At 72.4% G+C, this 56,623-nt stretch carries 55 protein-coding genes (2 of these 55 only partly in view); 11 read left to right on the forward strand and 44 right to left on the reverse strand.

Annotation, left to right across the window (positions count from 1 at the left end; translation table 11 throughout):
- Both ABZ801_RS37620 and ABZ801_RS37625 read left to right on the forward strand, forming a co-directional pair.
- Positions 1–78: the 3' end of a WD40 repeat domain-containing protein gene (locus ABZ801_RS37620; RefSeq protein WP_360707685.1), read on the forward strand. 1,806 nt of this gene lie to the left of the window's left edge; 78 of the gene's 1,884 nt are visible here — the last part of the coding sequence; its start codon lies beyond the left edge, outside the window; its stop codon occupies positions 76–78.
- A 4-nt stretch (positions 79–82) separates the two neighbouring features.
- Complete coding sequence (locus tag ABZ801_RS37625; RefSeq protein WP_360707688.1) at positions 83–622, forward strand: GNAT family N-acetyltransferase; 540 nt, start codon at positions 83–85, stop codon at positions 620–622.
- Positions 623–741: 119 nt separating this feature from the next.
- Here ABZ801_RS37625 and ABZ801_RS37630 read toward each other — a convergent pair whose 3' ends face one another.
- From ABZ801_RS37630 to ABZ801_RS37720, 19 genes are all read right to left on the reverse strand, one after another.
- On the reverse strand, positions 742–1,743 hold the full coding sequence (locus tag ABZ801_RS37630; RefSeq protein WP_344948683.1) for a polyprenyl synthetase family protein: 1,002 nt from the start codon (positions 1,741–1,743) through the stop codon (positions 742–744).
- 13 nt (positions 1,744–1,756) lie between these two features.
- Positions 1,757–3,325, reverse strand: coding sequence for an NADH-quinone oxidoreductase subunit NuoN (gene nuoN / locus ABZ801_RS37635; RefSeq protein ID WP_344948680.1), 1,569 nt, complete (start codon positions 3,323–3,325; stop codon positions 1,757–1,759).
- Positions 3,322–4,893, reverse strand: a complete 1,572-nt coding sequence (locus ABZ801_RS37640; protein ID WP_344948678.1) for an NADH-quinone oxidoreductase subunit M — start codon at positions 4,891–4,893, stop codon at positions 3,322–3,324. Before ABZ801_RS37640 ends, nuoN begins: the two co-directional genes overlap by 4 nt.
- Positions 4,893–6,803 (reverse strand): NADH-quinone oxidoreductase subunit L, encoded by a 1,911-nt coding sequence (gene nuoL / locus ABZ801_RS37645; RefSeq protein ID WP_360707693.1) that lies wholly within the window; start codon positions 6,801–6,803, stop codon positions 4,893–4,895. Before nuoL ends, ABZ801_RS37640 begins: the two co-directional genes overlap by 1 nt.
- 10 nt (positions 6,804–6,813) lie before the next feature.
- The gene (nuoK, locus tag ABZ801_RS37650; protein ID WP_344948674.1) at positions 6,814–7,113 is read right to left on the reverse strand and encodes an NADH-quinone oxidoreductase subunit NuoK; all 300 of its coding nucleotides are present in this window, start codon (positions 7,111–7,113) and stop codon (positions 6,814–6,816) included.
- Complete coding sequence (locus tag ABZ801_RS37655; RefSeq protein WP_360707696.1) at positions 7,110–8,093, reverse strand: NADH-quinone oxidoreductase subunit J; 984 nt, start codon at positions 8,091–8,093, stop codon at positions 7,110–7,112. Before ABZ801_RS37655 ends, nuoK begins: the two co-directional genes overlap by 4 nt.
- The gene (nuoI, locus tag ABZ801_RS37660) at positions 8,090–8,707 is read right to left on the reverse strand and encodes an NADH-quinone oxidoreductase subunit NuoI (protein ID WP_344948669.1); all 618 of its coding nucleotides are present in this window, start codon (positions 8,705–8,707) and stop codon (positions 8,090–8,092) included. Before nuoI ends, ABZ801_RS37655 begins: the two co-directional genes overlap by 4 nt.
- The gene (gene nuoH, locus ABZ801_RS37665) at positions 8,694–10,055 is read right to left on the reverse strand and encodes an NADH-quinone oxidoreductase subunit NuoH (protein ID WP_360707699.1); all 1,362 of its coding nucleotides are present in this window, start codon (positions 10,053–10,055) and stop codon (positions 8,694–8,696) included. Before nuoH ends, nuoI begins: the two co-directional genes overlap by 14 nt.
- Positions 10,052–12,544: an NADH-quinone oxidoreductase subunit G gene (locus tag ABZ801_RS37670; RefSeq protein WP_360707702.1), complete on the reverse strand. Its 2,493-nt coding sequence runs from the start codon at positions 12,542–12,544 to the stop codon at positions 10,052–10,054. The genes nuoH and ABZ801_RS37670 overlap by 4 nt, the downstream gene beginning before the upstream one ends.
- Positions 12,541–13,845 (reverse strand): NADH-quinone oxidoreductase subunit NuoF, encoded by a 1,305-nt coding sequence (gene nuoF / locus ABZ801_RS37675; RefSeq protein ID WP_360707704.1) that lies wholly within the window; start codon positions 13,843–13,845, stop codon positions 12,541–12,543. The genes ABZ801_RS37670 and nuoF overlap by 4 nt, the downstream gene beginning before the upstream one ends.
- Positions 13,842–14,624 carry an NADH-quinone oxidoreductase subunit NuoE gene (nuoE, locus tag ABZ801_RS37680; RefSeq protein WP_360707707.1) on the reverse strand — a complete coding sequence of 261 codons (783 nt, stop codon included), beginning with the start codon at positions 14,622–14,624 and terminating at the stop codon, positions 13,842–13,844. Before nuoE ends, nuoF begins: the two co-directional genes overlap by 4 nt.
- On the reverse strand, positions 14,621–15,868 hold the full coding sequence (locus tag ABZ801_RS37685) for an NADH-quinone oxidoreductase subunit D (protein ID WP_344948876.1): 1,248 nt from the start codon (positions 15,866–15,868) through the stop codon (positions 14,621–14,623). Before ABZ801_RS37685 ends, nuoE begins: the two co-directional genes overlap by 4 nt.
- Before the next feature lie 101 nt (positions 15,869–15,969).
- Entirely contained in the window at positions 15,970–16,716 is a 747-nt protein-coding gene (locus ABZ801_RS37690; protein ID WP_360707709.1) for an NADH-quinone oxidoreductase subunit C, read from the reverse strand.
- Complete coding sequence (locus ABZ801_RS37695; protein ID WP_344948657.1) at positions 16,713–17,267, reverse strand: NADH-quinone oxidoreductase subunit B family protein; 555 nt, start codon at positions 17,265–17,267, stop codon at positions 16,713–16,715. Before ABZ801_RS37695 ends, ABZ801_RS37690 begins: the two co-directional genes overlap by 4 nt.
- Before the next feature lies 1 nt (position 17,268).
- Complete coding sequence (locus ABZ801_RS37700) at positions 17,269–17,628, reverse strand: NADH-quinone oxidoreductase subunit A (protein ID WP_344948655.1); 360 nt, start codon at positions 17,626–17,628, stop codon at positions 17,269–17,271.
- A gap of 218 nt (positions 17,629–17,846) precedes the next feature.
- Positions 17,847–19,103 (reverse strand): geranylgeranyl reductase family protein, encoded by a 1,257-nt coding sequence (locus ABZ801_RS37705; protein WP_344948652.1) that lies wholly within the window; start codon positions 19,101–19,103, stop codon positions 17,847–17,849.
- 135 nt (positions 19,104–19,238) lie between these two features.
- Positions 19,239–19,940, reverse strand: coding sequence for a demethylmenaquinone methyltransferase (locus tag ABZ801_RS37710; protein WP_360707713.1), 702 nt, complete (start codon positions 19,938–19,940; stop codon positions 19,239–19,241).
- 23 nt (positions 19,941–19,963) lie between these two features.
- On the reverse strand, positions 19,964–20,209 hold the full coding sequence (locus ABZ801_RS37715) for a DUF4229 domain-containing protein (RefSeq protein WP_344948646.1): 246 nt from the start codon (positions 20,207–20,209) through the stop codon (positions 19,964–19,966).
- Between the two features lie 116 nt (positions 20,210–20,325).
- Complete coding sequence (locus tag ABZ801_RS37720) at positions 20,326–21,285, reverse strand: threonine/serine dehydratase (protein ID WP_360707716.1); 960 nt, start codon at positions 21,283–21,285, stop codon at positions 20,326–20,328.
- Positions 21,286–21,529: 244 nt separating this feature from the next.
- Here ABZ801_RS37720 and ABZ801_RS37725 point away from each other — a divergent pair, with 244 nt between their 5' ends.
- Complete coding sequence (locus ABZ801_RS37725; RefSeq protein WP_344948640.1) at positions 21,530–21,736, forward strand: BldC family transcriptional regulator; 207 nt, start codon at positions 21,530–21,532, stop codon at positions 21,734–21,736.
- Positions 21,737–21,804: 68 nt separating this feature from the next.
- Here ABZ801_RS37725 and ABZ801_RS37730 read toward each other — a convergent pair whose 3' ends face one another.
- Both ABZ801_RS37730 and ABZ801_RS37735 read right to left on the reverse strand, forming a co-directional pair.
- Entirely contained in the window at positions 21,805–22,080 is a 276-nt protein-coding gene (locus ABZ801_RS37730) for a hypothetical protein (protein ID WP_344948637.1), read from the reverse strand.
- 76 nt (positions 22,081–22,156) lie between these two features.
- Positions 22,157–23,146 (reverse strand): hypothetical protein, encoded by a 990-nt coding sequence (locus ABZ801_RS37735; protein ID WP_360707720.1) that lies wholly within the window; start codon positions 23,144–23,146, stop codon positions 22,157–22,159.
- A 100-nt stretch (positions 23,147–23,246) separates the two neighbouring features.
- On the opposite strand from ABZ801_RS37735, the gene ABZ801_RS37740 reads away from it, so the two are divergent.
- On the forward strand, positions 23,247–23,549 hold the full coding sequence (locus ABZ801_RS37740; RefSeq protein WP_360707723.1) for a PLDc N-terminal domain-containing protein: 303 nt from the start codon (positions 23,247–23,249) through the stop codon (positions 23,547–23,549).
- Between the two features lie 53 nt (positions 23,550–23,602).
- On the opposite strand, the gene ccsB is transcribed toward ABZ801_RS37740, so the two are convergent.
- The 8 genes from ccsB to ABZ801_RS37780 all read right to left on the reverse strand — a co-directional run bounded on the left by ccsB (position 23,603) and on the right by ABZ801_RS37780 (position 32,685).
- The gene (gene ccsB / locus ABZ801_RS37745) at positions 23,603–24,622 is read right to left on the reverse strand and encodes a c-type cytochrome biogenesis protein CcsB (RefSeq protein ID WP_360707726.1); all 1,020 of its coding nucleotides are present in this window, start codon (positions 24,620–24,622) and stop codon (positions 23,603–23,605) included.
- 4 nt (positions 24,623–24,626) lie between these two features.
- Entirely contained in the window at positions 24,627–26,375 is a 1,749-nt protein-coding gene (locus ABZ801_RS37750) for a cytochrome c biogenesis protein ResB (protein WP_360707729.1), read from the reverse strand.
- A 2-nt stretch (positions 26,376–26,377) separates the two neighbouring features.
- Positions 26,378–27,112, reverse strand: a complete 735-nt coding sequence (locus ABZ801_RS37755) for a cytochrome c biogenesis protein CcdA (RefSeq protein ID WP_360707732.1) — start codon at positions 27,110–27,112, stop codon at positions 26,378–26,380.
- Between the two features lie 14 nt (positions 27,113–27,126).
- Complete coding sequence (locus ABZ801_RS37760; RefSeq protein ID WP_360707735.1) at positions 27,127–27,759, reverse strand: TlpA disulfide reductase family protein; 633 nt, start codon at positions 27,757–27,759, stop codon at positions 27,127–27,129.
- Positions 27,760–27,804: 45 nt separating this feature from the next.
- Complete coding sequence (locus ABZ801_RS37765) at positions 27,805–28,443, reverse strand: histidine phosphatase family protein (protein WP_344948618.1); 639 nt, start codon at positions 28,441–28,443, stop codon at positions 27,805–27,807.
- A gap of 53 nt (positions 28,444–28,496) precedes the next feature.
- On the reverse strand, positions 28,497–30,491 hold the full coding sequence (locus ABZ801_RS37770; protein ID WP_360707739.1) for a serine/threonine-protein kinase: 1,995 nt from the start codon (positions 30,489–30,491) through the stop codon (positions 28,497–28,499).
- A 100-nt stretch (positions 30,492–30,591) separates the two neighbouring features.
- The gene (locus ABZ801_RS37775; RefSeq protein ID WP_360707742.1) at positions 30,592–31,494 is read right to left on the reverse strand and encodes a LysR substrate-binding domain-containing protein; all 903 of its coding nucleotides are present in this window, start codon (positions 31,492–31,494) and stop codon (positions 30,592–30,594) included.
- A gap of 42 nt (positions 31,495–31,536) precedes the next feature.
- Positions 31,537–32,685 carry a hypothetical protein gene (locus ABZ801_RS37780; protein WP_360707745.1) on the reverse strand — a complete coding sequence of 383 codons (1,149 nt, stop codon included), beginning with the start codon at positions 32,683–32,685 and terminating at the stop codon, positions 31,537–31,539.
- A gap of 208 nt (positions 32,686–32,893) precedes the next feature.
- Here ABZ801_RS37780 and ABZ801_RS37785 point away from each other — a divergent pair, with 208 nt between their 5' ends.
- From ABZ801_RS37785 to ABZ801_RS37800, 4 genes are all read left to right on the forward strand, one after another.
- Positions 32,894–34,687, forward strand: coding sequence for an HSP90 family protein (locus ABZ801_RS37785; RefSeq protein ID WP_360707747.1), 1,794 nt, complete (start codon positions 32,894–32,896; stop codon positions 34,685–34,687).
- A gap of 4 nt (positions 34,688–34,691) precedes the next feature.
- Entirely contained in the window at positions 34,692–36,956 is a 2,265-nt protein-coding gene (locus ABZ801_RS37790; RefSeq protein ID WP_360707749.1) for a hypothetical protein, read from the forward strand.
- Between the two features lie 89 nt (positions 36,957–37,045).
- Positions 37,046–37,501 carry a hypothetical protein gene (locus ABZ801_RS37795; RefSeq protein WP_360707752.1) on the forward strand — a complete coding sequence of 152 codons (456 nt, stop codon included), beginning with the start codon at positions 37,046–37,048 and terminating at the stop codon, positions 37,499–37,501.
- A gap of 131 nt (positions 37,502–37,632) precedes the next feature.
- Entirely contained in the window at positions 37,633–38,559 is a 927-nt protein-coding gene (locus tag ABZ801_RS37800; RefSeq protein ID WP_360707755.1) for a dihydrodipicolinate synthase family protein, read from the forward strand.
- Here the strand turns inward: ABZ801_RS37800 and hemL are convergent.
- Entirely contained in the window at positions 38,507–39,802 is a 1,296-nt protein-coding gene (hemL, locus tag ABZ801_RS37805) for a glutamate-1-semialdehyde 2,1-aminomutase (RefSeq protein WP_360707758.1), read from the reverse strand. The genes ABZ801_RS37800 and hemL overlap by 53 nt on opposite strands.
- A 147-nt stretch (positions 39,803–39,949) precedes the next feature.
- Here hemL and ABZ801_RS37810 point away from each other — a divergent pair, with 147 nt between their 5' ends.
- On the forward strand, positions 39,950–41,695 hold the full coding sequence (locus ABZ801_RS37810) for a serine/threonine-protein kinase (RefSeq protein ID WP_360707761.1): 1,746 nt from the start codon (positions 39,950–39,952) through the stop codon (positions 41,693–41,695).
- 55 nt (positions 41,696–41,750) lie between these two features.
- On the opposite strand, the gene ABZ801_RS37815 is transcribed toward ABZ801_RS37810, so the two are convergent.
- The 8 genes from ABZ801_RS37815 to ABZ801_RS37850 all read right to left on the reverse strand — a co-directional run bounded on the left by ABZ801_RS37815 (position 41,751) and on the right by ABZ801_RS37850 (position 50,214).
- Entirely contained in the window at positions 41,751–42,434 is a 684-nt protein-coding gene (locus ABZ801_RS37815) for a bifunctional DNA primase/polymerase (RefSeq protein ID WP_360707763.1), read from the reverse strand.
- Between the two features lie 197 nt (positions 42,435–42,631).
- Positions 42,632–43,621 carry a porphobilinogen synthase gene (gene hemB / locus ABZ801_RS37820; protein ID WP_344950214.1) on the reverse strand — a complete coding sequence of 330 codons (990 nt, stop codon included), beginning with the start codon at positions 43,619–43,621 and terminating at the stop codon, positions 42,632–42,634.
- Positions 43,622–43,685: 64 nt separating this feature from the next.
- Positions 43,686–45,206, reverse strand: coding sequence for a bifunctional uroporphyrinogen-III C-methyltransferase/uroporphyrinogen-III synthase (locus ABZ801_RS37825; RefSeq protein WP_360707834.1), 1,521 nt, complete (start codon positions 45,204–45,206; stop codon positions 43,686–43,688).
- 163 nt (positions 45,207–45,369) lie between these two features.
- Positions 45,370–46,296 (reverse strand): hydroxymethylbilane synthase, encoded by a 927-nt coding sequence (gene hemC, locus ABZ801_RS37830; protein WP_360707767.1) that lies wholly within the window; start codon positions 46,294–46,296, stop codon positions 45,370–45,372.
- A complete protein-coding gene (locus ABZ801_RS37835) occupies positions 46,293–47,612 on the reverse strand; it encodes a glutamyl-tRNA reductase (protein ID WP_360707770.1) in 1,320 nt (439 codons plus the stop codon). Before ABZ801_RS37835 ends, hemC begins: the two co-directional genes overlap by 4 nt.
- 34 nt (positions 47,613–47,646) lie before the next feature.
- On the reverse strand, positions 47,647–48,387 hold the full coding sequence (locus ABZ801_RS37840; RefSeq protein WP_344950221.1) for a redox-sensing transcriptional repressor Rex: 741 nt from the start codon (positions 48,385–48,387) through the stop codon (positions 47,647–47,649).
- A 221-nt stretch (positions 48,388–48,608) separates the two neighbouring features.
- Positions 48,609–48,860, reverse strand: a complete 252-nt coding sequence (locus ABZ801_RS37845; protein WP_344950224.1) for a glutaredoxin family protein — start codon at positions 48,858–48,860, stop codon at positions 48,609–48,611.
- Positions 48,861–48,876: 16 nt separating this feature from the next.
- The gene (locus ABZ801_RS37850) at positions 48,877–50,214 is read right to left on the reverse strand and encodes an antibiotic biosynthesis monooxygenase (RefSeq protein WP_360707774.1); all 1,338 of its coding nucleotides are present in this window, start codon (positions 50,212–50,214) and stop codon (positions 48,877–48,879) included.
- Positions 50,215–50,349: 135 nt separating this feature from the next.
- Here ABZ801_RS37850 and ABZ801_RS37855 point away from each other — a divergent pair, with 135 nt between their 5' ends.
- Positions 50,350–51,036: a sigma-70 family RNA polymerase sigma factor gene (locus tag ABZ801_RS37855; protein WP_360707777.1), complete on the forward strand. Its 687-nt coding sequence runs from the start codon at positions 50,350–50,352 to the stop codon at positions 51,034–51,036.
- A gap of 84 nt (positions 51,037–51,120) precedes the next feature.
- The gene (locus ABZ801_RS37860) at positions 51,121–51,996 is read left to right on the forward strand and encodes an HAD-IB family hydrolase (protein WP_360707780.1); all 876 of its coding nucleotides are present in this window, start codon (positions 51,121–51,123) and stop codon (positions 51,994–51,996) included.
- A 46-nt stretch (positions 51,997–52,042) separates the two neighbouring features.
- Here the strand turns inward: ABZ801_RS37860 and ABZ801_RS37865 are convergent, their stop codons facing one another.
- The 6 genes from ABZ801_RS37865 to ABZ801_RS37890 form a co-directional block, all read right to left on the reverse strand.
- Positions 52,043–53,044 (reverse strand): lysophospholipid acyltransferase family protein, encoded by a 1,002-nt coding sequence (locus ABZ801_RS37865; RefSeq protein ID WP_360707783.1) that lies wholly within the window; start codon positions 53,042–53,044, stop codon positions 52,043–52,045.
- A 112-nt stretch (positions 53,045–53,156) separates the two neighbouring features.
- Positions 53,157–54,173 (reverse strand): NAD-dependent epimerase/dehydratase family protein, encoded by a 1,017-nt coding sequence (locus ABZ801_RS37870; RefSeq protein WP_360707786.1) that lies wholly within the window; start codon positions 54,171–54,173, stop codon positions 53,157–53,159.
- 47 nt (positions 54,174–54,220) lie between these two features.
- Positions 54,221–54,319, reverse strand: a complete 99-nt coding sequence (locus ABZ801_RS37875) for an AURKAIP1/COX24 domain-containing protein (protein WP_018654693.1) — start codon at positions 54,317–54,319, stop codon at positions 54,221–54,223.
- Between the two features lie 636 nt (positions 54,320–54,955).
- Complete coding sequence (locus ABZ801_RS37880) at positions 54,956–55,159, reverse strand: helix-turn-helix domain-containing protein (protein ID WP_026414196.1); 204 nt, start codon at positions 55,157–55,159, stop codon at positions 54,956–54,958.
- 339 nt (positions 55,160–55,498) lie between these two features.
- Positions 55,499–56,305, reverse strand: coding sequence for a phosphatase (locus ABZ801_RS37885; RefSeq protein ID WP_360707837.1), 807 nt, complete (start codon positions 56,303–56,305; stop codon positions 55,499–55,501).
- Positions 56,306–56,408: 103 nt separating this feature from the next.
- A protein-coding gene (locus ABZ801_RS37890) for an acetoin utilization protein AcuC (RefSeq protein WP_360707789.1) crosses the window boundary here: on the reverse strand, positions 56,409–56,623 show its 3' end. It continues 1,003 nt past the right edge of the window; 215 of the gene's 1,218 nt are visible here — the last part of the coding sequence; the start codon falls outside the window, past its right edge; its stop codon occupies positions 56,409–56,411.

Raw genomic sequence — 56,623 nt, forward strand, 5'->3', positions numbered from 1 at the left:
GCGCTCGCCTGGGCACCCGACGGCGACCTGATCGTCGGGTGCCGGAGGGATCTGCTCCGCGTCCGGCGAGCAGAATGATCACATGGGCGAGATAGAGATCCGCACGGCGCACACCGCCGAGCTGGACGGCGCGACGCTCGCATCGGTCCGGGCGCTGCTGGCGGACGTCTTCGACGGGGACCTGTCCGACGCGGACTGGGAGCACGCGCTGGGAGGCGTCCACGCACTGGCGTGGGACGGGGCCGAACTGGTCGGGCACGCGTCGGTGGTCCAACGGCGCATGCTGCACGACGGCCGCGCACTGCGCACCGGCTACGTCGAGGCCGTGGGCGTCCGAGGCGACCGGCAACGCAAGGGCCACGGTGCCGCCCTCATGGGGGCCATCGAACGCGTGCTGAGAGGGGCGTACGAACTGGGTGCCCTGTCCGCCAGCGACGAGGCCATCGAGTTCTACACGGCGCTCGGCTGGAGGCGGTGGCAGGGGCCGTCCTACGCGCTCACCCCGCAGGGCGTCGTACGGACCGAAGAAGAGGACGACGGCATCTTCGTCCTCCCCGTGAACACCACGGTCGACGTGTCCGGCGCGCTGACCTGCGACTGGCGCGACGGCGACGTCTGGTGACGCGCTCCCCGGAACAGCGCCGCCCGTAATGCGTCAGGACGATGGCGTTGACGGCCCAGGAGAGGCATCCGGGCCGAGCATGGGGGGCTCGGGCCGGATGCCGGTGCCGGAGGCGGACGTCAGCCCGTGCGGGACACCACGTAGTCGCACAGGCCCGTCAGGGCGGTGCGGGCGGGGATGTCGGGCAGGGTCAGCAGCTCGGCGCGGGCGTCCTCGGCCCAGGCGCGAAGGTCGGCGCGGGCGCGGTCCATCGCCGGGTGGGCGCGCAGCAGCGTCAGGGCCTCGGTGTGCAGCGCGTCGTCGGTCAGGTCGAGGGTCAGCAGCTCGCGCAGACGGGCGTCGTCGGGACCGGAGCCGATGCCGGACTGGACGTGGTGGATCGGCAGGGTGCGGATGCCCTCACGCAGGTCGGTGCCGGGGGTCTTGCCGGACTGCTCGGTCTCCGACGCGACGTCCAGGATGTCGTCCGACAGCTGGAACGCGACGCCGATCTTCTCGCACGCCGAGGTGATGGTGTCGACGACGTGGGACGGCGCCCCGGCCAGCAGGGCGCCGAGCTGGCCGGACGTGGCGATCAGAGACGCGGTCTTGTCGGCCAGCACCTGCAGGTAGTGCTTGAGCGGGTCGGCGTCCTCGGCCGGGCCGACGGTCTCCTGGATCTGGCCGCGCACCAGCCGCGCGAACGAGCGCGCCTGGATGCGCACCGCCTCCGGCCCGAGGTCGGCCAGCAGGTCGGAGGCGCGGGCGAACAGGTAGTCGCCGGTGAGGATGGCGACGGTGTTGGTCCACCGGGCGTTGGCCGACTGGTCGCCCCGGCGCACCGTCGCCTCGTCCATCACGTCGTCGTGGTACAGCGTGGCGAGGTGGGTCAGCTCGACCACCACCGCGGCCGGGACGACACCGGACGCGGCGGGGTCCCCGAAGTGGGAGGCGAGCAGCACCAGCATCGGGCGGAACCGCTTGCCGCCCGCCTCCAGCAGGTGCCGGGACGCCTCCGCGAGCAGGGGGACCTCGCTGCGCACCGACTCGCGGAGCAGGTCCTCGACCGCGGCGAGCCGTTCCCGGATGTCCGCCGCGAGACCGTCGTCCACTGTCAGGTCGAACGCAACGGCACTACTCACCAGGACCCCCGGTCTAGCGGACGAACATCTGCGACGCGGCGTGCCCCGCGAGGTCCAGCACGGGCTGGGGCAGCACGCCGAGTACAACAGTAGCCGTCAGACCGAGCGCCACGGCAGCCGCGGTGGCCGGTCCGGCGACCACGGACGGACCGTCGGCCTCCGGCTCGGAGAAGAACATCACCACGATGACGCGGACGTAGAAGAACGCCGCGATCGCCGAGGCGATGACGCCGACCACGACCAGCGGGGTGGCACCGCCCTGCACGGCCGCGCTGAACACCGCGAACTTGCCGGTGAACCCGCTGGTCAGCGGGATACCGGCCATCGCCAGCAGGAAGAAGGCGAACGTCCCGGCCACCACCGGGGAGCGGCGCCCGAGCCCGGCCCAGCGCGACAGGTGCGCGGCCTCGCCGCCCGCGTCCCGCACCATCGAGATCACCGCGAACGCGCCGATCACGGTGAAGCCGTAGGCGGCCAGGTAGAACAGCGAGCCGGACAGGCCGTCGCGGGACGTGGCGATCACGCCCGTGAGCAGGAAGCCCGCGTGCGCGATCGACGAGTAGGCCAGCATCCGCTTGACGTCGGTCTGGGTGATCGCGACGACCGCGCCCGCGATCATCGTGAGAATCGCCACACCCCACATCGCGGGCCGCCAGTCCCAGCGCAGGTTCTCGAACGCGACGTAGTACACCCGCAGGATCGCGCCGAACGCCGACACCGTGGTGCAGGACGCCATGAGCGCGGTGATCGGGGTCGGGGCGCCCTGGTACACGTCCGGCTTCCACATGTGGAACGGCACCGCGCCCAGCTTGAACAGCAGGCCCACCGACAGCAGCGCGGTCCCGGCCAGCAGCAGCGTCTCCTGGCCGGCGTTGCGGCTGAGCTGGTCGGCGACGGCCGACAGCCGCACCGACCCGGCGTAGCCGTACAGCAGCGCCACCCCGTACAGGAAGAACGCCGACGAGAACGCGCCCAGCAGGAAGTACTTGACCGCGGCCTCCTGCGACAGCAGCCGGCGGCGCCGCGCCAGCCCGCACAGCAGGTACAGCGGCAGCGACAGGATCTCCAGCGCCACGAACATGGTCAGCAGGTCGTTGGCGGCCGGGAAGGTGATCATTCCGGCGACCGCGAACATCATCAGCGGGAACACCTCGGTCTGGGTGCCGCCCGCCGCCGCGGTCTCCTGCTCGGCCTCCGTGCCGGGCAGCGCCGCGGCCTGCGCCGCGAAGTGGCCCTGCTGACGCTCGGCGATCAGCAGCAGGCTGACCAGCGCCAGCACCAGCACGGTGCCCTGGATGAACAGCGTCGGCCCGTCCACGCCCAGCGCGCCCTCGGCGGCGACGTGGAACGGCTTGTCGAAGGCGAGCATGATCGTGCCGAACAGCGCCCCGGCCAGGCCCACGCCCGCCACCGTCAGCTGCACCGGATACCGCCAGGCGCGGCCGACGAACGCCTCCACCAGCACGCCGAGCACGGCCGCGCCGAACATCACCAGGATCGGCGCGATCTGCCCGTACTCGATGTGCGGCGCGGGGATCTCGTTCTGCGCCAGCACGACGCTCACCGAAGTCGAGGTGCTCACGGACGCGCTCCGTTCTCAGCGACGATCTGGGGCGCCGGGTCGTGCTTGTCGACCCGGGCCAGCGTGTGCTGCACCGAGGGGTTGATCACGTTGAGGACCGGCTGCGGGAAGAAGCCCATCGCCACGATGATCGCGATGATCGGGCCGATGGCGAGCCGTTCGCGCAGCGACAGGTCCTTCATGCCGCCGACGGCCTCCTTGGCCGGGCCGCCCATGGTGCGCTGGTACATCCACAGGATGTAGATGGCGGCCAGGATGATGCCGGTGGCGGCCAGCACCGCGGCCACCCGGTAGCGGGTGAACGTGCCGGTGAGCACGAGGAACTCCGACACGAACGGCGCCAGTCCGGGCAGCGACAGCCCGGCCAGGCCCGCGACCAGGAAGCTGCCCGCCAGCAGCGGCGCCACCTTCTGCACGCCGCCGAACGCGTCGATCCGCGCCGACCGCCGCCGCGTGATCATGAACCCGACCACCAGGAACAGCGCCCCGGTGGCGAACCCGTGGTTGATCATGTAGAGGGCGGCGCCGGACTGGCCCTGCGAGGTCATCGCGAACACGCCCATCACGATGAACCCGAAGTGCGACACCGACGTGTAGGCCACCAGCCGCTTGAGGTCGACCTGCCCGATCGCCAGCACCGCGCCGTAGATCACGCTGACCACCGCCAGCGCGATCACCACCGGAGTGGCCCACTTGGCGGCGCCGGGGAACAGCTCCAGGCAGAACCGCATCATCCCGTACGTGCCGACCTTGTCCAGCACGCCGACGATCAGCACCAGCGCCCCGGCCGGGGACTGCGCCGCCGCGTCCGGCAGCCAGGTGTGCACCGGCACCATCGGCGCCTTGATCGCGAACGCGACGAAGAAGCCGAGGAACAGCCACTTGGCCGTGGTCGGATCGATCTGCAGCCGGGTCAGCTCGCTGAACAGGAACGTGCCGTGCCCGACCCCGCCCTCGCTGACCGGACGGTTCGACAGCGGGTACAGCCAGATGACGGCCACCAGCATCAGCAGCCCGCCGAACAGCGAGTACAGCAGGAACTTGACGGCCGCGTACGAGCGCTGCGCCCCGCCGTAGTACCCGATGAGGAAGTACACCGGGATCAGCATGGCCTCGAAGAACACGTAGAAGAGGAAGACGTCGGTCGCCGCGAAGACGCCGATCATCATCGCTTCCATGGCCAGCAGCAGCGCGAAGTACGTCTTCACCGACCGGCGCGGCGGCACGTCCACGCCGCCGGAGCGGTCCGCCTCGTGCCAGGACGCCAGGATCACCAGCGGGACGAGGATCACCGACAGCCCGATCAGCGCCAGCGCGATGCCGTCCACGCCGACCGCCCAGTGCACCCCGAACGCGCGGATCCACCAGTAGGTCTCTTCGAACTGGAAGCGCGGCCCGCCGGTGTCGAACTGGGACGCCATCAGCAGCGTGACCAGCGCGACCAGCACCGACACGCCCAGAGCGGCCTGTTTGGCCAGCTCCTCGCGCGCCCGCGGCAGCACGCCGACGACCAGCGCGCCCACCGCGGGGAGCGCGATCAGGACGGACAGCCAGGGAAAGTCTTCCATCAGACGTTCACCACCAGCAGCGCCGCCACGACGATGGCCGCACCGAAGAGCATGGAAAGGGCATAGGAGCGGACGAAGCCGGTCTGCACCCGACGCAGGCGGCCCGAACTGCCGCCGACGCCCGCGGCCAGCCCGTTGACCAGGCCGTCCACCCCGCGGTTGTCGAACCAGACCGCCAGGCGGGTCAGCCACTGCCCGGGACGCATCAGCAGCGACTCGTTGATGGCGTCGCCGTACAGGTCCTTGCGGGCCGCGACGGTGAGGAACGACCCGGCGGGCGCGGTGCGCGGCACCGGGCGGGCCCCGTACTGCCGCCACGCGATCGCCACACCGATGACCATCAGCACCAGCGTGGCGATGCCCGGCACGGTGATCCAGTGGAACTCGCTCTCGTGCGGGTGCCCGACCACCGGGCCGAGGAAGTCGGAGAACCCGCCGAGGATCAGGAAGCCGCCCGCGAACAGCGACCCGACCGCCAGCAGCATCAGCGGCACGGTCATCACCTTGGGCGACTCGTGCGGGTGCACGCCGTCGTCCCACCGCTGCTCGCCGTAGAAGGTCATGAACATGACCCGGGACATGTAGTACGCGGTGACGCCCGCGCCGACCAGCGCGCAGGTGCCGAGGATCGCGCCGGACGTGCCGCCCTTGTGGAAGGCGGCCTCGATGATGGCGTCCTTGGTGAACCAGCCGGACAGCAGCGGGAACCCGATGATCGCCAGGTAGCCCAGCCCGAACGTGGCCCAGGTGATCACCATGACGGCGCGCAGCGCGCCGTACCGGCGCATGTTCACGTCGTCCTTCATGCCGTGCATGACCGACCCGGCGCCCAGGAACAGCCCGGCCTTGAAGAAGCCGTGCGCGATCAGGTGCGCGATGGCGAAGGCGTAGCCGGCCGGGCCCAGCCCGGCGGCCAGCATCATGTAGCCGATCTGCGACATCGTCGAACCGGCCAGGGCCTTCTTGATGTCGTCCTTGCCGCACCCGATGACCGCACCGGCCAGCAGCGTGACCGCGCCGACGATCGTCACCGCGAGCTGCGCGTCCGGCGCCATCTCGAAGATCGGCGCGGACCGGACGATCAGGTACACGCCCGCGGTCACCATCGTCGCCGCGTGGATCAGCGCCGACACCGGGGTCGGGCCCTCCATCGCGTCCAGCAGCCAGGACTGCAGCGGAAGCTGCGCCGACTTGCCGCACGCGCCGAGCAGGAGCAGCAGCCCGATCGCGGTCGCCGTGCCCGTGCTCAGCTGGGACGCCACGCCCACGTGCTCGGCGCCCTCACCGAGGATCTGCTCGAACCCGACCGTGCCGAACGTGGCGAACATCAGCATGATCGCGGTGATGAAGCCGAAGTCGCCGACCCGGTTCACCACGAACGCCTTCTTGGCGGCGGTGGCCGCGCTGGGCTTGTGCTGCCAGAACCCGATCAGCAGGTACGAGGCCAGGCCCACGCCCTCCCAGCCGATGAACATGGCCACGTAGTTGTCGCCCAGCACCAGCAGCAGCATCGCCGCCACGAACAGGTTCAGGTAGGCGAAGAAGCGCCGCCGGTCGGGGTCGTGCTCCATGTAGCCGATGGAGTAGATGTGGATGAGCGAACCCACCCCGGTGATCAGCAGCACGAAGCTGATGGACAGCGGGTCCACCAGCAGCCCCATGTCGACCTTGAACGACCCGACGTCGAAGAACTCCCACAGGTGCAGCGCGCGGCGCCGCTCCTCCGGGTCGTAGCCGAGCATCTGGACGAACATCGCCGCGCCCACCAAGAAGGACGCCAGCGACATGGCGACGCCGAGCAGATGCCCCCACCTGTCGGTGCGGCGCCCGCCGAGCAGCAGGACCGCCGCGCCGGCCAGCGGCAGCGCGATGAGGAGCCAGGCGGCAGCCTGGATGCCTTCCGCTTTCATCCCCGGCCTCTCAGTACTTCAGCAGGTTCGCGTCGTCCACGGACGAGGACCTGCGGGTTCTGAAGATGGTCATGATGATCGCCAGGCCCACCACGACCTCCGCGGCGGCCACCACCATCACGAAGAAGGCGATGATCTGGCCTTCGAGGTTGCCGTGCATGCGGGCGAACGACACGAACGCCAGGTTCGTGGCGTTGAGCATGAGCTCGACGCACATGAACACCACGATCGCGTTGCGGCGGACCAGCACGCCCACGCCCCCGATGGTGAACAGGATCGCCGAGAGCGCCAGGTAGTGCCCGGGACTCATTGACCTGCCTCCCCTTCGCTCGTCGCGGCGCCGCCGCCGGAGCCGCCCGCGGCGCCGGCCTCGGGCGAGCCGCCCTCGTGCGATCCGCCGGACGCGGGAGTGCCGCTCTTGGTCTCGCGCTCCTCGGCACCCGCCGCGTGCGCCTCGGCGGTCGCGGCGCGCACCGCCGCCAGGTCCGCCTGGACGGCCGTCGTCTCGCTGCCGCCCTCCAGGTCGGCGTGCCGCTGCGCGGTGTCGACGCGGGCCGCGATGATCGGGCTGACCGACAGCTCCGACGGGGTGCCGTCGGGCAGCATCGCCGGCATGTCGACCGCGTTGTGCCGGGCGTAGGTGCCGGGGCCGGGCAGCGGGCCGGGGTGCTTCCCGGACAGGAACCGCCGCTTGGCCAGGTCCTTCTGCGTCGGCTTGGGCGTGGTGCGCTCGCGGTGCGCCAGCACCATCGCGCCCAGCGCCGCGGTGATCAGCAGCGCGCTGGTCGCCTCGAACGCGAACACGTACTTGCCGAACAGCAGCCGCGCCAGGCCGATCACGTTGCCGTCCTGGTTGGCCTGCGCCAGCCCCGCCGAGTCGTCCAGCGCCGCGTTGCCGAGCCCCGCGGCCACCAGCACCAGGAAGCCGAGCGCGGCGACCCCCGCCCACAGCCGCTGCCCGCGGATCGTCTCCACCAGCGAGTCGGTGGAGGCCACCCCGACCAGCATCAGCACGAACAGGAACAGCATCAGCACCGCGCCGGTGTAGACGATCACCTGGACGAACGCCAGGAACGGCGCCCCCTGAATCGCGTACAGCGCGGCCAGCGACAGCATCACCGTGGCCAGCAGCAGCGCCGAGTGCACCGCCCGCCGCATGAAGATCATGCCGAGCGCGGCGCACACCGACACGATCGCCAGCAGCCAGAAGAAGAACGGCTCGCCCGACTGCCTGTCGGCGACCTGCGCCAGCACCGGCGCGTGCTGGGCCGCCAGCACCTGCGCGTTCACTTCTTGTCTCCGCTCTTGCGCTTGCGCCGGCCCTCACGCGCCGCGGCCGCGTCCACGCTCGCGCGCCCGCCGCCCTCGGCCGGGACGGTGGGCGCGGGCTCCTCGGGCTGCAGGCCGAGGCGGTAGTAGTCCTCCTCGGTCTCGCCCAGCCGCATGGCGTGCGGCGGCGCCTCCATGCCCTCGCGCAGCGGCGCCAGCAGCATGTCCTTGGTGTAGATCAGGCTCTCGCGGCTGTCGTCGGCCAGCTCGTACTCGTTGGTCATCGTCAGCGCCCGGGTGGGGCACGCCTCGATGCACAGGCCGCACAGGATGCAGCGCAGGTAGTTGATCTGGTAGACGCGCCCGTACCGCTCGCCCGGGGAGTAGCGCTCCTCCTCGGTGTTGTCGGCGCCCTCCACGTAGATGGCGTCGGCCGGGCAGGCCCAGGCGCACAGCTCGCACCCGACGCACTTCTCCAGCCCGTCCGGCCAGCGGTTGAGCTGGTGACGGCCGTGGAAGCGCGGCGCGGTCGGCTTCTTGACCTCGGGGTACTGGACGGTCTCGCTCTTCATGAACATCTGGTGGAACGAGACCCCGAACCCCTTGACCGGGTTCAGGAAGTCAGTGAGTCCCACTGGTGACCTCCTTGGACGGGGTACGGGTCTTGCCGGCCTTCCCGTGGTAGTGCGGGGCGTCCATCGGCGGCACCGGGAAGCCGCCCGCCGCGGCGTCCACCGGCGCACCGCCCTTGCTCACGCCGCCCGCGGCGATGCCGGAGCCGGACTGCCCGGCCTTGGCCTCCTCCTCGGAGCCGCCGCGGGCCATCTCCCACAGGACGGTGGCGGCCAGGACGACGGCGGCGGCGATCGCGGTGATCAGCATGATCTGCCGGACCTCGTAGCCCTCGTTCTTGAACGCCTGGATGGTGGCCACCAGCATGATCCAGCCGAGCGAGAAGGGCATCAGCACCTTCCAGCCGAGCTTCATCAGCTGGTCGTAGCGGACGCGGGGCAGCGAACCGCGCAGCCAGACGAAGAAGAAGATGAACGCCCACACCTTGACCAGGAACCACAGCACCGGCCACCAGCCCTGGTTGGCGCCCTCCCAGAAGGTGGAGATCGGCGCGGGCGCGCGCCAGCCGCCCAGGAACAGGGTGGTGCACAGCGCCGACAGGGTCGCCAGGTTGATGTACTCGGCGAGGAAGAACATCGCGAACTTCAGCGACGAGTACTCGGTGTGGAACCCGCCGACGATCTCGCCCTCACCCTCGGGCAGGTCGAACGGGATGCGGTTCGACTCGCCCATCATCGTGATCACGTAGACCGCGAAGGACGGGAACAGCAGGATCACGTACCAGGTGTCGACCTGCGCCGCGACGATCTCCGAGGTCGACATCGTCCCGGCGAACAGGAACACCGCCACGAACGACAGCGACATCGCGATCTCGTAGGAGATGATCTGCGCGGAGGAGCGCAGCCCGCCCAGCAGCGAGTACGGCGACATCGACGACCAGCCCGCCAGCACCACGCCGTAGGCGCCCATGGACGCCATCGCCAGCACCAGCAGCACCGCCACCGGAAGGTCGGTGCCCTGCAGCGGGGTGTGGTGCCCGAAGATCGACACCTCGGGGCCGAACGGGATGATGGAGAAGGCGATGAACGCCGGGGTCGCCGACATGATCGGCGCCAGGACGAACACCACCTTGTCGACGCCGCGGGGGACGATGTCCTCCTTCAGCGCCAGCTTGATGCCGTCGGCCAGGCCCTGCAGAAGACCGAACGGCCCGGCGCGGTTCGGCCCGACGCGCAGCTGCATCCGGCCGATGACGCGCCGCTCGACCCACATCGACAGCAGGACCGTCACCACGAGGAAGACGAAGATGACCAGGACCTTGCCGAGGATCAGCCACCAGGGGTCCTTGCCGAAGTCCTCCAGCGTGGGGCCGGTCTCGGCGGGCGCGGCGGCCAGCGCGGTCAGGCTCATGCGGCACCTCCAGCCGTGGTCGCGGAGCCGGCTCCGGCGCCGTCACCCGCGGCGATCTTGACGATCTGGCCGGTGTCGGCGCCCAGCTCCCGGTACAGCGCGCAGCCCGCGGAGTCGGTCGGCAGCCACACCACGCGGTCCGGCAGGTCCGGGACGATCTCCAGCGGCAGCGTCAGCGCGCCGCGGGTCTGCGACGACACCGTGACCGAGCCGCCCTCGGCGACGCCGATCTCGGCGGCGGTCGCGGGCGACAGCCGGGCCACCGCCGGCTTGGCGGTGCCCGCCAGGTACGGCTCGCCGTCCTGCATGCGGCCCTTGTCGAGCAGCAGCTTCCAGGTGGCCAGCAGCGCCTCGCCCTCGCCGGGACGCGGCGGCACGAACGGGGTCGCGTCGGGCGCGGCGGGCCGCTCGCCCCGGTAGGCGCCCAGCTCGGTCAGCTCGCGGCGGGCGGCCTCGGGGCCGGGCAGGCCCAGGTGCACGTCCATCTCGCCGGCCAGGGCGTCCAGCACCCGCAGGTCCGACAGCCTCCCGGCGGACTTGAGCGCGGTGTCGAACTGGCGGCCGCGGCCCTCCCAGTCGACGAACGTGCCGGACTTCTCCGGGACGGCCGCGACCGGCAGCACCACGTCGGCGCGGTCGGTGACGGCGCTGACCCGCTGCTCCAGGCTCACCACGAACGAGGCGGCCTCGATGGCCTCCAGCGCGGCGGCCGGGTCGGGCAGGTCGTAGGGGTCGAACCCGCCGACCAGCAGGGCGCCGCGTTCGGTCTGCGCGGACGCCAGGATCCCGGCGGTGTCGCGGCCGGGGGTGGCGGGCAGGTCGGCCACGCCCCAGACGCGGGCGACCTCGGCGCGCGCCTCGGGGTCGGTGACGGGGCGGCCGATCGGCAGCAGGCCGGGCAGCGCCCCGGCCTCCAGCGCGCCGCGCTCGCCGGCCCGGCGCGGCACCCACGCGATCCTCGCGCCGGTGACCTGGCCGAGCCGCACCAGGCTGGACAGCGCGCCGGGGCTGGTCGCCAGCCGTTCGCCGGCCAGCACCACCGCGCCCGGCTCGGACAGCAGCCGGTGGATGGCGGCGACCTCGTCGGTGCCGTCGGTGGCGGTGGTGAGGGTGCCGATGACCTCGGCCTCCGCGCCCGGCATGGTCGGCAGCAGCGTGCCGCCCATCTTCTTCAGGCCGCGGGTGGCGTACGGGGCGATCGAGTAGACCTTCACGCCCTTCTTGCGGAAGCCCTTGCGCAGCCGCAGGAAGACGATCGGCGACTCCTCCTCCGGCTCGAACCCGGCCAGCAGCACCACCGGGGCCTTCTCCAGGTCGGCGTAGGACACCTCGATGGAGCGGCCCGCGACCGAGGAGGCCAAGAACTCGGCCTCCTCGCGCGAGTGCGGGCGGGCGCGGAAGTCGACGTCGTTGGTGCCGAGCGCGACCCGGGCGAACTTGGCGTAGGCGTAGGCGTCCTCAAGGGTGAGGCGTCCGCCGGTCAGCACGCCCGCGTTGCCGCGCGCCGCGGCCAGGCCCCGGGCCGCGATGGCCAGGGCCTCCGGCCAGGACGCGGTCTCCAGCACGCCGTCCTCGTTGCGGACCAGCGGGTGGGTGAGCCGGTCGGGCTGGGTGGCGTAGGTGAACGCCCACCGGCCCTTGTCGCAGTTCCACTCCTCGTTGACCTGCGGGTCGTCCCCCGCCAGCCGCCGGGTGATCTTGCCGCGCCGGTGGTCGGTGCGCAGCGCGCAGCCGGACGCGCAGTGCTCGCACACGCTCGGCGAGGACACCAGGTCGAACGGGCGGGACCGGAACCGGTACGCCGCGCCGGTGAGCGCTCCCACCGGGCAGATCTGCACGGTGTTGCCGGAGAAGTAGGACTGGAACGGCTTGTCCTCGGCGGCGCCGACCTGCTCCTTGGCGCCGCGTTCGAACAGGTCGATGAACGCGTCCCCGGCGATCTGGTCGGAGAAGCGGGTGCAGCGCGCGCACTGGATGCAGCGCTCGCGGTCCAGCAGCACCTGGCTGGACAGCGCGATCGGCTTGGGGAAGGTGCGCTTGGTCTCGACGAACCGCGTCTCGCCCCGCCCGTTGGACATCGCCTGGTTCTGCAGCGGGCACTCGCCGCCCTTGTCGCAGATCGGGCAGTCCAGCGGGTGGTTGATCAGCAGCAGCTCCATCACGCCGTGCTGGGCCTTGTCGGCCACCGGCGAGGTGAGCTGGGTCTTGACGACCATGCCCGGCATGACCGCGGTGGTGCAGGACGCCTGCGGCTTGGGCATGCCGCGCCCGTTGCCCGCGTCGGGGATCTCCACCAGGCACTGGCGGCACGCCCCGACCGGGTCGAGCAGCGGGTGGTCGCAGAACCGCGGGATCTGGATGCCCAGCAGCTCGGCGGCCCGGATGATCAGCGTGCCCTTGGGCACCTCGATCTCGAACCCGTCGATGGTGACGGGCACCATCTCCTCGGCCCTCTCGACCGGGCCGGCGTCGCCCTTGGTCACCGTCACTTGCCGTCACCTCCCCAGAGGGTGGAGGCGGCCGGGTCGAACGGACAGCCGCCTTGCTGGAAGTGCTGGAGGTACTCGTCGCGGAACAGCTTGATGGACGACACGACCGGGCTGGTCGCGCCGTCGCCGAGCGCGCAGAACGACCGGCCGAGGATGTTGTCGGACAGGTCGAGCAGCGTCTCCAGGTCCTCCTCGGTGCCCTGCCCGGCCTCCAGCCGCTTGAGCATGAGCTTGTACCAGTACGTGCCCTCGCGGCACGGGGTGCACTTGCCGCACGACTCGTGCGCGTAGAACTCCGACCAGCGCAGCACGGCCCGCACCACGCAGGTGGTCTCGTCGAAGATCTGCAGCGCCCGGGTGCCCAGCATGGACCCGGCCGCGCCGACCGACTCGAAGTCCAGCGGGACGTCCAGGTGCTCCTCGGTGAAGATCGGGGTGGACGAGCCGCCCGGCGTCCAGAACTTCAGCCGGTGCCCGGCGCGGATCCCGCCCGCCATGTCGAGCAGCTCCCGCAGCGTCACCCCGAGCGGCGCCTCGTACTGCCCGGGGCGGGTCACGTGCCCCGACAGCGAGAAGATCCCGAAGCCCTTCGACTTCTCGGTGCCCATCGAGGCGAACCAGTCCGCCCCGTTGGCCACGATCGAGGGAACCGAGGCGATCGACTCGACGTTGTTGATGACCGTAGGGCCGCCGTACAGTCCAGCGACGGCCGGGAAGGGAGGCTTGAGCCGGGGTTGTCCGCGGTAGCCCTCCAGCGAGTCCAGCAGCGCCGTCTCCTCGCCGCAGATGTAGGCGCCCGCGCCGGTGTGCACGACCAGCTCCAGGTCGTAGCCGGAGCCGAGGATGTCCTTGCCGAGGTAGCCGGCCTCGTACGCCTCCGCGACCGCCTGCTGCAGGCGGCGGATGACGTGCAGCACCTCGCCGCGCACGTAGATGAACGCGTGGTTGGACCGGATCGCGTACGAGCTGATGATGACGCCCTCGACCAGCACGTGCGGGTTGGCCATCATCAGCGGGATGTCCTTGCACGTGCCCGGTTCGGACTCGTCGGCGTTGACCACCAGGTAGCGGGGGTTGGGGCTGCTCGGCGGCAGGAACCCCCACTTCATGCCGGTGGGGAACCCCGCGCCGCCGCGGCCGCGCAGCCCGGAGTCCTTGACCGCCTGCACGATGTCGTCCGGGTCCATCCCGAACGCCTTGCGCAGCGCCCGGTAGCCGCCCGCCCGTTCGTACGCCTCGCGGGTGAACGAGTCGGGCTGGTCCCAGATCCTGGTGAGGACGGGGGTCAGCGTCGTGGTCATTGGTTGCGGCCCTCCTGGCTACCGGGCTTCACCTGGCCGCCGATCGGCTTTCCGGGCTCGTTGGGCGGCGGGTCGGTGATCTCCTCGCCCCGCGCGGGCTCGTCGGGTTCCGCGCGGTCGGCGTCAGCGGGCGGAGCGGTCCAGCCGTGCCGCTTGGCGACCTCCAGGCCGCGCAGCGACTCGGGCCCGGCCTGCACGCCCTCGTGCGCCCGCCCGTCGGGGAACCCCGCCAGGACCCGGGACGCCTCCTTCCAGGTGCACAGCGTGTTCGGGCCCCGGGACGGCGGAACCTCCCTGCCCTCGCGCAGGTCGTTGACCAGCTTCCTGGCCTTCTCGGGAGTCATGTTGTCGAAGAACTCCCAGTTGACCGTCATGACGGGCGCGAAGTCGCAGGCCGCGTTGCACTCGATGCGCTCCAGCGAGACCCGGCCGTCCGGGGTCGCCTCGTCATGACCGACGCCGAGGTGCTCGCTCAGCTCGTTCCAGATCTGGTCGCCGCCCATCACCGCGCACAGCGTGTTGATGCACACCCCGACGTGGTACTCGCCGACGGGCGCGCGCTTGTACATGGTGTAGAAGGTGGCGACGCCGGTGACCTGCGCGGGCGTGATGCCGAGCTGTTCGGCGCAGAACTCGATGCCGTCCTGGCTGACGTAGCCGTCCTCCGACTGCACCAGGTGCAGCAGCGGCAGCAGCGCCGAACGCGGCTTGGGGTACCGCGCGATGATCTCCTTGGCGTCCCGTTCCAGCCGCTCGCGCGTCTCCACGGAATAGCTCATCGGTCGACTCCCCCCATCACCGGGTCGAGGCTGGCGACCGCCGCGATGACGTCGGCCACCATGCCGCCCTCGCACATCGCCGGGACGGCCTGCAGGTTGGTGAACGACGGGTCGCGAAAGTGCGCGCGGAACGGGCGGGTGCCGCCGTCGCTGACGACGTGCACGCCGAGCTCGCCGCGCGGCGCCTCGACCGCCGCGTACGCCTGGCCGGCCGGGACGCGGAAGCCCTCGGTCACCAGCTTGAAGTGGTGGATCAGGGCCTCCATCGAGGTGCCCATGATGTGCGCGATGTGGCGGGGCGAGTTGCCCATGCCGTCGGCGCCGATGGCCAGCTGCGCGGGCCACCCGATCTTCTTGTCCTCGATCATCACCGGGCCCTTGACCGTCTGCAGCCGCTCCACGCACTGCTCGACGATCTTCAGGGACTCCTCCATCTCGCGCACGCGCACCAGGTAGCGCCCGTACACGTCGCAGGTGTCCTCGGTGATGACGTCGAAGTCGTAGGTCTCGTAGCCGCAGTAGGGCTGCGACTTGCGCAGGTCCCACGGCAGGCCCGTGGAGCGCAGCACCGGGCCGGTCACCCCGAGGGCCATGCAGCCCGTCAGGTCCAGGTAGGCGACGTCCTTGGTGCGGGCCAGGTAGACCGGGTTGTGGTCCATCAGCTTGCGCAGCGCCTGGATGCGCTTGGGCATGCGGTCCAGGTAGTCGCGCAGCTTGCTCATCGCGCCGCTCGGCAGGTCCTGCGCCACTCCGCCGGGCCGCACGTAGGCCATGTTCATCCGCAGCCCGCTGATCTCCTCGAACAGGTCGAGGGTGTGCTCGCGCTCGATGAACCCGTTGAGCATGACGGTGGTGGCGCCGAGCTCCAGGCCGAACGTGGCGATCGCGACCAGGTGCGAGGAGATCCGGTTGAGCTCCATCATCATGACCCGGATGATCTGGGCCCGCTCGGGCACCTGGTCGGTGATGCCGAGCAGTTTCTCCACGCCCAGGCAGTACGCCGTCTCGTTGAAGATCGGCGCCAGGTAGTCCATCCGGGTGCAGAACGTGGTGCCCTGCGTCCAGGTGCGGAACTCCATGTTCTTCTCGATGCCGGTGTGCAGGTAGCCGATGCCCACCCGCGCCTCGGTCACCGTCTCGCCGTCGAGCGTGAGGATCAGCCGCAGCACCCCGTGCGTGGACGGGTGCTGGGGACCCATGTTGATCACCAGGCGCTCGTCGCCCAGGTCCTCGGCGCCGGACACGACCTGGTCCCAGTCCTGCCCGTTGACGTCGAAGACCCTGCCCTCGGCCGCCTCGTCGGCGGCGGCGTAGGCGTCGTACTCGGTGTACTTGGTGGACGGGCTCACGTGTACGACCTCCGCTGGTCCGGCGGCGGGATCTCCGCCCCGCGGTACTCGACGGGGATGCCGCCGAGGGGGTAGTCCTTGCGCTGCGGGTGGCCCACCCAGTCGTCGGGCATCTCGATGCGGGTCAGCGCCGGATGGCCGTCGAACACGATGCCGAAGAAGTCGTAGGTCTCCCGCTCGTGCCAGTCGTTGGTCGGATAGATCGACACGACCGACGGGATGTGCGGGTCGGCGTCGGGGCAGGTGACCTCCAGCCGGACCCGCCGGTTGTGCGTGATGGACAGCAGGTGGTAGACGGCGTGCAGCTCGGCCCCGGTGTCCTGCGGGTAGTGCACCCCGGACACCCCGGTGCACAGCTCGAACCGCAGCGCGGGCTCGTCGCGCAGGCGCCTCGCCACGTCCGGCAGCCGCTCGCGCTTCACGAAGAACGTCAGCTCGCCACGGTCGACGACGACGCGTTCGACCGCGTCGCCGAAGTCCGGCAGGGACCGCTCCAGCTCGTCGGCGACCTCGTCGAACTCGCCGGGCTCGCCGGTGACGTCCGGCCCGCCGTACGGACGCGGCGTCGACACCTTCGGCGCCTGCCGCACCACCAGGCGGCCGTAGCCGGAGGTGTCGCCGGTGGTCTTGACGCCGAACATGCCGCGCCGGACGATCGGCTGCTCCTGCCGCTCGGGCTCGGCGTGCGCGGGCAGCCGATCGGCGGCCTGCTCTGCCTGCTGCTCGGGATGCTGCGAGCTCACAGCGCACCTCCCGGCTGGCCGAGCAGCGGAAGCTGCCGCCGCTTGGCCTCCTCCAGCTCGGCGATCTGCCGCTCGCGCTGCGCGCCGAGCTTGGTGTTGCGGATCTTGTCGTGCAGCTTGAGGATCGCGTCCAGCAGCATCTCCGGCCGCGGCGGGCAGCCCGGCAGGTAGATGTCCACCGGGACGATGTGGTCCACGCCCTGCACGATCGCGTAGTTGTTGAACATGCCGCCGGACGAGGCGCACACGCCCATCGCGATGACCCACTTGGGCTCGGTCATCTGGTCGTAGATCTGCCGCAGCACCGGTGCCATCTTCTGGCTCACCCGGCCCGCCACGATCATCAGGTCGGCCTGCCGCGGCGTGGCCGAGGCGCGCTCCATGCCCCACCGGGAGAAGTCGTGCCGCGGGTCGCCGGCCGCCATCATCTCGATGGCGCAGCAGGCCAGGCCGAACGTGGCCGGCCACACCGAGCTGGCGCGCGCCCACCCGGCCACCTGCTCCACCGTGGTCAGCAGGAACCCGCTCGGGAGTTTCTCTTCCAGGCCCATGTCAGTCCCACTCCAGACCACCGCGCCGCCAGATGTAGGCGTACGCCACCAGCACGGTGAGGATGAACAGGACCATCTCCACCAAACCAAAAAGCCCCAGCCGGTCGAAGGCGACCGCCCAGGGATAGAGGAAGATGATCTCGATGTCGAAGACGATGAACAGCATCGCCGTCAGGTAGTACTTGATCGGGAAGCGCCCGCCGCCCACCGGCTGCGGCGTCGGTTCGATGCCGCACTCGTACGCTTCGAGCTTGGCCCGGTTCCACCGCTTGGGGCCGGTGAGTGACGCCATCAGCACCGAGAAGACGGCGAACCCGAAGGCGAGCACCCCCAGCACGATGATCGGAACATAGAGATCCATGTCTCTACAGCCCCTCCTCGGTTCGTACGACGCTGTACGGGGCACGCGGCCCGGTGCCGCCCACCGGGGTGCGGGCGGCGCGGGCCGGACGCGCCGTCGCGGCGGCGTGACCCGTCGCACGTCCGTGAGCTGCCTCACGGACACGGGTCGCCACCCTAGCCAAGGTGACCAAATCCACTCCCCTCGGGGGTCGGCCCACGCTCATGGCGTGCTCTCGCTCATGCTGCCGGCGCCACCTTCTGCATCGCGTTGATGAGACGGTCCATGGCGTCGCCGCCACGCCGGTCGGTCAGGTTCGCCAGCATCTTGAGCGTGAAGCGCATCAGCGTGGGATGCGGCAGGCCGTGCGAGGTGAGGAACTTCATCACCCGTGGGTCGCCGATGGCCTGGACGAAGACGCGGGCCAGGGTGAAGTAGCCGCCGTGCTCGTCCTTGAGGATGCGCGGGTACTCGTGGAGCGTGCGCTCGCGCTGGGCGGGGGTGCGGCGGGACAGCGCCTGCACCATGATGTCGGCGGCCAGCCGGCCGGACTCCAGCGCGTAGTCGATGCCCTCGCCGTTGAACGGGTTGACCATGCCGCCCGCGTCGCCGACCAGCAGCATGCCGCGGGTGTAGTGGGGCTGGCGGTTGAAGCCCATGGGCAGCGCGGCGCCGCGGATCGGGCCGGTGGCGTGGTCCTCGTCGAACTGCCACTCCTCGGGCATCTGCGCGCACCAGCCGCGCATCATGCCGCGGTAGTCGACGTTCTGGAACGCCTTGCTGGTGTTGAGCAGGCCGAGGCCGACGTTGGAGGTGCCGTCGCCGACCGGGAAGACCCAGCCGTAGCCGGGGAGCAGGCGCTGCCCGTCCCACAGCTCCAGCCACGCCTCCATGTACTCGTCGTCGTGGCGGGGCGTGCGGAAGTACCGGCGGACGGCCACGCCCATGGGGCGGTCGTCGCGGCGGCGCAGCCCCATGGCGACCGACAGGCGGGTGGAGTTGCCGTCGGCCGCCACCACCAGCGGCGCGTGGAACTCCACCTCCTCGCCGAGGTACTTGGCGGTGACGCCGACGATGCGGTCGTTGCGCTCGTGCAGGATCGGGCCGGTGACGGTGCAGCCCTGCAGCAGCCGGGCGCCGGCCTTGGCGGCGTGCTCGGCCAGCAGCTGGTCGAAGTCCATGCGGGTGCGCACCAGGCCGTAGTCGGGGAAGCTGGCCAGCTCGGGCCAGGGCAGCTCGATCTTGAGGCCGCCGCCGTAGATGCGCAGCCCCTTGTTGCGGGCCCACCCGGGGGCGTTGACGTCCACGCCCATGCCGACCAGCGCGCGCACGGCGCGCGGGGTCAGCCCGTCACCGCAGATCTTGTCGCGCGGGAACGTGGCCTTCTCCAGCAACAGCACATCGAGGCCCGCCTGGGCCAGCCAGTAGGCGGTCGACGACCCCGCGGGGCCGGCCCCGACGACGATGACGTCTGCCTGTCGGGTGGAGTCGGTCACAGCGTTCCTTCTCAGCTCGTTCGCTTGTGAAGTACTTCACAAGGATTTCGTCAGGGAGTCTATTCCTTCTTGACGGCCGATGGGTACCTCTGACCCCTCCCGGTTTTGGACCGGTCCCAGCGGCCTCGTCCGATTTCACCCGGGGTTCACCGCATGGTGCAGCGCCACCACCCCGAACGTGAGATCGCGCCAGCGCACCGACGTCCAGCCCGCCTCCTGCAGCAGGCGCGCCAGCGCGGCCTGGTCGGGCCACGCGAGCGTCGACTCGGCCAGGTAGCGGTAGGAGTCGGGGTTGGAGCTGACCCGCGCGAGCATCGGCAGCCCGTAGCGCAGGTGCAGGCGGTGGCCGAAGCGCAGCAGCGCGTTGGGCGGGTGACTGACCTCACACACCAGCAGCCGTCCGCCCTGGCGGGTGACGCGGCGCAGCTCGCGCAGGGCCTGTACGGTGTCGGCGACGTTGCGCAGCCCGAAGGAGATCGTCACGGCGTCGAACGCCCCGTCGGCGAACGGCAGGCGCAGCGCGTCCCCGGCGACGAAGCGCGGGCCCGTCGCGCCGCCGTTGCGCCGCGTGCCCACGCGCAGCATGCCGAGGGAGAAGTCGCAGGCGACGGTGCGGGCTCCGGCCTCGGCGAACGGCACCGCGGAGGTGCCGGTGCCGGCGGCCAGGTCCAGCACGTTCTCGCCGGGGCCGGCGTCCAGCGCCCGGACGACCTCGCGCCGCCAGTACCGGTCGCGGCCGCCGGTCATGAGGCTGTTGAGGAGGTCGTAGCGTTCGGCGGTGCGGTCGAACATCGCGGCCACGTCGGTGGGCCGCTTGTCGAGAGAGGCGCGGGTCATGCCCCCAGCCTAGGGGGCGGGGTTCACGCGTCCTCTCGGGTGCGGGACTCCTGGAAACGGCGGCGGCGCGCGCTCAGCCCCGAGACCACGGACGCCGACATCGCGTCGCGCTGCCCGGACAGCAGTACGTAGCTGATCAGCCCGCTGAGCAGCAGCGCGCCCAGCAGCAGGAACAGCGGCGCCTTCTGCATCGGCGTCAGCCAGAGCACGCCCGCGGTGGCCAGGAAGATGCCCAGGCGGGCGGCGGTGTAGACGAGGACGGGTCGCATGACAGCTCAGAGCCTACCTGCGCCCTTCGTCCGGTCCGTCACCGCCCGCCCCTCGGCGTCACGCGCAGGCGCCCGGCGCCGCCGTCCGGGAGGGTCCGGCGTGGATGTTCAGGAACTCAGGCGTAGATGTCCAGGAACAGGGCCGGGTCGACGTTGCCGCCCGACAGGACCGACACATAGGTGCGCGCGTCCGGCAGCTCGTCGCGGCGGAACAGGTACGCGGCGGTCGCCACGGCCCCGGCGGGCTCGGCGATCAGCCGGGCCTCGCGGGCCAGGCGGCGCGTCGCCCGGCGGATCTCGTCCTCGGTGACCGTGACGATGTCGTCGACGAACTCGCGGATGTGCGCGAACGTCACGTCGCCGAGCCGCTGGGCGCGCAGCGCGTCGGCGACGGTGCGGCCGGTCTCCTCGGCGGCCCATTCCACCGGGTGCCCGGCGCGCAGCGAGGCGCGGGCGTCGGCGGCCAGCTCCGGCTCGACGCCGATCACCTTCGCCTCCGGGCGCAGCGCCTTGACCGCGGCGGCGACGCCCGCCAGCAGCCCGCCGCCGCCCACCGGGACGAGCACGACGTCCGCCTCCGGGCAGTCCTGGACGATCTCCAGCCCCACGGTGCCCTGCCCGGCCACGATCCGCGGATCGTCGAACGGCGGAATCAACGCGAAGCCGTGCGCCTCGGCGAGCTTTTCGGCGGTGGCGGTCCGGGCCTCCATCGTCGGTTCCACGTACACGATCTCGGCGCCGTGCCTGACGCAGGCGTCGACCTTCACTCCGGGGGTGGTGTGAGGAATGACCAGCACCGCGCGAATACCGAGCAGGCGCGCGGTGTAGGCGACGGCCTGCGCGTGGTTGCCACTGGAATGCGTCACCACGCCGCGCGCGCGTCGCTCGTCCGGCAGTGCCGAGATCGTCGCGTACGCGCCGCGCAGTTTGAACGCGCCGATCGGCTGGAGCGACTCGGCCTTCACCAACAACGCGGGGTCGGTCGAGGGAAAGGGGACGAGCGGGGTGCGCGCGGCCACGCCGGCCAGCCGTTCGGCCGCCCGCTCGATGTCCGCCAGGGACACGAGATCCGACATGTGAGGGAGACTATGCGGTGCGGTGCGCCGGGCGGGAACCGCTGATTCCGGACGCCATTCGAGCATGCTGCGGGGGCAGATGTGACCGCAGGGGCCGATGCCCCATTTACTTCTCGTTATTTGTCCAGGTCAAGTGGCTACGCTCTGTGATCTTTTCCGAAAACAAGGGAGAAATCGGTCTTGAGCCGCCACACTAGAAACCAGTCCACCCGCACCGAGAGCGGGACAAAGGGGGAGAGACAACGTGGAAAGCACCAGCGAGCGCCTGCTGACCCCCGGAGAGGTCGCCGCCCTCTTCCGGGTCGATCCGAAGACGGTCACCCGATGGGCCGCGGCGGGCAGGATCAGCAGCATCCGCACTCCCGGAGGCCACCGCCGCTTCCGCGAGTCGGAAGTGCACGCGCTGCTGCGCGGGGAAGAGCCGGCGGTCGCCGAGCACTCGGCGCGCTGACCCCGCGGCCGGCCCGTCCGGCCCGGCCGCCCGGCGGTCACCCCTCCGCCCGGCATCCGGCCGCGCGATCACCCCTCCGCTCCGGACGGTCCGTCGCCCTCCATGTCCGCCTTCCACTCCTCGAACCGGCGCAGCAGGTCCGCGTCCTCGTCCCGCCACCGGCGCCGCTTCTCCTCCAGCTCCTCCTCGGTCAGCGACTGGCCGAGAAGCCGGTCGTAGTCGGGGTCACCGGGACCGATCTCCACATACGCCTGGGCGATGATCCGTCCCGTTCCCTCCGCGGAGTCGGCCAGAACGCTGTGGGGAACGCGGAGCCTGCCGTCGGGCAGCCGGATCACGTACATCGTCGATCACCTTCGGTGCTGGTCGTCGCACATCGGCATGTGCCGGTCGTCGTCGCGGCTCGTACGGATCGGCATGTCAGATCCCGAAACGTCGGTTGAAGAACAACATGACATCCAGCGCCAGCCGGATGTCGCCGGCGAGCATATCGACCAGAGCGGGACGCTGGCGGGCGGAGATCGCGGCGAACGCGTCGGCGAAGAACTCGCGGCGGCCGAGCGCCGCGGGCTGCTTGTGGAAGTCGCTCGCCAGATGCGGACGAACCCGGTCGTAGAGGGCACGGAACTCCGGACTGTCGGACGTCCAGGCGTCCGGGCCGCCGTCGATGTCGTCGAGCGCGTGACCGACCTCGTGCATCATCACGTCCGGGGTCGGCGACGGCCGGTCGCCCACGACGATCTTGCGGTCGCCGTAGGCGCCCGCGCAGATGTCCCAGGTGGCGGCGCCGGACGGCAGGGGCCGGTCGCGCAGGTGACCCATGTCGTCCAGCTGCGGGACGCCGCCCGGCCCGACGTAGATGCCGTCCAGCCCGGCGGCCAGCTTGGCCTTCAGCCGGTCGGGCAGCGCCGCCAGGCTCTCCACCGCGCGGATCACCTCGGGCGTCGGCGGGCCCTGCCGGGCGTCCCACTGCCGGAACAGGATGCCCTCCAGCACGCCGCAGTGCCGCCGCCCGTCCGGGGCGTGCGGCACGCCCGGCGGGTGGGGCTCGGCCCGCGGCAGCCGCGGCTCGTCGTCCAGTTCGAAGTCGCGCCAGGAGAAGCCGTCGCGCGGGCTGACGTGCCTGCCCCGGGGGCGCCGCCCCTTGTCCGGCGCGGCGTCCGGGGTGGCGTCCGGCCGTGGCGCGTCGGCGGCGGTGAACTCGTCGTCGCGTCCGGCCTTGCGGAAGCGGCCGAAGCGGTCGCGGGGCTGGTTGGTGCGCGGCCGCACCCGGCGCGGGGCGCGGGCCGAGTCCGCGGCGCGGGCCGGGTCCGGGGACCGGGTCGGATCCTGGGACGAGTCCGGCGGCGAGGGCGAGTACGCCGCGTCCCTGCGATCCCGGGGCTTGCGGTGGATGCCTCTGAAGCGCATCGGGCTCCTCTGTCAGCGGGCCCGCATCGGGCCCCCGTGGCAGAGTAAGCCCCCGGCCGACTCCCCGTCATCCCCGCAAGTTACGGACTACCCTCATGACATGGCGTATGTGCTGCTCGCCCTTGTCCTGGTCGGAGTGTGGCTGTTCTGCCTGTTCGACGTGCTGACCACAGACGAGGGAGAGGTACGCCACCTGCCCAAGTTCGGCTGGTTCCTGATCGTGCTGCTCGGCGCCTTCCCCGGCGCGGGCCTGTGGCTGGCGCTGGGCCGCCCCCGCCGCCCCCTCGTCGGCACGCCCGGCGGCGCTCCCCGCCCGGACGCTCCCAAGGGGCCCGACGACGACCCGGCCTTCCTGCGCGACCTCGAACGCCGCCTGCGCGGCGGCGACGACGACCGCGCCTGATCCCCGCGCCCGACCACCGCGGCCGGTCGGCCGCGGCCGGTCGGGCGTGGCGGTCAGGCGTAGGAGTGCAGGCCCTGGAACATGTAGTTGACGCCGAAGAAGTTGAACAGCAGCGCGGCGAACGCCACCAGCGACAGGATCGCGGCGCGGCGGCCCTTCCACCCGGCGGTCGCGCGGGCGTGCAGGTAGGCGGCGTACCCGATCCAGGTGATGAACGACCAGATCTCCTTGGGGTCCCAGCCCCAGTAGCGGCCCCACGCCTCGTCCGCCCAGATGGCGCCCATGATGATCGCGGCGGTCCAGATCGGGAAGGCGAACGTGGTGACGCGGAACGCCAGCCGGTCCAGGGCGGCGGTCGCCGGGATGTGCGCCCACACGCCCTCGCCGGCCTTGCCGCGCGCCTCCTGCCGGGTCTTGAGCATGTAGAGGATGGTGGACGCGCCGGCGACGGTGAACGCGCCGGTCGCCACGATGGCGGCGCTGACGTGGATGGCGATCCAGTACGAGTTGAGCGCCGGGACGACCGGGCCCACCGAGTTGTAGAGCCAGATGTTGGCGACGCCGAGCGCGACCACCGCGGCAAGCATCACGAAGGCGCCGAGGAAGCGGGCCCCGAACCGCCACATCACGACCAGGAAGGCGGTCACCGCGGCGAACGCGATCGCGGTGAGGAACTCGTACATGTTCGCCCACGGCCACCGGCTCGCGGCGGCCGCGCGGGTCACCAGGACGCCCAGGTGCGCGCCCCAGCCGAGGACGTTCAGCACGATGGCCAGCCGCGCCCACTCGACCCGGCGGTTCTCGGTGGTCTCGTCCCGTCCGGCCTTGGCGGAATCGGCGGTGTCGGCGGTCGCCTCGGCGCCCGCCTCCGCGTCGCCGCCCGCGCCTCCGCTTCTGGCACCGACCAGGACCTTGGCCTCGGCCTTGGCTTCGGTGCCGGCCTCGGTCTCGGCGGCCGCCGGGCGGCGGCGGAAGCCGAGGTCGGCCGCGTAGGCGACCATGGCGACGATGTACAGCACGACGGTGCTCAGCATGAGCTTGTCGCTCAGCTCGGCGAGCTCGGCACTACTCACCTGATCACTCCTTCGCTTCGGTTGCCGACGCGTCCGCCCCGCCGGAAGCGTCCTTCTTCCGGTCGTCCTTCGGGGCGTCCTCGGTACCCCGCAGCGCGGTCACGATCTCGTCGAACTCGGATGTCGGGTGGCCGAGCGTGAGCCCGCCGACCTCGACCACGGTACGCCCGCCCGTGCCGGGCCGCGCACGGACCCACACCCTGCGGCGGCGCACCATGAACGAGGCGATCAGCCCCACCACGGCGAGGATGGCCGCGGCCAGGGCGGGCATGCGGCCCGGGTCGTGGTTGACCGACAGGCTGGCCCACTCCCGCACGCCCTCGAAGGTGATCGACCCCGAGCCGTCCGGGAGCTGGAACGTCTGGCCCGGCTCCAGCAGCTTCTGCCCGCCCTTGACGGGCTGCAGCGTCTTGCCGAGGCCCTCCAGCCGGTACACCGACTGCGGGGTGCCCGCGTCCAGGCCGATGTCGCCCTTGAACGCGGTGATGGTCACCACCGGGCGCAGCGCCGCGGGGAACGCCGAGATGATCTGCTTGCCGTCCTCGGACGACGCGGCGCTGGGCCACAGGATCGCGTAGAACGCCAGCTGCTCGGGCTCGGCGTCGGGGGCCTTGATGACGCCCTCGGAGGTGTAGTTGCGCTGCTCCATCGGCAGGAACGGCACGGCGTCCTGGTAGGCGACGTTGCCCTTGGCGTCGCGCACCGTGAACACCGGCGAGTACCCGTGGTTCAGCAGGTACACCTTGGCGCCGCCCACGTTCAGGGGGTGGTTGACGCGCAGGTCGTAGCTCTTCTCCGGGGAGGTGGGGGTCTCGCGGTAGTGCACCTTGGCGAGGTAGTCGGTGGCCTGGCCGCGCCGCGTGCCCTGGGTCTCGTACGTGGCGGTGAAGTCGTCCAGCCGGAAGGAGAACGGGGCCAGCTCACTGCTGTCGAACTGGCGGCCCGGGGTGAACTGGTCGTACTGCGCCAGCGAGTTGGCGAACGACTTGCCCTCGGTCACCAGCACGTTGCCGCGGTAACCGAACGCGTTGCCGACTCCCAGCGCGAACAGCAGCCCCAGCAGGGCCAGGTGGAACACCAGGTTTCCGGTCTCGCCCAGGTAGCCCTTCTCGGCGGCCACCCAGCGTCCGGCCTTGGGGGTCTCCCCCTCGTCCACCCGGAAGCGACGGCGGCGCAGCAGCGCGCGCGCTTGCGTCAGCGCCTCGTCGGGCGTGGCGTCGGTCTCGTACGTCGCGGACTGGGGCAGCCGCAGCAGGTTGCGGGGCGCCGCCGGGGGACGCGACCGCATCGCCCGGTAGTGGTGGAACGCGCGCGGCAGCACGCACCCGGCCAGCGACACGAACAGCAGGATGTAGATCGCGGCGAACCACGGCGCGGCGAACACGTCGAACAGCGAGAACCTGTCCAGCCACGGCGCCAGGGTCTTGTGCTGCTCGAAGTACTCGGCGACGCGCTCGGGGGCCTGCCCGCGCTGCGGCAGGATCGAGCCGGGCACCGCGCCCAGCGCCACCAGGAACAGCAGCACCAGCGCGGTGCGCATCGAGGTCAGCTGGCGCCAGCCCCAGCGCAGCCAGCCGACCACGCCCAGGCCCTTGGGCGCGGGGCCGCCGCCCTCGGGCGCCGTCAGTCCCGCCGGGGCCGCGGCCGCGGCCTCCAGGGTCTCGTCCGTCTCGCCCTCGGTACGGGCTTCACCCTCGGTGCGCGTCCGGACGGCCCCGGGCGCGGTGTCGGTGGTGTTCGGCGTGTCGCTCATGGTCAAATCACCGTCTCGAAGCCGCCGATCCACGACTTCAGCTCGATGGTCAGCTCGCCCCACAGGCCCGTCACCAGCAGCGTGCCGATGGCGACCAGCATGCCGCCGCCGATCCGCATGACCAGGCCGTAGTGGCGCTTGACGGCGCCGAACGCGCCCAGCGCCCGGCGGTAGGCCAGCGCGGTCGCCACGAACGGCAGCCCGAGGCCCAGGCAGTACGCCAGCGACAGCAGCGCGCCGCGTCCGGCGGACGCCTCGCTGAACGACAGCGCCTGCACCGCGGCCAGCGTGGGGCCGATGCACGGCGTCCAGCCGAGCCCGAACAGCGCGCCGAGCAGCGGCGCCCCGGCCAGCCCGGCGGCGGGCAGGCGGCCCGACTTCACGGTGCGCTGCAGCCCCGGCACCAGGCCCATGAACGCCAGCCCGAACACGATCGTGATCGCGCCGAGCACCCGGGTGATCGGGTCGGCGTACTCCAGCAGCCAGCGGCCGAGGCCGCCGAACGCCAGCCCGGCGCTGACGAACACCACGCTGAACCCCGCGATGAACAGCGCGGCCCCCGCCAGCAGCCGCCCGCGGCGCTGCTCGGCCAGGTCGGCGCCGGTCATCCCGGTCACGTACGACAGGTAGCCGGGCACCAGCGGCAGCACGCACGGGGACACGAACGACACCAGCCCGGCCAGGGCGGCCAGCGGCCCCGCCACCAGCAACGATCCGCTGGTGACGGTCTGGTCCACCCCCGCCGAGAGGATCACTTCTCCGCGAGGACCCGGGCGACGACCGGGTTCAGCTTGGAGTAGGTGGTGGCGCCGATGACGCGGGCGGCGACGCGGCCCTGGCGGTCCAGGACGAGCGTGGTGGGGATCGCGTTGGGCGGCACGGCGCGGAACGCCAGCGTGATGCGGCCGTCGGCGTCGAACAGGCTCGGGTAGGAGACCTTGAACCTGCGCTCGAACGCCTGGGCGTTCTGCTTGCTGTCCTTGAAGGCCACGCCGAGGAACTCCACGCCCTTGCCCTTGTTCTCGGTGTAGACCTGCTCCAGCGACGGCGCCTCGCCGCGGCAGGGGGCGCACCAGGACGCCCAGAAGTTCACGACCGTGACCTTGCCCTTGAGGTCGGTGAGCGCCAGCGTCCTGCCGTCCAGCGTGGCGCCCTGGACGCCCGTCACGGGCTTGCGGTCGGACGCCGGGATCGCCTGCGTGGAGCCGTCGCCCGCGATGAAGCGGTTGTCGCTGCCGCCGGGCCCGTTCTGGGACGCCTGCGAACCCGCGCAGCCCGCCAGGACCCCGCACATCGCGGCCGCGACGGCGATCCGGGCGGCGGCCGGGACGCGCCTGGGCCGGGACGGGGCGGCGCTCGGCACGGCGGAGATCCGGGGGCTCACCAAACCCTCCTACTACAGGACGTAGTACTCAATGTAGCGGCAGCATCAGGCCCCTGCGACACCGGGGTCCTTGGCCAGTCCGCCGGCCGGCTCGCAGTAGGAGACCTCCACCAGGCGGCTGCCCTCGAACGCCAGGCTGGTCACGCTGCATAGCCCGCACTCCCGCCTGGCCGGGTGGTGCCACAGGCGCCGGCGCTCGGCGCGGCGGCGCAGCACCCAGATGGGCAGCTGGTGGCTGACGCACACCGCCTCGTGGCCGCGCGCCGCGTCCCGGGCGCTGATCACCGCGGCCTTCATCCGGGCGGCGAGCTCGTCGTACGGCTCGCCCCATGACGGCTTGAACGGGTTCACCAGGTGACGCCAGTGCTCGGGACGGCGCAGCGAGCCCTGGCCCGCGCCGAACGTCAGCCCCTCGAAGTGGTTGCCGGCCTCGGTGAGACGGTCGTCCACCGTCACCGCGAGGTCGAACGCGTCGGCCAGCGGCGCGGCCGTCTCCAGCGCCCGCTGCATGGGCGAGGAGAACAGCGCGGTGACGTCCCGGTCGGCGAACCACTTGGCGGCCGCCTTGGCCATGAGGACCCCGTCCTCACTGAGCCGATAGCCCGGCAGCCGCCCGTACAGGATGCCTTCGGGATTGTGCACCTCACCGTGGCGCAACAGGTGAACGATCGTCTTGTCAGTCATGGCCTGGCCAGGTTATCCCGCGCGAGACCCCCGCCAGACCGCCGCCCGGCAGGTCAGCGCCGCGCCGACGCGACGGTATCGGCGATGGTCTTGACCACGCGGTCGAGGTCGGCCTGCCCGACGCCCTTGGTGTTCTGCATGAACCAGTACGTCAGCGCGGCGGTGCAGATGGACGCCCGGTCCCACGGCATGACGCACTGGATCGGCATCGGGACGCGGTTCTCGCCCAGGGTCGCCAGCGTGACCGACACGTAGGGGGACGGCGGCGTCTGCTCGCCCTCGGGCGAATCGGTGGCGATCATCGCCCGCGTGCCCGGCACGCCGGTCGGCAGGTTGCGCCGCGTCCGCAGCGTCGACGTGCAGTCGTCGCCGGGGCGGGGCTGCGCCAGGTCGGGGAAGTACTGGCACATGGACAGCTGGATCCCGCCGACCGAGCCCTGGAAGTTGTGCTGGACGATGCCGGTGCGCATCTGCCCGATCGAGGTGACCCCGCCGGCCGCGCCGAACGACCGCGAGCACTCCGTCCCCGCCCGGCCGATGATGTACTGCCCCTGCCCGTCGTCCAGGATGTAGACGCCCGCGCCCTGCGGCAGCCGGACCTGCGCGGGAAGCCGGACCTGCGTCGGCTGCCCGATGTCCGTGCCGTCGGCGCCGGCGGCGAACAGCCGGCAGGGCTGCGCCGTCACCGTCTGCGCGACGGGCCTCGTCGCCGAGACGCTGGGGGTCGGCCGCGCCTCCGCCCCTCCCCCGAACGCCTGCGCCCCCACGACCGCCCCGGTTCCGACGACGACCGCCGTCCCGACGGCCACCGCCGCCGTCGCCCCGGCGCCGCCGAAGATCGCCTTGACGCCTCCCGCGGCGGCCACCTTCCCGGCCACCCCGGCGGCGCCTCCGGCACCCCCGGCACCGCTGCCCGCCGCGCCCGCGGCACCCGCCGCCGTCCCGGCCGCGCCGCTCGCCGACGCGGCCGCGGCTCCCCCCGCACCGGCCGCACCAGCACCTGCACCGGCGCCCGCACCCGCACCCATACCAGCGGCACCGGCCCCCGCACCGGCGGCACCAGCGCCCGCACCGGCCGCGCCGGCACCAGCACCGGCGGCGCCCGCGCCCGCGCCCGCCGCACCCGCCGCGCCCGCACCGGCGGCGGCCGCCGTGCCGGCCGCGCCGGCGCCGGGCAGCATGAGGGCGGCGAGCGGGAACAGCGCGGCCAGCGCGACGGCGGCCCCGGCGAGCCTGCGGATGCCCCGGGTCTCCCAGTCCCGCCCGTAGACGTGCTGCGCGACTTGTTCCAGCTCGTCGACGAACGCAGCCGCCCCGTACGGCCGGTGTTCCGGGTCCTTGGCCATGCCCCGGGCGACCAGCGGACGCAGCGGCTCCGGCACCGTCTCCACCGGGACGGGCGCGGTCAGGTGCGCCGCGCGCAGCGCCTCCGGGTTCCCGCCGAACGGCCTGCGGCCGCTCACGCACTCCACGAACACGCACGTCGCCGCGTACACGTCCGCCGACGGCGAGGCGATCTGGCGGGCCCACTGCTCGGGCGCCATGTAGAGCGCCGTGCCCTCCCCCTCGGCGACCTGCCCGGCGGGGATCGCGATGCCGAAGTCGACGAGCTTGCTGCACCCGTCCTGCGGGACGACGACGTTGGCGGGCTTGTAGTCGCGGTGGACGACGCCCAGTTCGTGCGCCGCCGCCAGCCCCAGCAGCGACCCCTTGAGGACGGTCAGCGACGCCTCGGGGCCCAGCGCCCCGTGCCGCGCCAGGATCTCCTTCAGCGACGCGCCGTTCACGGCCTCCATGATGATCGCGGTGCCCTCGGGACGTTCGACGAGCTGGTAGAGCCGGGCGACGTGCGGGCTCTGCACGCGTCCCAGCATCTGGGCCTCGTGCCGCAGCCGCTCCCGGGCCTGCTCGCCGGCGTCCGCCGCCAGGTACTTGATCGCCACCGGGGTGCCGGTCTCGTCGTGGACGGCCAGCACCACCCGGCCCTGCGCCCCCGCACCGAGCTGCCGCACCTCACGGAACCCGGAGACCTGCCACTGCGCCGTCACGCGCCCTCCTCTGCCAGCCGATCGACCGCACCGGGACTTAAAGACGACATGAAAGCCGTGTCGGTTCGATCTTGCAGGCGCGGTTTCGGCGGCCGGCCGTTCAGAGGACCTCGGCGGCGGCGCCCCGGAGGGCCTCCAGGGCGGCGCGCAGGGCGGGGCGGCGGGCGGCCTCCTCCCGCCACAGCCCGTAGACGCGGCGGGTCAGCGGCGTCTCCAGCTCGACGAGCCGCACGCCCTCGGGCACGTCGCAGCGGCCCAGGCGGGGCAGGATCGTGTTGCCCAGCCCGGCCGCGACGAGGGCGAGCTGGGTGGCGAACTCGTAGGCCATGTGGTCGATGCGCGGCTCGGCGTCGATGGACCGCAGGGTGGTGGTGAGCCAGTCGCAGCAGATGCTGCCGGGGGTGGAGGCGATCCACGGGTCGCCCGCCAGTTCCTTCAGCTCGACCCGTCCGCGTGCGGCCAGGGGATGGTCGGCGGGCACCGCGACGTCCGCCACGTCGTCGCAGATGGCGCCCTTGTGCAGCCCGTCGGGGATGGGCAGCGGAGCGTTGTTCCAGTCCTGGACGATCGCCATGTCGAGGTCGCCGCGCAGCAGGAGCGGGATGCTCTGCATGGGGTCCTCCTCGCGCAGCCGCACCCGCAGCCCCGGGTGGTCGGCGCGCAGGCGGCGCAGCGCGGCGGGCAGCAGCCCGCGCGCGGCCGTGGGGAACGCGGCGACCGTCACCTGCCCGACCACGGCCCCGCGATGCGCCTCCAGGTCGGCCTGCGCCCGCTCCACCAGCGACAGGATCCGGTCGGCGTGGTCGACCAGCAGTTCGGCGGCGTCGGTGAGGCGCACGCCGCGCCCGTTGCGTTCCAGCAGCTTCTGCCCGGTCTCCCGTTCCAGCTTGGCCAGCTGCTGGGAGACGGCGGAGGTCGTCACGTGCAGGACGTCGGCGGCGGCGCTCACCGACCCGTACGTGGCGACGGCGTGCAGTGCCCGCAGCCTTTCCAGGTCAAGCATGAAGCAATGCTAAACCGTCGAACCGTCGACCGCTAGACGAACCTAAACTCGCCGCGCCGCCGCCCGGCGGAACCGCCCGGCCACCGTGTGGAACGCCTCCTTCGGCTCCCAGTGCCACGCGGACTCGGGGTCGAACGGCTCGTCCCGGATCGTCTTCACCAGGCTGTATCCGGCCATGTCCAGGTCGTAGCGCGGCTCGGCGCGGTGCGGCAGCTCGGGGCTGACGAACTGGTAGACCATCGCCGCGTACAGGCCCATCGAGTCGAAGACGTCGAGCACCTGGCCGAGGTATTCGGCCTGCGTCCGCTCGCTGCGCACCAGATTCCCCCGGATCTCCGGCTCCGGCTTGGTGTAGTCGATGGCGTACCAGCCCATGCCGCCGCCCTGCGGCGCCCCCTCGTACGTGCACGACCCGCACTCGGAGATCGCGACCGGCTTGCCCCAGCGCCGGTAGTTCCGCAGTTCCCGGACGTAGTCCTCGCGACGCTCGTGGTAGGCGTAGTAGTTGACGCTGACGACGTCGAACAGGCTCCAGTCGACCTCGTCGTCCGCGGCCGCCCCGTACGTCAGCGGACCGTTGAACACCGACCTGCCGACCGCCGCCGCCCGCGCGATCACCTCGCGCAGCCGCCGCGCCATGTGCTCGGGATCGAAGTTGCCCTTCATCACGTTCTCGACGCGTTCGAGAACGTTGTCGCCCGGCACGATCCCCGGCACGAAGAGCAGGAACTCGGCGCCGACGCTCAGATGGACCCCGGCGCCCTGCCGCCGCATCCGCTCGGCGACCCGGCCGGCCTCCGCCAGGTGCTCCATGATCTCCGTCTCCGGTCGGTCCCCGAGCCGGGGCTGCAGCCACACGCTCAGGCCCCGCTCCGCCGCCTCCGAGGCCGTCGCGGCGAGCCGTTCGACGCCGTTCCCCGCGATCACCACGGAATCGGCGTGCAGCCCGTGCCTGATCGCCCGCATGTCGCGGCGCATCCGCGCGGCGTTCCACGCGGTCGCCGCTGACTCGCCGTCCCCCACCTCATAGAACACGCCCCGGTAGGTCAGCCCGCGCCGCGCGCCGTCGGCCGCCGCCGTCCCGCCGCCGAACGCCCCCGCCGCCGCACCTCCGACGACCGCCGCCGCCCCGGCCAGGAACCGCTTCCGGCTGATCCCCTCGTCCCGCACCCGTGCCTCCTCGGACGTCACGTCTCATGACGCGACCCAGCCTGTTGTCCGGGGGCGCCGCCGGGCGTCGGCCGAAGGTCTAGCACCGCGGAACCAATGGACGATCTCCCGCATCCCAACGGGCAGGCCCATGGTCGACGTTCGTCGGCCGAGTCCGGTGGCCGCGGCGGCCCGGCGCCGCGCGGTCACCATGGCGGCCTTGCCGAACAGGAAAGGGCGGTGAACGCGAGTGCCCCCCGTGCAGCACAACTTCAACGTGGATCTGCGCGGAGTCGTCGATCTGCTCAGCCGCCATCTCTACAGCAGCCCTCGCGTCTACGTGCGGGAACTGCTGCAGAACTCCGTCGACGCGATCACCGCGCGCCGGCGTGCCGACGCGGCGGCACCGGCGGTCGTCCGCATCGAGCCGCGTGAGACGACCGGCGACGGATCGCTGCGGATCCACGACACCGGCATCGGCCTCACCGAGCCGCAGGTCCACGAGCTGCTCGCCACGATCGGGAACTCCGCCAAGCGCGATCCGCTCGGATTCGCCCGGCACGACTTCCTGGGGCAGTTCGGCATCGGCCTGCTGTCGTGCTTCCTCGTGGCCGACGAGATCGAGGTGATCACGCGCAGCGGGGACGCGGAGACGGTCGTGTGGCGCGGGCACGCCGACGGCCACTACACGGTGGAGCGCGGGCCGGCGCGGGAGGAGCCGGGCACCACCGTCGTCCTGCGGGCGCGCCGCGACTTCGAGCACTGGCTCGGCGCCTCCACCGTCACCGAGCTGGTGCGGCACTACGGCGCGCTGCTGCCCTACGACGTGCGGGTCGGCGACGAACCGGTCACCGACGGCACGCCGCCGTGGCAGGCGGACCATCCGAGTCCGGACGCCCGCCGGGACGCCCTGCTGCGGTACGGCGAACGGCTCATCGGCACGGCGCCGTTCGACGTGATCGACCTGGCGGTCCCCGAGGCGGGCCTGACCGGCGCGGCGTTCGTGCTGCCGCACGCGACCGACCCCGGCGAGCGGGCCCGGCACCGCGTCTACCTCAAGCGGATGCTCCTCGGCGACCGGGTCGACGCGATCATGCCCGACTGGGCGTTCTTCGTCCGCTGCGTGATCAACACCGACGAGCTGCGCCCCACCGCGAGCCGGGAGCAGCTGTTCGAGGACGACCTGCTGGCCGCCACGCAGGAGGCGCTCGGCGCACAGCTGCGCGCCTGGCTGGTGCGTCTCGCGGCGACCTCGCCCGAGCGGCTGTCGGCCTTCCTGGGCGCCCACTACCGGGGCGTGATGGCGCTGGCCCTCCACGACACCGAGATGCTGCGGATCGTGGACGAGTGGGTGGAGTTCGAGACCAGCGAGGGATCGGTGCCCCTCGGCGAGTTCCGCCGGCGTCACCGGACCATCCACTACACGCCGAGCATGCAGGAGTTCCGGCAGCTGGCGGGCATCGCGGCCGCTCAGGGCATGGGACTGGTCAACGGCGCCTACACCTACCACGCCGACATCCTGCGGCGGCTCCCCCGGCTCGACCCGGATCTCGTCGTGCGGCGGCTGGACCCGGACGACCTGGCCACCCGGTTCGCCGCCCTGGACGCCGCCGCCGAGTTCGCCACGCGGGACTTCCTCGCCGTCGCCCGCGCGGCCCTGGCGTCCCGGGACTGCGAACCGGTGCTGCGTTCCTTCTCTCCCGCTTCGCTGCCGGTGCTGTACCTGGAGGGCTCGGACGCCCGGCTCGCCGCCGACATGCGCGCCGCCCGCGAGGAGGCGGACGGCGTCTGGGCCGAACTCATCGAAGCGGACGCCCCCGAACAGGACGAGCAGGCCCGGCCCCTGCTCGTGTTCAACTACCGCAACCCGCTCGTCGCACGCCTGACCAGCACCGTGGACACCCGGGTCGTCGAGCTGTCGGTCGAGGCCCTGTACGGGTACGCGATGCTGGCGGGCAACCGGCCGCTGCGTCCCGACGACGTGGCGGGCGTCAACCGCGCGTTCCTCGGCCTGGTCGAGCACGCCATCCACCCGGGACGGTGACACGATGCTGCTCGACCGGAACGAGATCGAGGCCAGGCTGGAAGCCGCCGGAAAACTGGACTCCGAGGACGGCGGCCCCGGCGGCGAGGTCTACGTGGAGGCGATGCGCGACATCCTCCCCCACGCCGAGGCCCTCGGCGATCCCGACCTGCTCATGCACGCCAGGCTGGGTTTCACGTGGGCGACGCTGCGCTCGGACAGGGAGGCCCAGGAAGTCTTCCGCGTGATCCTGCCCGTGCTGCGACGCTGCCTGCTGGACTGGCACGCCGCACCGCACCGCTTCCGTCCGGGCCTGGTCGAGGCCATGTGGAACCAGTTCTTCAACGTCTGCGACTGCTACGTCCGTCTCTTCCCCGAACCGGCACGGCGGATCCACCGCTTCCTGGACGAGCTGGAACGGTACTGCCCGCCGACCCGGCGATCGACGCGCTACGCCATCGACCAGTACCGGATGAAGGTCGAAGCGCGCCGGGGGGACCTCGACGCGGTGGAACGGCTGTGGCGGGAACTGCGCGCCCAAGGCGAGCCGGAAGAGCACTTCCACCTGGACGGCAAGATCGGCGGCGATGCCTTCATGTGGCAGCGACTCGGCCGTGACGACAGGGCCGTCGAGGTGATGGCCCCCGTGCTCGCCGGACAGATCGAGGTGCGGAACGGCCGGAACCGTTCCGACGCGCTGCTCCTGCCGTACCTGCGCGCCGGCCGCCTCGACGAGGCGGTGGCGGCGCACCAGTCCACCTACACCCGGCACCGCATGAGACTGGAGGAGCTCGGCGCGCATCTCCAGTTCTGCGCGCTCACCGGCAACGAGGAACGCGGGCTCGACGTACTGGACCGCAACGTCGACCGCTTCTTCACGCGCACCGGCGGCGTCGAGTGGCTGTGGACGGCGGCGGCCGCCGTGCTCCTGTGCCGCCGCGTCATGGAGAAGGATCTCGACCGGCAGTGGTTCCGGTCCTGCGAGTGCGACGAATCGCGATGCCACCACGGCGCGGTCATGTCCTACGCGGATCTGGGCGCGCGGCTGCGCTGGGCGGTGGTGGACTTCTCCCTCGAACTGGACGAGATGGACGAGTCGACCTTCATGAGCGAGCAGGTCTCCGCGATCATGCACGCCGAGCCGATCATGGAGAGCCTGGCCCTGCCGCCCGGCACCGCCGCGCCCCGTCACCACGAGACGCCACCCGCCGCTGGCCTCCCCTCCGACACGGATCCGGCCCGCGCCCTGGACGAGGCCGCCACGCTGGACACCTGGACCCGGTTCATCCGGCTCCAGCGGCTCCTGCGGGCCGCCCCCGCCGGAGACGAAACGGACATCCGCCTCGCGCTTCTGGACGAGCTGATGTCGCCGGAACTCCACGCGGAGACCTCTCACTGGCGCCACCAGCTGTTCGCCACCCTCGCCGAGCTCGTCCGGTCACATGACGCGCGCCCGTCGCTGCTCGGCGCCGACCGCCTGGACCGGATCTGGCGTGCGGTGCCCTTCACCCTGGACAGCGTCCTGACCCACCCGACCGTGCACGCGGCGCAGATCCGCGGGCTCCTGCGCACGCTGGAGCCGCACTGCCGCCCCGGCACCGACGACCTGCACCACCTGCGCTGGTTCGCCGTCGAACTGCAGGTGCGACGCGGCGACCTGGAGGGGGCCAGGGCCGCGTGGGCCGCGTTCGCCGACCTGCCTCCCAGCGACGCCTTCACCACCCGGCCGAACATCCTGCGCCGCACGCTCTGGTGGCTCGACCTCGGGTGCGACGACGAGGCGGTCGATTCCATGGCTCCCCTCCTGGCCGACGCCCCACCCGGCGCGGAGGACAGGGAGGACTACCTCCTGCTGCCCTACCTGCGCGCCGGCCGGCTCGACCGGGCGCGTGAGGTCCACGAACGCACCTACCGGACGGCCCAAGGGGCACCCGAACTGGCGGCGCACCTGGAGTTCTGCGCCCGGACCGGCGAACTCGACCACGGGCGGGAGCTGATCCAGCGCCACCTCGGCTACTTCCACGCCTGGCGGGCCGACCACGACTGCCCCATCGACCGCGTACGGGCCTACGGGGCGGCGGCCCGGCTGAGCGACCGCATCGTGGCGGACGGCCGCGACGAGATCTGGACGCGCCCCGCCGACGAGTGCTGTGAGGCCGAGGACGGCTGGAGCTACGCGAGGTTCGCCGCGTCCACCCGCTTCGAAGGCGATCTCTTCGTCACCCGATGGGACGAGCTGATGGGCACCACCGCCACCCGGACGCTGGTCGCGCGCTTCGGCCACCCCTGAGCACGGGCGGCTCACCGCCCCGCCCGAAAGCACGGTTATCCTGCGAGAACACAGCCCCCCGGCCGATGTCGCGCATGGGAGCGGGGGCGATGACCACCAAGCCCTTCGACTACGAGGCGCTCCTTTCCACCACGCCGACCAGGTGGCGGGAGCTGGGCCTGCACTGGCACTGCTACACCTGGCGCGGCACCGGCGAGGAGTGGGACGACGAGGCACAGCGGCAGGACCCGTCCTCGTCCCTGCCGCCCACCGCGGTCAGGGGCTGGCTCGGCAAGCCCGCCAGGATGATGCGCGCCGTCGAGCACACCCCCGAAAGCGCCGTCGCCTGGCTGTGCGCGCAGTGGACCCCGCTGACGCCCGACGCCCTCCACGGCGACCCGGAAGGCTTCCTGACCAGCGAGACCCGCTGGCGCCTCGCCCTCTACGACCTGCGCTCCGGCGTGGACCTCTACTGGACCCTGTGGACCACGGGCCCCTCCCTCCACGCCTTCGCAGTAATCGGCACGTCCACCCCCTGCCACCCCACGTGGTCAAGAGCCCGTTGACCCTGTCTCGTCCGGCGAGGCCGCGGCGGGCGGTGAGCGCCTCGTGAAGAAGGCCGCTGTAGGAGCGCTAAACGGTGGGGTCGACGGATTCTCGATTGTCCTCAAGAGCGGCCGCGAGGACGATCGACGGCATGACGTTGTGTGGGCTGCATGTGCCTGTGGTGACGCCGTTCACGGCGGCCGGGCGGGTGGACGCCGGGTCGCTGGAGCGGCTGGCGCGGCGTTGCCTGGACGCGGGCGCCGAAGGGCTGGTCGCGCTCGCCACCACGGGCGAGGGCGGGCTGCTGGACGAGGGTGAGCGGCGCCAGGTGCTGGAGGTGTGCCGGGCGGTCACGATCGAGTACGGAGCGATCCTGACCGTGGGCGCGGGGACCATGGGCACCGAGGAGTCGATCGCGCAGGCGCGGGAGCGGGCGGCCATGGCCGACGCGCTGCTGGTGGTGGTCCCGTACTACCTGCGGCCGACCGACGAAGGGGTGATCGACCACTTCGCGGCGGTGGGCAAGGCCGTCGACGTGCCGTTGATCGCCTACGACATCCCGTACCGGACGGGTAAGCGGCTTGAGTTCGACTCGCTGCTCCGCCTGCTGGATCTGGAGTGCGTCGCGGGCGTCAAGCACTGCCCGGGGGCCATCGGGCACGACACGCTGCGGCTGCTCGCGGCGCGGACGGGGAAGGCCGTGCTGTGCGGGGACGACGCCTACGTCCACCCGATGATGCTGCTGGGCGCGGCGGGAGCCGTCACCGCGTCCGCGTGCCTGGTGCCCGACGCCTACGTCGCGCTGGCGGGAGACCTCACCCCGGGGTGCGGCAGGAACACCGAGTTGCACGACGCGCTGCTGCCCTTGGTGGACGCGTTGTTCAGCGAGCCGTCCCCGAGCGTGCTCAAGGCGGTGCTGGCGGAGACGGGCGTGATCGAGCACCCCCATGTGCGGGCGCCGCTGCACGCGCCCGCGCCCGGAACGGTGTCGCGGGCGCGGGCGTGCCTGGAGGCGGTGGAGGAGATCAGCGGGCGGCCGCGGCGGCCGCGGCCGCGGCGTGCGGCAGGGCGTCGGTGATCCGCTCCAGCGCCTGGTCGTCGTGGGCGGCCGACAGGAACCACACCTCGTACGACGAGGGCGGCAGGTAGACGCCGCGTTCCAGGGCGGCGTGGAAGAACGCCGCGTAGGCCTTGGCGTCCTGGCGCTGGGCGGCGGCGAAGTCGCCGACGGCCTCGTCCGCGAAGAAGATCGAGAAGAGGTTGCCCGCCGTCTGCAGCCGGTGCGGGACGCCCTCCTTGGCCAGCGCCTCGGACGCGGCGGTCGACACGATGGAGGCGGCCCGGTCGATCGCCGCGTACACCTCGTCGGTGGCGCCGCGCAGCGTGGCCAGCCCGGCGGCGGTGGCGAGCGGGTTCCCCGACAGGGTGCCCGCCTGGTAGACGGGGCCGGCGGGCGCGAGCCGGTCCATGATCTCGGCGCGGCCGCCGAACGCGGCGGCGGGCAGGCCGCCGCCCATGACCTTGCCGAACGTCATCAGGTCGCCGGCCACGCCCTCGACGCCGTACCAGCCGGAGCGGGACGCCCGGAAGCCGGTCAGCACCTCGTCGATGATCAGCAGCGCCCCGCTGCGCTCGCACAGCGACTTCAGCAGCGCGTTGAAGCCCTCCAGGGGCGGCACCACGCCCATGTTGCACGGCACCGCCTCGGTGATCACGCAGGCGATCTCGTGGCCGTGCTCGCCGAACGCCTCCTCCACGGCGGCGATGTCGTTGTACGGCAGCACGATCGTGTCGGCCGTGGCGGCGCCGGTCACCCCGGGCGTGTCGGGGAGCCCGAACGTGGCGACGCCCGAGCCCGCAGCGGCCAGCAGCGCGTCCACGTGCCCGTGGTAGCACCCGGCGAACTTGACCACCTTGGAGCGTCCGGTGAAGCCCCGGGCCAGCCGGATCGCCGACATCGTCGCCTCGGTGCCGGAGTTGACCAGCCGCACCTTGTCGACGGGCGCGCGGGCGACGATCTCCTCGGCCAGCTCCACCTCGGCGGGCGTGGGCGCGCCGTAGGAGGTGCCGCGCGCGGCCGCCTCCCGCACCGCCTCCACCACGGCCGGATGCGCGTGGCCGAGGATCAGCGGCCCCCACGAGCAGACCAGGTCCACGTACTCGGTGCCGTCGGCGTCGGTGAGGTACGGGCCGCGCCCGGCGGTCATGAAACGGGGGGTCCCGCCCACCGCGCCGAAGGCCCGCACCGGGGAGTTCACTCCGCCCGGAATCACCCGGTTCGCACGGTCGAACAGCCCTTGGGAGTATTGGATGTCGGTCACCGGTACAGTCTCTCAGTTGCAGTTTGGCGACTCGGCTTGACCCGGCCCGTTTGCTGCCGATATTCCACCAAGTACGCGGTGCCGGAGCGGACGGACGGCGTCGCGGATGTCACCGGCACCGGCCGTAAGCGGACCTATTCGAAAGGGATGGCGCGCCAAGTGGTTGACGGCTGGACGGTCCCGGGCTTCACCCACGTGCGAGAGCTGGGCAGTGGTGCCTCGGGCCGGGTGGTGCTGGCGGTGGACGACGTGACCCAGACCAAGGTCGCCATCAAGTACCTCGACCGGAGACTGGACGGGGACGAGGCGTTCCTGTCGCGGTTCCGGCTCGCGGCCCGCCGGCTCGCCCAGATCGAGGACCCCAACCTGGTGGACTTCTACGACTTCGTGGAGGCGCCGCACGGTGGGGCCGCGATCGTCATGGAGTGGGTGGACGGCGTCAGCCTGCGCCGGGTGGTGGACGCCCAGGGCCCCACCGGGCCGCTGGCCGCGCTGTCCATGCTGGGCGGCGTGCTGGTCGGCCTGGCCGCGGCGCACGCCAAGGACCTGGTGCACGGGTCGCTGCGCCCGGCCAACGTGCTGGTGGACGGCGACGGCAACGGACGCCTGGTCGACCTGGCGCTGGCCCCGCCCGGCACCGAGGCGCAGAGCGGCCCGGTCTACGCCGCGCCCGAGCTGTGGGACGGCGTGGCCGCCGGCCCGGCCAGCGACATCTACGCGGCCACCGCGATCTTCTACGAGTGCCTGACCGGGCACCCGCCGTTCTCCGGGCGCAGCCAGTCGGCGCTGGCCAAGGCGCACCGGGAGGCGCCGGTCCCGGCCGACGAGGTGCCCGGGCCGCTGCGCGACCTGATCCTGGCGGGCCTGGCCAAGAAGCCCTCGGAGCGGCCCGCGTCGGCCGCCGACTTCCTGGGCGCGGTGGAGGAGGCCGCCGTCGCCGCGTACGGGCCCGCCTGGGAGGCGCAGGGCCGCAGCCGCATCACCGAGCTGGTGAAGCAGACGCAGGCCCTGCCCGAGCCGGCCCCGGCCCGCAGCGGGGGCCGCGCCCCGGCGAAGGCGCCGGCCGCCAAGAGCGGCGGGCGCGGACGGCTGGTGGCCCTGCTGGTCGCGGGCGTGGTGGTCGTCGGCGGCGCGGGAGGCGCCGCGGCGCTCACGCTCGGCGGCGGCGGTGACGACGACAAGAAGACGGTCCAGCCGCCGCCCTCCCCCGCGACGTCCGGCACGCCGAGCCCGGCCCTGCCCGCCGGTCCGGGGCCGGTGAACCCCGCGGCCGCGGCGGCGCTGGCCGCCCAGGTCGAGCAGGCCGTGGCACGCACCCCGAGCGGCGCGTTCAGCTACCGGCGCACGGGCGGCGCCGCGATCAAGGCGCAGGGGTCGTTCGCGGTGGCCGCCGCGGCCTCGCCCTCGTACCAGATGTCGGTGTCGGGGCAGGGCGCGGACGTGCGGCGCCCCGCCCAGGCACGGCTGGTGGCCGACACCACGTACCTGCGCTCGCGCAACACGTGGCGTCCCGCCGGGGCCAATCCGCGCACGCGCGGCTACGTCAACCTGGTGTCGCACGTGCGGTGGAGCAGTTCGGTGTCGAACGTGACGACCCTGCTGCGGACGAGCACGTCCCTGCGCAAGACGGGCGCGTCGACCTACCAGGGTGCGGTTCCGCTGGCGCGTCTGGCGCAGGCCTCCGGGCTGGGCCCCCTGTACGCGGAGGTGGCCAGGGCGACCGGCGCCCAGCAGGTGACGTTCGTGGTGCAGTTCGACAGCGCGATGCGTCCCCTGCAGATACGGGTGAGGGCGGCGGGCTCCGGCGCCAAGCCCCGCTCCCAGTTGCTGCACACCAGCTACTCGCGGTGGGGCCAGAAGGTCTCGATCCCCGCCCCTCGGGGCGCGGGCTGACCCTGCGGTCTCGCCCCTGGGGTCCCGCGCACGGGCCCCAGGGGTCGCGCAGGTCTCAGACGGCCTCACAGCTGTCGGAGAGGACCTCCAGCAGCCGCAGGGGGTCGGGCAGCGGGGAACCGTCCGGCGGGCGCACCCAGGTCACCTCACGCCCGTACGGGAGCACCGAGGGCGGCGCCACCACGTAGCTGTCGCGGCAGTGCCAGCGCATGCCGGGCGTCTCGGTCACCGTCTCGGGGAAGCAGTCCAGATGGCACGACCACCACTCGTCCTCGTCCACGGGCGCGCCACGGGTGGCCACGAAGAACAGGTACCGGTCGTCGCCCATCGCCGCCACGGGGCCGACCGGCAGGCCCTCCCGGGCGATGCGCGCCAGGGCCATCACCCCGGCGGCTGCGGGCACGTCGAACACGTCGAAGACGCGGCCGGTCGGCAGGATGATGTTGGCGTCGGGACGTTCGCTCCACCAGCGGTTCAGCACCTCGGGGTCGACGCTGGCCTGCATCGCCCACGTCGCCGCCACCGGGTGCGCCGCCGGGTCGGGACACCCGATGCGGTCGCACGAACAGGCCCGGTCACCTACGGCGCTCGGATGTGCGCCCGGGCTGCACGGCCAACCCAGCCCCGCGTAGTCGCGGGCCGCCGCCGCCATGTCGCGCTCGCGTCCGCGCTGGCGTTTGCCCCCCTGCCGTTTACCGGCCTTGCCGCCCTGCCGTTTCCCCCCGGAGACCGCCAGCATGATGCCCCCCTCACCCAACGCCGTACACGGGTCGTTGTTATCGATGATGCCGTTCACGCCGAAAGGCGGAGACAGCAACCCCCCGCAAACGACCCCAATTGACTAGGCAGGCCTAACCAGGCGGGCAGGCGGGCCCAAGGGCGCGGGCCCAAAGCGCCCGCGTCCCGGGGGCTCTGGGGCCCAGCGCACGGTGGGGGTCAGAGGCCGCGCAGGCGGCGGGCCACCTCGGTCGCCCAGTAGGTGAGGATGATGTCGGCGCCGGCCCGGCGGATCGAGGTCAGCGACTCGTCGATGGTGCGCTCGCGGTCCAGCCAGCCCTTCTCCGCGGCCGCCTCGATCATCGCGTACTCGCCGCTGACCTGGTAGGCGGCCACCGGCACGCGCACCTCGTCGCGGACGCGGCGCACGATGTCCAGGTACGGACCGGCGGGCTTGACCATCACCATGTCGGCGCCCTCGTCCAGGTCCAGCAGCACCTCGCGCAGCGCCTCGTCGGCGTTGGCCGGGTCCTGCTGGTGGGACGAGCGGTCGCCGAACTGGGGCGCGCACTCGGCGGCGTCGCGGAACGGGCCGTAGTACGCCGAGGAGTACTTGGCCGAGTACGCCAGGATCGCCACGTCCCGGTAGCCCGCGGCGTCCAGTGCCGAGCGGATCGCGCCGACCTGGCCGTCCATCATGCCGGACGGCGCCACCACCGCCGCCCCGGCGTCGGCCTGCGCCACCGCGATGGAGGCGTACCGCTCCAGGGTGGCGTCGTTGTCGATCTCACCGCGGGGGGTGAGCAGGCCGCAGTGCCCGTGGTCGGTGTACTCGTCCAGGCACAGGTCGGTCATGACGACCATGGCGTCGCCGAGGTCGGAGGCCAGGTCGCGCAGCGCCAGCTGGACGATCCCGGCGGGGTCGTCGGCGGCCGAGCCGGTCCCGTCCTTGACCGCGGGCACGCCGAACAGGATCAGCCCGCCGACCCCGGCCTCGGCCGCCTCGTGCGCGGCCTTGCGCAGGCTGTCGCGGGTGTGCTGGACGACGCCGGGCATGGACGGCACCGGCTGCGGCTCGGTCACGCCCTCCTTGACGAACATCGGCAGCACCAGGTCCGCCGGAGCGAGCCGGTGCTCGGCGACCATGCGGCGCAGCGCGGGCGTGCGGCGCAGCCGCCGGGGCCTGGCGACGGGGAACTGTGCGGACATCTTCTCCTCCAGGGCCGCGGGGACGGCGCCCGGCGGCCCGGGCTCGATCTGTGGACCGGGGCGGCTACCTGCGGCGGCGCGCACCCCGGCGCATCTGGCTCGGCTTGCGCAGCGGCGCGCCCGACTCGATCTGGGCCGCCCTGCGATTGGCACCGTACTCGGCCAGCGCCTCGGCCAGGGCCGAGACCGACGGTCTGGGCGCCATCACGTCCACGCGCAGCCCGTACTCCTCGGCGGTGCGGGCGGTCTGCGGGCCGATGCAGGCGATCACCGTGACGTTGTGCGGCTTGCCCGCGATGCCGATCAGGTTCTTCACCGTGGACGAGGAGGTGAACAGCACCGCGTCGAAACCGCCGCCCTTGATCGCCTCGCGGATCGGGGCGGGCGGCGGCGCGGCCCGCACGGTGCGGTAGGCGGTGACGTCCTCGCACTCCCAGCCCAGCTCGGTCAGCCCGGCGATCAGCGTGTCGGTGGCGATGTCGGCGCGCGGCAGCAGCACCCGGTTGATCGGGTCCAGGTCCTCGTCGTACGGCGGCCACACCTTGACCAGGCCCTCGCTGGACTGCTGCCCGGACGGCACCAGGTCGGGCTGCACGCCGAACTCCACCAGGGCCCTGGCGGTCTGCTCGCCGACGGCGGCGACCTTGAGCCCGGCGAACGCGCGCGCGTCCAGCCCGTAGGCGGCGAACTTCTCGCGGATGGCCCGCACGGCGTTCGTGGACGTGAACACCACCCACTCGTAGCGGCCGGTGACCAGGCCCTTGACGGCCCGTTCCATCTGCTGCGGGGTACGCGGCGGCTCCACCGAGATCGTGGGGACCTCCTCGGGCACCGCGCCGTACTCGCGCAGCTGCTCCGACAGCGAGGCGGCCTGTTCCTTGGTGCGCGGCACCAGCACCCGCCAGCCGAACAGCGGCTTGGTCTCGAACCACGACAGGGTGTCGCGGCGGCGCACCACGTCCCCCACGATGATCATCGCGGGGGACTCCATGCCCTTGGTGTCGGCGGCCAGCCGCTGCAGGGTGGACACCACGGTCTCCTGCTCGGTGGTGGTGCCCAGGCTGGTCATCGCGGCGGGCGTGGCGTCGGGACGGCCGACCGCCATCAGCCCCTTGGCGACCTCGCCCACGGCGCCCTCGGCGCCGATGATCACGAGCGTGACGTCCGGGGCGGCGAACCGCTCCCAGTCCACGCCGCCGGCGGAGGCGTCGACGATCCGCACCTCGCGGTGCTCGGGGTCGGTCAGCGGGATGCCCGCGTAGCCGGGCACGCCGGTCACGGCCGACACCCCGGGGACGATCTCGAACGCGACGCCGGCCCTGGCCAGCGCGTCGCCCTCGGCGGCCAGGCCGCAGCCCAGCCCGGGGTCGCCGTGGAACAGCCGGACCACGTACGCGCCCTCGCGGGCGCCGCGCACCGCGGCCTCGACGGGGTCGGCCTCGGCGGTGTCGGCGATCTCCACGTCCGGGCGGCAGTGCGAAAGGATCTCCGCCGGGCAGTACGCCCGGTTGACGACGACCAGGTCGGCGCGCTCCAGCGCGGCGACGGCACGCAGCGTCAGCAGGCCCGGGTCGCCCGGGCCCATGCCGACCAGGGCGACGCGGCCGGGGCCGGCCGTCCTGTCGTCGGCCCGCTCGTCGGCCCTGTCGTCGGCCCGCTCGTCGGCCCTGTCGTCGGCCCGGCCGGCCGCGTCGGTCTTCCCGGCCGGGTCGGCGCCGGCCGGGACGGTCGCGGTGACCGCGGTCTGCTCATCGGGGTTCAATGTCGCGTTCCCCCATCACCTGGTCGGCTCCCCGGTCGAGCAGCCGGGCGGCGAGCTCGCGCCCCAGCTCCTCGGCCCGCTCAGGGGAGCCGCTTGCGGACAGCCGGATCTGGCGGCTGCCGTCGTGCGCCACGACGGAGGCGGTCAGATGCAGCTTTTGTTCTACTTCGGCAGCGTATGCTCCCACAGGTGCCGAACATCCCGCTTCCAGCACGGCCAGCACCGTGCGTTCGGCCGTGACCGCCGTCCGCGTCGCCGGGTCGTCGACCGCCGCCAGCAGCTCGCGCAGATCCGCCCGGTCGGCCCGGCACTCCAGGGCCAGCGCGCCCTGCCCGGGCGCGGGCAGCATCTGGTCGGGCTCGAACACCTCGGCCACCTCGTCCAGGCGGCCGATCCGCCGCAGCCCGGCGTAGGCGAGCACCACCGCGTCCAGTTCCCCGGAACTCACCTTCCGCAGCCGGGTGTCGGCATTGCCGCGGATCGGGACGATCTCCAGGTCGGGGCGCAGCGCCCGCAGCTGCGCCACCCGGCGCGGCGAGCCGGTGCCGATCCGCGCGCCGCGCGGCAGGTCGGCCAGCTTGGCGGGACCGCACAGCGCGTCGCGGGGGTCGTCGCGCCGCGGCGTGGCCGCCAGCGCGATCCCCTCCGGCGGCGTGGTCGGCAGGTCCTTCAGCGAGTGCACCGCGAAGTCCACCTCGCCGGACAGCAGCCGGTCGCGCAGGGCGTTGACGAACACCCCGGTACCGCCGATCTGCGCGAGCAGCGCCCTGGACACATCACCCTCGGTGGTTACCCCCACCAGCTCCACCGCATGCCCCGTACGCTGGGACAACGCGTCGGCGACGAGCCCGGACTGGCTCATGGCCATCAGGCTGCGGCGTGTTCCCAGGCGCAGCGGCGCTCGCTCGTTCACGGCTCGGTTCCTTCGGTGATGTCGGCGCGCGTGACCGCCTCCGGCGCCTTGGGGTCGAGGTCGAACAGACGGCTGAGCGCGTCGGCGTAGGCGTCCCCGCCCGGCGCCGAGGCCAGCTCCTTGACCCGCACGGTCGGGGCGTGCAGCAGCTTGTCCACGACCCGGCGCACGGTGTGGGCGATCTCGCGGCGGTCGCGTTCGTCCAGGTCCGGCAGGCGGCCGCTGAGCCGGGCCAGCTCGGCCTCGACCACCTCGGCGGCCTTGCTGCGCAGCGCCACCACGGTGGGCGCCACGGCGGCGGCACGGGCGGCGCCGAGGAAGGCGGCCACCTCGTCGGCCACGATCCGGCGCACCGCCTCGACCGCCTCCGGCCCGATCGCGTCGGCGGCCTCTTGCGCGGTGCGCAGGTCGTCCAGCCCGGCCAGGGCCGCGCCGGGCAGCGCCCGCACGGCGGCCGGGTCGATGTCGTGCGGGAGCGCCAGGTCCAGGAAGAACCGGCGCCGTCCGTCGCCGGCGACGCCCTGAAGCTGGTCGGCGGTCAGCACCAGTCCGGTGGCGCCGGTGCAGGACACGACCAGGTCCGCCTCGGCCAGCGCCTCCTCCAGCCGGGACAGCTCCACCGCCCGCGCGGGCACCGGCGCCGACTCGGCCAGCCGCACGGCCCGCTCGTAGGTGCGGTTGGCCACGATGATCTCCCGGGCCCCGGCCCGGGCCAGCGTCGCCACGGCCAGGCCGCTCATCGAACCGGCCCCGACGACCAGGGCGCGGACGGCGTCCAGCGGCCCCAGGTGCGCGGCCGCGACCTCCAGGCCCACGCTGACCAGCGACGCGCCCGCCTTGTCGATGCCCGTCTCGTGGTGCGCGCGCTTGCCCACGCGCAGCGCCCGCTGCAGCACGTCGTGCAGGGTGCGGCCGATGGTGCCCTCGTCCTGGGCGAGCCGGAACGCCTTGCGCAGCTGCCCGAGGATCTGCCCCTCGCCCACGACCATGGACTCCAGGCCGCACGCCACCGAGAACACGTGCTGGATCGCCCGGTCCTCGTAGTGGACGTACAGGTGCCGCGACAGATCGTCCAGCGGCACCCCCGAGTGCAGCGACAGCAGCTCGGAGATCCGCGACACCCCGCCGTGGAACTTGTCGACCACGGCGTAGACCTCGACCCGGTTGCAGGTCGACACGATCACGGCCTCGGCCACGTGCGGCGAGTCGCCCGTCTCGTGCAGCAGCTTGACCAGGGAGTCGCCGGACACCGACACGCGCTCCAGCAGCGGAACCGGCGCGCTGCGGTGACTCAGCCCGACCACCAGCACGCTCATCGGCACCCCACCCTCTCGCGGACCCTCGCCACTGTCATAGCTCAACCGCCTCTACGTACTGGGCAGTCCCCGACGGTCGATCGCCGTCGCCCACCGGTTCATAGTCGCCCGGCCCACCGGCCTTGCGCTGCTCGTGGAATGCCAGGATCTGCAACTCGATCGAGAGGTCGACCTTGCGCACGTCGACCCTGTCGGGCACCGACAGCACCACCGGAGCGAAGTTGAGGACGCTGGTCACCCCGGCCGCGACCACCCGGTCGCAGACGCCCTGGGCGGCGGCCGCCGGCGTGGCGATCACGGCGATGGACACGCCGCGGTCGGCGATCACGTCCTCCAGCCGGTCGATGTGCTCCACGGTCATCCCGGCGATCTCCTGCCCGACGATGGCCTCGTCGGCGTCCAGCAGACCCGCCACGCGGAACCCGCGGGAGGCGAACCCGCCATAACCGGCCAGCGCACGCCCCAGGTTACCCACCCCTATGATGGCCACGACCCAGTCCTGGGTGAGGCCCAGCTCACGGGAGATCTGGTAGACGAGGTACTCCACCTCGTAGCCCACCCCGCGGGTGCCGTACGACCCCAGATGCGACAGGTCCTTGCGCAGCTTGGCGGAGTTCACCCCCGCCGCCGCCGCCAGCTCCTCGGACGAGACGGTGGCCACTCCGCGGTCCTGCAGGGCGTGCAGGGCCCGCAGGTAAACCGGCAGGCGTGCCACGGTGGCCTCTGGGATGCCGCGGTCGGCGCGGTCGCGGTTGCGAGTCTGTCGTGGTGTCACGGCCTGCTCTTCGGGGGCTCGACTCTGCGGGCGGGGCCCGCTGGCCCCTGCCCCCAGGTTAAGCCTTTGTGAATACATGCACGAAGTCGCCCCCCGGCGGAGCGTTCTACGCCACCTCGCCCCGAAGTGCCGTAAACGCCTTTAACGTGGGGCGTTCCTCATGAGGCCGGACGAAACGCTGTGACCGATCGGACATCCGGTTCGGGCACAGAACAACGCCGTCAGCGGCCGCGCAATTCCGCGATCGCCGCGCGCAGCCGGTTCTCGTCCACCCGCCAGAAATCGTGCTGCACCCCGTTGATCAACGTCACCGGGATCTGCTCCCAGTAGAGGCGGGTGTCCTCCTCCGACCGGGTGATGTCGCGCTCCTCCCAGCGCACCCCGGTGTCGGCGGCGACCCGCTCGATCACCGCGCGGGCGTCGTCGCACAGATGGCAGCCCGGCTTGCCGAGCAGAGTGATCACGATGTCCATGGGCCTTGGTGCGGGGTCAGGGGAAGTCGGGCACGCCGTGCGCGGACGGCGGCCTGGGCTGGGGCAGCGGCGGCAGCTTGGCGCTGCCGAGCCGCATCTCGATCACGTTGGTCGCCAGCACGTGGGTGCGCGACTCGGCCATGAAGCGCCGCAGGTGCGCCTGGCCGCGGTGCGCCGCGAACGCCGCCTCGTCGCGGAACAGCTGGTAGAAGATGCGCTGGGTGGGGGCGCCCACCACCTCGTGGCAGGCGAAGATCACGGTGTCCGGCTCGGCCGCGATGGCCGCCTGCACCAGCTCGTCGGCCAGCCGGTCGAACGCCTCCTCGCGCCCGTCCAGCAGCGTGTAGACGGTGATCTGGCCGCACGCCGCCGACGTCCTGCCGGCTCCGGCCCCCGCCGCCGCGGCGGCGGCCACCGCGTCGTCCACGGTGGAAGACGGGGAGGGCGGCTCGGCGAAGCGGGGCTCCTCGACCTGCTGCTCGGGGAAGCGCAGGTCACCGCGCTTGGCGGCGGGCGGTGCCGCGGCCGGGGCCTGCTCGGCCGCCGCCGCGCCGTACGCCTGGTCGGCGTAGCCGCGGTCGGGGGCGTCGGCGTAGCCGCGGTCGCCGCGGCCGCGCTCGTCGTACCCCTGGTCGTCGTAGCCCTCGTCGTCGTAGCCGGTGGCGGGCTCCTCGCCGTCGTAGGCCTCGTCGGCGTAGACCGGGATGGTGCGCGTCGCGCCGTACCACACCAGCCCGGCGGCGGCGCCGAGGGCGAGGATGGCCAGCGGGGCGGGCAGGAACCCGCGGCTGCCGCTGACGATCAGCACCCCGGCCAGGGCCAGCAGCGCGATCGGGATCAGCAGCTCGCCCGCCTCGCGGTCCTGCTTGCTCGCCAGGACGGCGGTGAACGCGGCGCACGCCACCAGCGCGACGACCGCCACCACGTGCGCGCCGTCCACCAGCAGCAGCGGGATCGCGTCGTAGGTGTCGCCGGGCTTGGGCAGCGACTTGCCGAACGAACCGCGCAGCGGGTCGACCAGCAGGATGACGGTGGCCACCACCGAGTACGACACCGCGAACAGCCAGGCCGCGAACCGCACCTGGACGTAGCGGGCGATCAGCTCGATCATGCCCAGCGCCAGCCAGACCGGCGCCAGCAGCGCCGCGCCGAGCTCGCTCACCCGGAACAGCGGACCGGCCCAGCCGAACAGGAAGCCGATCGCCATGGCCGCCAGCGCCAGGCTCAGCCCGACCATGGTCACCGACCACGCGATCAGGTACAGCGACCGGTCCTTGGAGGCGCGCGAGATCAGCAACCCGGTGGCCACTAAGGCACCCAGGGTCGCCGGCAGCGCGAGAAGAGCATCGACCATCGCGCCCCATGGTGCCCGATGCGGAGCGATGAAGGGTAACCGCTCCCGGGCCGGGCGCACCATTGCCTGTCGTACTGCTCGCTCTCTACAGTGGCTTTTCACGCCGGAGGTCGCGTACGCCCCGAGGAGAACTGCATGAGCAGCTTGACCCTCGATGCCCGAGTGGCAGCGATCCCGTCGATCCCCCGGCTGTCCCGGCGCACCGGCGCGGCCCGGCGCGAGGACGGACCCCGTGCGCGCGGTGCCTTCGGCCACGGCGACGCCTCGGCCTACGCCGACGCCATGAAGGCGCTCGTGCTGCGGGCCCGCGACGGCGACGTCGAGGCGTTCGGCGCCCTCTACGACCACTACGTCGGGCTGGTCTACCGCTACGTCTACTACCGGGTCGGCGCGCACCCGCTCGCCGAGGACCTCACCAGCGAGACGTTCCTGCGCGCGATGCGCCGGATGGCCGACTTCACCTGGCAGGGCAGGGACTTCGGGGCCTGGCTGGTCACCATCGCCCGCAACCTGGTCGCCGACCACTTCAAGTCCAGCCGCTACCGGCTGGAGATCTGCACCGCCGAGCTGCTGGAGCCGGACCTGCCACAGGAGGGTCCCGAACGCGCCGTGCTGGAGTCGATGACCAACCGCACCCTGCTGGAGGCGGTGCGGCGGCTCGGCTCCGAGCAGCAGGAGTGCGTGGTGCTGCGGTTCCTGCACGGGCTGTCGGTGGCCGAGACCGCCCTGGTCATGGGCAAGAAGCCCGGCGCGATCAAGGCGCTCCAGCATCGGGCGGTGCGCTCCCTGGCCCGGATGCTCCCGGACGACCTGCGCGCCTGACCGCACGCCGCGGCACAAGTGAGGACTGTCCCAATTCTGGAGGTAAGAACGGCCGCCGGGACGTCGTTGACTAGGCTCGGGCCCATGCGGCTTTTCTGGCAGCGCGGCAAGGACACCGACCACGTGAGCGCGGGCGAGGCGGCCGCGGCGGCGGCGGCCGGTCCCGGGCGCCCGCTGCCGGAGCCGGACCCGTCGTCGGCGGCGTTCTTCGACGTCGACAACACCATGATGCGCGGCGCGTCGATCTACTACTTCGCCCGCGGCCTCGCCGCGCGCAAGCTGTTCACGCTGCGCGACCTGGCGATGTTCGCCTGGGGACAGGCCTCCTTCCGGCTGCGCGGCACCGAGAACGCCGAGCACATCTCCACCGCCCGCGAGGCCGCGCTGGCGTTCGTGGCCGGGCAGAAGGTCAGCGACCTGGAGGCGCTCAGCGAGGAGATCTACGACGAGGTGATGGCCGACCGCATCTGGCACGGCACCCGCGGCCTGGCGCTGCAGCACCTGGACGCGGGACGGCAGGTGTGGCTGGTCACCGCCACCCCGGTGGAGGTGGCCCGCGTCATCGCGCACCGGCTCGGCCTGACCGGCGCGCTCGGCACCGTCGCCGAGACCCGCGACGGCGTCTACACCGGGCGGCTGGTCGGCAACCTGCTGCACGGGGAGGCCAAGGCCGAGGCGATCCGGGCGCTGGCCCAGCGCGAGGGCCTGGACCTGGCCCGCTGCCACGCCTACAGCGACTCGATCAACGACCTGCCGATGCTGACGTCCGTCGGCCATCCGAACGCCGTCAACCCCGACTCGGACCTGCGCGCGCACGCCAAGCAGAACGGCTGGCCCATCCACGACTTCCGCACCGGGCGCAAGGTCACCATGGTGGCGCTGCCCGCGGCCGCCGGTGCGGGCGCGCTGGCCGGGGGCGTCGCCGCGGGCATCGCGCTGCGCAAGCACTACCGCAACTGACGCCGCGCCCGCTCGGCGCTTCGCGGCGCCCTGGGGGACGGCGCGGTCAGAAGAAGGCGGGGCCGCGGCGCAGCAGCGTGTCGTACACCATCTGCTGGACGTTCTCGCGGACGTGGTCGGTGATGTTGAAAACCGTCATCGGATCGTCGGCGGCGTCCGATCCGTACTCGGCCAGCGTCATGGGCTCACCGAACTGGATCATCCACTTGGACGGCAGCGGCACCAGCCCGGCCGGGCCGAACAGCGGCCACGTCGGGGTGATCGGGAAGTACGGCAGGCCGAGCAGCCGGGCCAGCGGCCGCAGGTCGGCGATCTTGGGATAGATCTCCTCGGCCCCGACGATCGCGCACGGGATGATCGGCACGCCGGTGCGCAGCGCGGTCTCCACGAACCCGCCCCGGCCGAAGCGCTGCAGCCGGTACCGCTCGGCGAACGGCTTGCCGACCCCCTTGAACCCCTCCGGGAACACCCCGACCAGCTCGCCCTTGTCCAGCAGCCGGGCCGCGTCGGACGGGCAGGCCAGCGTGTGCCCGGCCTTGCGCGACAGGTGCCCCAGCAGCGGCACCTGGTAGATCAGGTCGGCGCCGAGCAACCGCAGGTCGCGGCCCATGTGGTCGTGCATCGCCACGGTGAGCATCAGCCCGTCCAGCGGCAGCGTGCCCGAGTGGTTGGCGACGACGAGCGCGGGCCCCTGGGACGGAACGTGCTCCAGCCCGAACAGCTCGGTGCGGAACCAGTGCCGGTACAGCGCCCGCGCCAGCGGCAGCAGCACGGTGGCGTTGAGCTCGGGGTCGAAGCCGAACTCGTCCACCTCGTACTCGCCCACCACGCGGCGGCGCAGGAACGCCAGCCCGGAGGCGATCCGGCGCTCCAGCGACGGCCCTTCGGACGGCTCGGCGTCGTGGACGGCGGCGCCGGCGTGCCGGGCCGAGTCGAGCCGGATCACCCGCGCCCCCTCGGCGGCGTCCGCCGCGTCCGCGACGTCGTCGGCCGTCGCGGGCGCGTCCGGCGGGACACGCCGGTCGTCCTGGTCGTGCTGCGCGTTCATTCGTCGGGGACCTCCCTCCGCACGAGCCGGGACCCGCGCCTCCGGCCCATCGTTCCCCTCGGCGCCCGCCCGTGAACGCCGACCCCCGGCACCGTCGCGCCGGTGCCGTCCGTCAGTGCCGTACCAGCGCCGCGCCGAGCCGCTCGAGCAGGCCGAGCGGGCCCGGCTGCCCCATGCCGTTGGCCGACAGGAACTCGGCGAACGCCGCCTCCGTCGAGTGCTTCGGCCGCCACGACAGCTCGGCCACCAGCCGGGAGTTGTCGACCACCCGCCCGTACATCAGCAGCCGCAGCAGCTCCGGGGAGAACCCGGTCTGCCCGGCGAACCTGCGGCCCATGTCGCCCAGCACCGACAGCGACTGCGCGGGCATCGGCACGAAGGGACGCCCCGCGCGGCGCAGCGCCTGCGACAGCAGCAGCACGCCGTCGCCCGCCACGTTGAAGGTGCCGGGATGGTCCTCCACGGTCATCCGGCGCAGCACCTCGACGCCGTCGTCCTCGTGCACGAACTGCAGGCGCGGGTCGAACCCGAGCACCGTCGGCACCACCGGCATCCGCAGGTACCGGGTGAGCGGCGAGTCCACGCCCGGCCCGAGGAAGTTGACGAAGCGCAGCACCGACACCGTCAGGTCCGACCGGCGCCGCTGCAGCCCGCGCACGTAGCCCTCGACCTCGACGGCGTCCTTGGCGTACCCGTGGGCGGGCGCCTCGACCGGCTCGTCGCGCTCGGTGAACACCGCCGGGTCCATCGGCGAGGAGCCGTACACCGCGGCCGAGGACCGCACGACGAGCTTGCGCATGTCCGGCGAGCGCTGGCAGGCCGCCAGCAGCTGCATGGTGCCGATGACGTTGAACTCCTTCACCTTCGACCGCGGAACCGACTGGGCGGTCACCAGGCTCAGGTGGACCACCGTGTCGACCCCGGCCGAGGCGATGACCTTCGCGATGCTCGGCGTGCGGATGTCGACGCGCACGAACTCGGTGCGTCCGAGCGGCGTCGTGGGGGGGACCGTGTCCACGCCGATGACCCGCTCGATGCCGGGATCGGCCTGGAGGGTGCTTGCGACCCGCGCTCCCAGGAACCGGGAGACTCCCGTGACGAGAACCACACGGGCCGCGGCGGTGGGCATGGATGACACTGTGCGTCCCACCCCTTACGGCTGAATGGCCAGCGTGTTTACTTCTTGTTGCGCCGCTGGATGCGTGTCTTCTTCAGAAGCTTGCGGTGCTTCTTCTTGGCCATCCTCTTGCGGCGCTTCTTGATGACGGAGCCCACGGGACCTCGCTCGGCGAATCGGGTGACAGGAAAGAAGGGCCGTGCCGCCACCCGGCCCCATGTCCCATGGACGCCCGGCGGTCGCGCACGGTCCGCTGACAAAGGGTACCGCTGTGCCGCCCGCGCTCGGCCCCCCGCCCACCGGCGTGCCCGTACCCGGGCCGTTGCCAGGCCGTTGCTCGCCCGTCCGTACCAGGTCGCCTGTCCACGCGAGGTCGCCCGTCCACGCCAGGGCGTCCGTCCGCGCCCTGGTGCTCGTCCGCACCACGGCGCGCGCCTCTGCGGAGTGCCGCGCCGGGAGAGGCCTCGCGTCGGCGTGGTGACGTGCGGTCACGGCGCTGGGGTGATACGGCCCGGCGGGCATGCGGACATGACGAACCGCGGGCCCGGCGCGTACCCGCCTGCGGCCGGCGGCGCGCCCGGCGCACACGTCGGTGCGGCCGCGCCCGCCGACGGCGAGGTCGGCGCGGACCCCGCGATCACGGTCACCGGTTCCGGCGGCCGGGTGGCCGCCGGCCTGTCGGTGTCGTGTCGTGCCCTGTCTCCTCGGCTTTCCTGCCCCCGTGCTGGCGCCCCCTGCACGACCGGATACCGGGTGAACGGCGAGGTCATGGGTCATGACCCCGCCCTACCCCGTTATCCGGCTTCGATGAACGCGTCGCGCAGATAGTCGTGAACGGCCTGCTCGGGAACCCGGAACGAGCGGCCCACCCGGATCGCGGGCAGCTCGCCTGAGTGGACGAGGCGGTAGACGGTCATCTTGGACACCCGCATCACCGCCGCCACTTCGGCCACAGTCAGGAACCTGACCTCGCTGAGAGGTCGCTCGCCTGAGCTCATCGGACGCCCTCTTCCACACGTGCCGCGCACCGGCCCTTTGGGTGACTTTGATCACGCACGTGTACTTCCCCCAGCGTAAATCGTGTACCGACAGTCGCAAGAGGGGAGTTCCACCCATTTGCGTATCCCGACCTGTCTTGATGGCCACAGTCTGGTTTCGCCCCGAGGGTCACACGGTGGCACGGGCGGTTTCGCGGCCATCGGATGTGAGCCGGGACCCGGCGGCGACCGGCGACCCAAACACCAACGCACACCCACGAACGACACATTCGCCCCTCTACCGTGCTTCTGTCACAACCAGTGACATGCGCAGCGAGGGCCGGGAGGCGGTTCCGAGGGTCAGACGAGGCCGGCGCAGTGCAGCAAATAGGCGGTCAAAGGGGCGTAGTGCTGGGAAGATATGCCGTCGTCCAGCGGCACCACCGTGTGGATCTTGCCCTCGGCGGCGCCGGCGAACAGCGCGGGGTCGTTACAGTCCGCGAACCCGACGGCGTCGATGCCCGCCTGGCCGGCCGCCCCGGCCCAGCCGTGGTCGGCGATGGCCAGATCCGGCCAATTGCCTGATTCGGCTGCGAGCTCGCCCAGCATCGCCTCCATGGGGGCGGCGTCGTGGGTGTGGTGGGTGCGGCCGCCGTCGTCCTCCAGCATCGCCACGCCGCCCGGCGCGTAGACGATCCGGCGCCGCTCGACGCCGCCGTAGTCCTGGTCGATCTCGTACGTCCAGCCCGCCGCCGGCGTCAGCACCGCGCAGCCCGCCTCCCGCAAAGCCTCGGACACGGCCTGGTAGATCGGGGTGAGCGTGGCCGGGTGCCCGGTGGCCAGCACCACCCGCTCGCGGCGCCGCGCCGCCTGGCCGATCCGGTCGCCCATCGACTCCAGGGCGTCGATGGTCAGATCCGGGTCGATCGTGTCGTCCCCGTAGACGTGGCGCGGGTCGGGGTTGACGCCGCAGCGCTCCACCATGAGCGCCAGCACGTCGGCCTCGGTCCACGACCGCTTGAGGTCCAGGCCGAACTGGTAGTACGGGTCGCCCGCGACCATCCGCCGGTAGTGCCGGAGGTTGTTCTGGCGGGGCGTGGCCACGTCACCCGCGATCATCGTGCGGACCAGATGGGCGCGCAGCTCGGCGCGGGACGGGGGCGTCAGGGTTTCACTCACGTTCTCGCTCACGGGTTCACTCAGGGGACGGTCACGGGGGCGCGGGGGCGGGGTCAGGGCGGTCGGGGGCACGGCGGACGCGGGGCGGCGGTCAGGCGTACATCAGCGGATCCAGGCCGTGCTCGGGGAAGACCTCCCGCCGGGTCGCCAGCACCGCCTGGTCGACCGGGTTCGCCGGGTCGTAGCCCTCGGCCCAGGTGCGCACCTCGACCACGCTGGTGCCGTCCGTCATCCGCAGCGGCGCGATCTCCTCGGTCCGCAGGCGGACGAACTCGCGCCAGTCCCGGGGGGTGGGCGTCTCGGGCG

Origin of the sequence: Actinomadura sp. NPDC047616, from assembly GCF_040642915.1 — a bacterium.
Classification (GTDB): Bacteria; Actinomycetota; Actinomycetes; order Streptosporangiales; family Streptosporangiaceae; genus Spirillospora; species Spirillospora miaoliensis.

Coding starts and splice junctions, on each gene's coding strand:
- ABZ801_RS37625 (WP_360707688.1), top strand. CDS start 83: ATGGGCGAGATAGAGATCCGCACGGCGCACACCGCCGAGCTGGACGGC.
- ABZ801_RS37640 (WP_344948678.1), bottom strand. CDS start 4,893: ATGGAAGACTTTCCCTGGCTGTCCGTCCTGATCGCGCTCCCCGCGGTG.
- nuoL (WP_360707693.1), bottom strand. CDS start 6,803: ATGAAAGCGGAAGGCATCCAGGCTGCCGCCTGGCTCCTCATCGCGCTG.
- nuoK (WP_344948674.1), bottom strand. CDS start 7,113: ATGAGTCCCGGGCACTACCTGGCGCTCTCGGCGATCCTGTTCACCATC.
- nuoH (WP_360707699.1), bottom strand. CDS start 10,055: ATGAGCCTGACCGCGCTGGCCGCCGCGCCCGCCGAGACCGGCCCCACG.
- nuoF (WP_360707704.1), bottom strand. CDS start 13,845: ATGACCACGACGCTGACCCCCGTCCTCACCAGGATCTGGGACCAGCCC.
- nuoE (WP_360707707.1), bottom strand. CDS start 14,624: ATGAGCTATTCCGTGGAGACGCGCGAGCGGCTGGAACGGGACGCCAAG.
- ABZ801_RS37695 (WP_344948657.1), bottom strand. CDS start 17,267: ATGGGCCTGGAAGAGAAACTCCCGAGCGGGTTCCTGCTGACCACGGTG.
- ABZ801_RS37700 (WP_344948655.1), bottom strand. CDS start 17,628: ATGGATCTCTATGTTCCGATCATCGTGCTGGGGGTGCTCGCCTTCGGG.
- ABZ801_RS37710 (WP_360707713.1), bottom strand. CDS start 19,940: ATGACCCGCGCCTCTCTCGACAAGCGGCCCACCGACGTGGCCGCGATG.
- ABZ801_RS37715 (WP_344948646.1), bottom strand. CDS start 20,209: ATGCGACCCGTCCTCGTCTACACCGCCGCCCGCCTGGGCATCTTCCTG.
- ABZ801_RS37720 (WP_360707716.1), bottom strand. CDS start 21,285: ATGTCGGATCTCGTGTCCCTGGCGGACATCGAGCGGGCGGCCGAACGG.
- ABZ801_RS37730 (WP_344948637.1), bottom strand. CDS start 22,080: ATGTACGTGATCCGGCTGCCCGACGGCAGGCTCCGCGTTCCCCACAGC.
- ABZ801_RS37735 (WP_360707720.1), bottom strand. CDS start 23,146: ATGCGCTTCAGAGGCATCCACCGCAAGCCCCGGGATCGCAGGGACGCG.
- ABZ801_RS37740 (WP_360707723.1), top strand. CDS start 23,247: ATGGCGTATGTGCTGCTCGCCCTTGTCCTGGTCGGAGTGTGGCTGTTC.
- ABZ801_RS37750 (WP_360707729.1), bottom strand. CDS start 26,375: ATGAGCGACACGCCGAACACCACCGACACCGCGCCCGGGGCCGTCCGG.
- ABZ801_RS37765 (WP_344948618.1), bottom strand. CDS start 28,443: ATGACTGACAAGACGATCGTTCACCTGTTGCGCCACGGTGAGGTGCAC.
- ABZ801_RS37775 (WP_360707742.1), bottom strand. CDS start 31,494: ATGCTTGACCTGGAAAGGCTGCGGGCACTGCACGCCGTCGCCACGTAC.
- ABZ801_RS37790 (WP_360707749.1), top strand. CDS start 34,692: ATGCTGCTCGACCGGAACGAGATCGAGGCCAGGCTGGAAGCCGCCGGA.
- ABZ801_RS37795 (WP_360707752.1), top strand. CDS start 37,046: ATGACCACCAAGCCCTTCGACTACGAGGCGCTCCTTTCCACCACGCCG.
- ABZ801_RS37800 (WP_360707755.1), top strand. CDS start 37,633: ATGACGTTGTGTGGGCTGCATGTGCCTGTGGTGACGCCGTTCACGGCG.
- ABZ801_RS37810 (WP_360707761.1), top strand. CDS start 39,950: ATGGCGCGCCAAGTGGTTGACGGCTGGACGGTCCCGGGCTTCACCCAC.
- ABZ801_RS37815 (WP_360707763.1), bottom strand. CDS start 42,434: ATGCTGGCGGTCTCCGGGGGGAAACGGCAGGGCGGCAAGGCCGGTAAA.
- hemB (WP_344950214.1), bottom strand. CDS start 43,621: ATGTCCGCACAGTTCCCCGTCGCCAGGCCCCGGCGGCTGCGCCGCACG.
- ABZ801_RS37825 (WP_360707834.1), bottom strand. CDS start 45,206: ATGGGCCCGGGCGACCCGGGCCTGCTGACGCTGCGTGCCGTCGCCGCG.
- ABZ801_RS37835 (WP_360707770.1), bottom strand. CDS start 47,612: ATGAGCGTGCTGGTGGTCGGGCTGAGTCACCGCAGCGCGCCGGTTCCG.
- ABZ801_RS37845 (WP_344950224.1), bottom strand. CDS start 48,860: ATGGACATCGTGATCACTCTGCTCGGCAAGCCGGGCTGCCATCTGTGC.
- ABZ801_RS37850 (WP_360707774.1), bottom strand. CDS start 50,214: ATGGTCGATGCTCTTCTCGCGCTGCCGGCGACCCTGGGTGCCTTAGTG.
- ABZ801_RS37855 (WP_360707777.1), top strand. CDS start 50,350: ATGAGCAGCTTGACCCTCGATGCCCGAGTGGCAGCGATCCCGTCGATC.
- ABZ801_RS37860 (WP_360707780.1), top strand. CDS start 51,121: ATGCGGCTTTTCTGGCAGCGCGGCAAGGACACCGACCACGTGAGCGCG.
- ABZ801_RS37865 (WP_360707783.1), bottom strand. CDS start 53,044: ATGAACGCGCAGCACGACCAGGACGACCGGCGTGTCCCGCCGGACGCG.
- ABZ801_RS37870 (WP_360707786.1), bottom strand. CDS start 54,173: ATGCCCACCGCCGCGGCCCGTGTGGTTCTCGTCACGGGAGTCTCCCGG.
- ABZ801_RS37880 (WP_026414196.1), bottom strand. CDS start 55,159: ATGAGCTCAGGCGAGCGACCTCTCAGCGAGGTCAGGTTCCTGACTGTG.